Here is a 57,671-nt window from a genome sequence, read left to right as displayed (position 1 = left end):
CGGCGGCGAGCGCGGTGTGCACCTCGGCGGTGGCCCGGCCCAGGGCGCGGGCCTCGGGGGCGAAGTCCCGGCCCTCCGCGAGGGCGCGCAGCGCGAGCCCCCAGCCGTCCTCGGCGCCGCCCAGGAACGGCTGGAGCACGCCGAGGGTGAGCGGCCCGGGCGTGCGGGCCTCGAACCAGGCGACCGGCGCGGGCACCCGGCCGCACCCCTCCCGGGCCAGCGCCAGCGGCAGCTCCAGGTCCGGGTTGGTGCCCGGGAAGAGCCGCCGGAAGATCTTGAGGATGTAGGTGTCGCCGTAGACGAGCGAGGTGTTGGACTGCTCGGTCTCCAGCGGGCGGGGGGCGAGCCGGGCGGGGACGGCCGGGCCGCTCCCGTCGAAGCGCAGGACGCCCAGGGTGCCGGGGGTACGGAATCGTTCCAGCAGCACTCCGGCCAGGTGCGGGTCGTGCAGCCCCTCGTAGACGGTGTGCCCGGCGAGCGGCCCCTCCCGCACCCGGCCGATGAGCGCGGGGGCGAGCCGGGGCGGCAGCACGGTCCGCACCCCGAGCAGCAGTTGGTAGCAGTCGTCCGGGGAGTGCCCGGGGGCGGCCGGCTGGTGGACCCGGACCAGCAGATGGAGCAGCCCGGCGCCGGTCCCGGTGCCCACCGGCAGGATCTCGGTCGCCGACACCAGCGAGAAGCCGGTGACCGGCCGCCCCTTCCCGGCGAACCAGCGCTGCCGGGGCAGCCAGCCGTGCAGCAGCGGGGCGAGCGACGGGAGCAGGCCGGTGCCGCGCGGCGGGGCGGCCCGTGTGGATACAGCCTCCGACATGGCGTCGAATCCTTTCCCCGGGCACACCACAGGATGCGGAGAGTGTCCTGGATTGCTGTGGTCGATGTCCTTCTGTGTGGAACGTGTCGGGGCGGGATGGTCCGTACGGCCCGCCCGGTGCGGGCGGGCCGGCGTCCTCGGGATCAGCCCGCCGCCGCGTCCGCGTGCAGCCGGAACCAGTAGAAGCCGTGCCCGGCCAGGGTCAGCAGGTACGGCAGCCGGCCGACCGCCGGGAACCGCACCCCGCCGATCAGCTCCACCGGGCGGCGCCCGGTGAAGGCCCCGAGGTCCAGCTCGGTCGGCTGCGGGAACCGGGAGAAGTTGTGCACGCAGAGCACCAGGTCGTCGCCGTGCTCCCGGGTGAAGGCCAGCACCGCCGGGTTGGACGAGGGCAGTTCGTCGTACGAGCCGAGACCGAAGGCGGGGTTCTGCTTGCGGATCTCGATCATCCGCCGCGTCCAGTGCAGCAGCGAGGACGGCGACGACATCGACGCCTCCACGTTGGTGACCTGGTAGCCGTAGACCGGGTCCATGATCGTCGGCAGGTAGAGCCGGCCGGGGTCGCTGGAGGAGAACCCGGCGTTCCGGTCGGGGGTCCACTGCATCGGGGTGCGGACGCCGTCCCGGTCGCCCAGCCAGATGTTGTCGCCCATCCCGATCTCGTCCCCGTAGTAGAGGATCGGGGAGCCGGGCAGCGACAGCAGCAGCGCGGTGAACAGCTCGATCTGGTTGCGGTCGTTGTCCAGCAGCGGGGCGAGCCGGCGCCGGATGCCGATGTTGGCCCGCATCCGCGGGTCCTTGGCGTACTCCGCGTACATGTAGTCGCGCTCTTCGTCCGTCACCATTTCGAGGGTCAGCTCGTCGTGGTTGCGGAGGAAGATGCCCCACTGGCAGTTCCCCGGGATCGCCGGGGTCTTGGCCAGGACCTCGGAGACGGGGTAGCGGCTCTCCCGCCGTACGGCCATGAAGATCCGCGGCATCACCGGGAAGTGGAACGCCATGTGGCACTCGTCGCCGCCCGCCGCGTAGTCGCCGAAGTAGTCGACGACGTCCTCCGGCCACTGGTTGGCCTCGGCGAGCAGCACGGTGTCCGGGTAGTGCGCGTCGATCTCCGCGCGGACCCGCTTGAGGAAGGAGTGCGTCTCGGGCAGGTTCTCGCAGTTGGTGCCCTCGCGCTGGTACAGGTAGGGCACGGCGTCCAGCCGGAAGCCGTCGATGCCGAGGTCCAGCCAGAAGCGGAGCGCGGAGACGATCTCCTCCTGCACCGCCGGGTTCTCGTAGTTGAGGTCCGGCTGGTGGGAGAAGAACCGGTGCCAGTAGTACTGCCCGCGCACCGGGTCGTAGGTCCAGTTGGACGTCTCGGTGTCGACGAAGATGATCCGGGCGTCCGGGAACTGCTTGTCGTCGTCGGCCCAGACGTAGTAGTCGCCGTACGGCCCGTCCGGGTCCTTGCGGGACTGCTGGAACCACTCGTGCTGGTCGCTCGTGTGGTTCATCACGAAGTCGATGATCACGCGCATCCCGCGCTGGTGCGCGGCGTCGACGAACTCCACGAAGTCGGCCAGGTCGCCGAATTCCGGCAGCACCGCCGTGTAGTCGGAGACGTCGTAACCGCCGTCGCGCAGGGGGGACTTGAAGAACGGCGGCAGCCAGAGGCAGTCGACGCCGAGCCACTGGAGGTAGTCCAGCTTGGCGGTGATGCCCTTGAGGTCGCCGATGCCGTCGCCGTTGGAGTCCTGGAAGGACCTGACGAGCACCTCGTAGAAGACGGCGCGCTTGAACCAGTCGGGATCGCGGTCCTTGGCGGGGGTGTCCTCGAACATGTCGTGGACGGGCTCATTGACGATCATGGTGTGGGTGACCCTCCGGTCGACGGAAACGGTCGCAGGACGACGATGTGCGCGGGCGTGACGCCTGGCTCCAGACGCACATAGAAGGTCCTGCCCCAGTGATAGGTGTCGCCGGTGAGCTCGTCGCGCACCGGCACTGACTCGTGCCGGTCGAGGCCGAGTCGCGGCATGTCCAACGAGACCGTGGCCTCGTGGGTGTGGTGCGGGTCGAGGTTGACGACCACCAGAACGGTGTTCGACCCCGAACGCTTGCTGTACGCGATCACCGCCTCGTCGTCGGTGGGGTGGAAGTGGACGTCGCGCAGCTGCTGGAGCGCCGGGTTGCGGCGGCGGACACGGTTGAGGGCGGTGATCAGCGGGGCCAGTGAGCGGCCCTCGCGCTCCGCCGCCGCCCAGTCCCGGGGCCGGAGTTCGTACTTCTCCGAGCCGAGGTACTCCTCGCCGCCGGGCGCGGCCGGGGTGTTCTCGCACAGCTCGTAGCCCGCGTACACGCCCCAGGACGGGGAGAGCGTCGCGGCCAGCACGGCCCGCGCCTCGAAGGCCGGACGGCCGCCGTCCTGGAGGTGGCCGGGGAGGATGTCCGGTGTGTTCACGAAGAAGTTGGGCCGCATGTACGCGGCGGACTCGCCCGCCAGCTCCGTGACGTAGTCGGTGAGTTCCCGCCGGGTCTCGCGCCAGGTGAAGTACGTGTACGACTGCTGGAAGCCGACCGCGGCGAGCGCCTTCATCATGGCCGGCCGGGTGAACGCCTCGGCGAGGAAGATCACGTCGGGATCGGTCCCGTTGACCTCCCCGATCACCCGCTCCCAGAAGACCACCGGTTTGGTGTGCGGGTTGTCGACCCGGAAGATCCGCACCCCGTGGCCCATCCAGAACCGCAGGACGCGCACCGATTCGGCGACCAGCCCGTCCATGTCCCGGTCGAAGGCGATCGGGTAGATGTCCTGGTACTTCTTCGGCGGGTTCTCGGCGTACGCGATCGACCCGTCCGCCCGGTGGTGGAACCACTCCGGATGGCGCTGGACCCAGGGGTGGTCGGGGGAGCACTGGAGCGCGAAGTCGAGCGCCACCTCCATCCGCAGCCGGTGGGCCACGTCCACGAAGTGGTCGAAGTCGTCCAGGGTGCCGAGGTCGGGGTGGACCGCGTCGTGGCCGCCCTCGGCGGAGCCGACCGCCCAGGGCACCCCCACGTCCTGCGGACCGGCCACCAGGCTGTTGTCGCGGCCCTTGCGGTGGGTGGTCCCGATCGGGTGCACGGGCGGCAGGTAGACCACGTCGAAGCCCATCGCCGCGACGCCCGGAAGCCGCTCGGCGGCCGTCCGGAACGTGCCGCTCACCACCCGGCCGGGCCGCCCGCCGCGCCCCGGCTCCACCCGGGCCCCCTCCGAGCGGGGGAACAGCTCGTACCAGGAGCCGAACAGCGCCCGGCGCCGCTCCACCACCAGCGGCAGCGGCCCGGACGAGGAGACCGGTTCGCGCAGCGGGTACCGCTCCAGCGCGGCCCGCGCCTTGGGGGCGAGCGCCGCCGCCAGCCGGGCGGCCGCCGGGCGGGAGGCGTCGCGGAGCGCGTCGGCCGCCGCCAGCACCGCCTCCCGGCCGTCCCGCTTCGGCACCCCCTCGGCCGCCCGCTCGTACAGCTCGGCGCCCTCGGCCAGGACCAGCGCGGTGTCGAGGTCCGCCGGGACCTTGATCGCGGCGTGCCGCAGCCAGGTGGTGACCGGGTCGCCCCAGCCCTCCACCGCGTACGTCCAACGGCCCTCCGCCTCCGGGGTGACCTCGGCGCCCCACCGGTCGGTGCCGGGGGCCAGCTCCCGCATCGGGATCCACGGGCCGGGCCGCCCGTCCGGACCCACCAGCACCACGTTGGCGGCCACCGTCTCATGGCCCTCGCGGAAGACCGTCGCGGTGACCTGGAAGGTCTCACCGGCGACCGCCTTGGCGGGCCGTTGGCCGCGGTCGACGAGCGGGCGGACGTCGAGCACGGGGATGCGACCGATCAATGGACTCACCTGGGACAGGGCCTCGGGCCGGTGGTGGGGGCGTGGCGCGGTGGCGGAACGCGGGATCCGCGTACCGCTGCCGACGGGTTTCGCTCCTTTCTAACCGCTTCGCGGCCGGTCGGCAGGGCGTGGCCGGGGCCGTCCCCGTCCGCTTCACCCGACTGGCAGCCGCGGGCCCCGGCGCGGGAACGGAAATCGGCGCCCGCCCGGACGGAGTACACCGCGACGCACCCCGTGCCGCGTCCGCCGGGATCCGTACCTCCCCTGTCAAGGTGGGGGCGTGAAGGCCATCCGCCGGTTCACCGTGCGCCCCGTCCTGCCCGAACCCCTCCGACCGCTCAGCGAGCTCGCCCGCAACCTGCGCTGGTCCTGGCACGCCGGGACCAGAGAGCTGTTCCGGGCCGTGGCCCCGGAGGCCGGGGAGGACGACCCGGCGCGGGAGTGCGACCCGGTCCGGCTGCTCGGCGCCGTCACCGCCGGACGGCTCGACGAGCTGGCCCGGGACGAACCGTTCCTGCACCGGCTCGCCGGGGCCGCCCAGGACCTCCGGGACTACCTGGAGCGGCCCCGCTGGTACCAGGAACAGCTGGCGAGCGGCGCCGAACTCCCCGCCGCCGTCGCCTACTTCTCGCCCGAGTTCGGGGTGACCGCCGCACTGCCCCAGTACTCCGGCGGGCTCGGCATCCTCGCCGGGGACCACCTCAAGGCCGCCAGCGACCTCGGCGTCCCGCTCATCGGCGTCGGCCTGCTCTACCGGCACGGCTACTTCCGCCAGAGCCTGTCGCGCGACGGCTGGCAGCAGGAGCACTACCCGGTCCTCGACCCGAACGAGCTGCCGCTCGCCCTGCTGCGGGAGCGCGACGGCACCCCGAGCCGGGTGGTGCTGGACCTGCCCGGCGGCCGTTCGCTGCACGCCCGGATCTGGCAGGCCCGGGTCGGCCGGGTCCCGCTGCTGATGCTCGACTCCGGTGTGGAGGAGAACGCGCCGGGCGAACGCGAGGTCACCGACCGGCTGTACGGCGGCGGCGGCGAGCACCGGCTCCTCCAGGAGATGCTCCTCGGCATCGGCGGCGTCCGCGCGGTACGGGCGTACTGCCGCCTCACCGGCCATCCGGCGCCCGAGGTCTTCCACACCAACGAGGGCCACGCCGGCTTCCTCGGGCTCGAACGCGTCCGGGAACTCGCCGGCACCGGCCTCGGCCTCGACGCCGCGACGGAGACCGTGCGGGCCGGCACCGTCTTCACCACCCACACCCCGGTGCCCGCCGGCATCGACCGCTTCGAACGCGACCTCGTCGCCCGGTACTTCGGCGACGACGGCGAACTCCCCGGCGTCCCCGCCGAACGCGTCCTGGAGCTGGGCACCGAGACCTGGCCCGGCGGCGACCCGGGCGTCTTCAACATGGCGGTGATGGGACTGCGGCTCGCCCAGCGGGCCAACGGCGTCTCCACCCTCCACGGCGCGGTCGGCCGCCGCATGTTCGCCGGGCTGTGGCCGGGCTTCGACGCCGACGAGGTGCCCATCACCTCCGTCACCAACGGGGTGCACGCACCCACCTGGGTGGCGCCCGAGGTCTTCGAGCTCCGCGGCCGCCACGGCGCCGCCCCCGGCCGCTGGGACACCGCCGCCGAGATCCCCGACCGGGAGCTGTGGGAGCTGCGCCGCTCGCTGCGCGCCCGGCTCGTCACCGAGGTCCGTGCCCGGCTGCGCGCCTCCTGGCTGGACCGGGGCGCCGCCCCCGCCGAACTCGGCTGGATCGACGGGGTGCTCGACCCGGACGTCCTGACGATCGGCTTCGCCCGCCGCGTCCCCTCGTACAAGCGGCTGACGCTGATGCTCCGCGACCGGGAACGGCTGACCGCGCTGCTGCTCCACCCGGACCGCCCGGTCCAGATCGTCGTCGCGGGCAAGGCGCACCCGGCCGACGACGGCGGGAAGCGGCTGGTCCAGGAGCTGGTCCGGTTCTCCGACGACCCCCGGGTGCGCCACCGGGTGGTCTTCCTGCCGGACTACGGCATGGCCATGGCCCAGCGGCTCTACCCGGGCTGCGACGTGTGGCTGAACAACCCGCTGCGCCCGCTGGAGGCGTGCGGCACCAGCGGGATGAAGGCCGCGCTCAACGGCTGCCTCAACCTGTCGGTGCGCGACGGCTGGTGGGACGAGTGGTACGAGCCGGACTTCGGCTGGGCGATCCCCACCGCCGACGGGCCGGTCCTGGACGAGGAGCGCCGCGACGACCTGGAGGCGGCCGCGCTCTACGAACTGATCGAGGACCGCGTCGCGCCGCGCTTCTACGACCGGGGCGGGGAGGGGCTGCCGGAGCGCTGGATCGAGATGGTCCGCCGCACCCTCGGCGTGCTCGGGCCGAAGGTGCTGGCCGGGCGGATGGTGGGGGAGTACGTGGAGCGGCTGTACGGGCCCGCGGCGCGCGCCGGACGCGCCCTGGACGCCGGGACGGCCGGCCGCCTGGCGGAGTGGAAGGCGAGGGTCCGCGCCGCCTGGCCGCAGGTGGCCGTCGACCATGTGGAGGCCGAGCCGTCCACCGCGGCGGACGGCTCCGCCGAGCTGGGCGCCACCCTGACGCTGCGGGTCCGGGCCGCCCTCGGGGAGCTGGACCCGGGCGACGTGGAGGTGCAGGCGGTGGCGGGCCGGGTGGACACGGCGGACGGCATCTCCGGTGCCCAGGTCTTCCCGCTGAAACCGGCCGGCGGCCAGGACCTGGAGGGCCGCTGGCTGTACGAGGGGCCGCTCGCCCTGGACCGGACCGGCCCGTACGGCTACACGGTGCGGGTGCTCCCGGCCCATCCGCTGCTGGCGTCCGGGGCGGAGCTGGGCCTGGTGGCGCTGCCCCCGGAGAAGGCGGCCGGGGAGGGCGACGGGGCGGCCGGCGGGCCCATGCGCTGACGGGCCGGAACGCGGAACCGCCCGGCGGGAGCGTGGACTCCCGCCGGGCGGTGGTCACCGGTGCCTGACCGGTGCGGGCTCAGAAGGTGAGCTTGAAACCGTTGATCTTGCCGCTGTCGCCCGTGTACATGTCCTGGACCTTGAGCTTCCAGGTGCCGTTGGCGACCTGCGCCGAGGCGTCGACGGTGTACGTCTCCTTGACGTCGGCCGAGGAGTCGCTGACCGCGGCGCTCTTCAGCCGGTACGAGGTGCCGTTCGGGCCGACCAGGTCGATGTTCAGGTCACCGCGCCAGCTGTGGGTGATGTCCACCGTGACCTTGAGGGCGCTCGGCGCGTTGCCGGTGACACCGGTGACGTTGACCGAGCTGGTGACGGCCGCACCGTGGTCCGGGATGGCGACCGAGGTGGTGCTCTCGAAGACCGTACCCGGGTTCGGGTTGCCGCCGCCGTCACGGGTGCCGACGTTCACGGCCGCCCAGGCGTCGCCCACCGCCTTGTACTCGGCGCTGGTGGCGCCGTACAGGTCGGCGGCCGCCGCGAGCGTGCCGGTGCGGGCCGCCGCGTAGTTGGTGGTGGAGGTGAACTTGGTGGTGAGCGCCTTGAACCAGATCTTCTCGGCCTTGGCCAGGGAGATGCCGGTCACCGGCAGGCCGTCGGAGGTCGGGGAGTTGTAGGAGACCCCGTTGACGACCTTCGCGCCGCTGCCCTCGGCGAGCAGGTAGAAGAAGTGGTTGGCGATGCCCGAGGAGTAGTGGACGTCGACGTTGCCGACACCCGAGTACCAGGAGTCCTTGGACGCGCCGTCCTTGCTCGGCTTGTCCATGTAACGCAGCGGCGAGCCGTCACCGTTGATGTCGATCTTCTCGCCGATGAGGTAGTCGCCCGGGTCGGCGCTGGTGTTCGAGTAGAACTCGACCGCGCTCGCGAAGATGTCGCTGGTGGCCTCGTTGAGGCCGCCGGACTCGCCGCTGTAGACCAGGTTGGCGGTGGACGCGGTGACACCGTGCGACATCTCGTGCGCCGCGACGTCCAGGGCGGTCAGCGGGTGGGTGTTGCCCGAGCCGTCGCCGTACGTCATGCAGAAGCAGCTGTCCTGCCAGAACGCGTTGACGTAGTTGTTGCCGTAGTGGACGCGGGAGTACGCGCCGACGCCGTCGCCCCGGATGCCGGTGCGGCCCTGGACGTTCTTGTAGTAGTCCCAGGTCTCGGCGGCGCCGTAGTGGGCGTCCGCGCCCGCCGTCTCGGCGTTCGTCGGGGTGCCGTCGCCCCACGTGTCCGTGGAGTTGGTGAACAGCGTCCCGGTGCCGGACGTACCGTGGTTGAGGTTGTACGTCTTGTGGTTGCCGCGGCCGGTGTCGGTCAGCGTGTACGACGGGGCGGTGCCCAGGGTCACCTTGCCGCTGTACTCGGTGTTGCCGACGCCCTTCTCGACGCCCTGCCACTCGAACAGCTTCGCCCCGGTGGCCGCGTCGGTGATGACGTGGAGCTCGTTGGGGGTGCCGTCGTCCTGGAGGCCGCCGACGACGGTCTCGTAGGCGAGCTGCGGCGTGCCCTGCGCCATCCAGACGACCTTGCGGGGCGCCTGGCTGGCCTCGGTCTTCTTCGACCCGTCGGCCTTGGCGAGGCCCAGGGCCTGGCTCTCGGCCTTGGCGGGCGCGATGTCCGCCTTCAGGTCCACGGCCTTCAGCTGCGTGCTGGTCACGCGGGACGCCTTGGTGACGTCCAGCGTCGTGCCGGCCTTGCTCTCCTTGACGACCATGTCGCCGCCGAGCACCGGCAGGCCCGCGAAGGTGCGCTCGTAACGCGTGTGCGTGGTGCCGTCGTTGTCCTGGATGACGTCCTTGACGACGAGCTTCTCCTGGGCGCCGAGGCCGAGGTCCTGGGCCGTGGCCGCCTTGGTCGCGTCGGCCTCGCGGATCAGCTCGGCGCGCTGGGAGGGCGAGAGCTGCTTGGGCAGGGCCCCGGTCCGGGCTCCCGCCGTCGCCTGCGCCGCGGCGGTGCCGGTGGGGGTGGCGGTGGCGGTGCCGGTCTGGACGCCGACGGCGAGGAGGGCTGCTGCGGCGATCAGAGCGCCGGTCGCGGTGGCACGACGGCTGTGCGTGGATCTCACGCGGACTCCTTCTGCGAGGGGGGTACCGGCGGCTCAGACGAGCCGTCCGGGGTGAGCGAGAAGTGCGCAGAACGGGGTGAAGGTTGTCAGCCGAGGGCCGTTCCTGTCAGGAGCGCGTCAACAACTTGGCCGGAACTCGTTCGTTGCCGGAAAGGTCATGTTCGTTAAGCGGACGTTTCACGGATCATCACCGGGGCGGCGCGGGTCTCACGTACGGGCCGGGTCCGGTGGTGGGAGCCGCGGTGGGCTCGCGGGCGTCGCATTCGAACAGGGGTCACGGGAAGGGGAGTTCGGGGCTGGCCGAGATGGGCTACGGATGTGGCTGAATTCCCACCGTCCGCTCTGCGGTGTACGTCCCACACCCGCGTCCCCGGCACACGGCGACGGCCGGCGCCGCCCCTCGGCGGGGGCGACGCCGGCCGCGGCCGGGCGGGGGAGGCGTCAGACGGTGAGCACCATCCGGAAGCGGGCGGTGCCGGAGAGCATCTTGCGGTACGCCTCCTCGGCCCCGTCCAGCGGAACCGTCTCGGTCATCGGGCGGATGCCGTGCAGGGCGCTGAACGCCAGGGTGTCCTGCACGTCCTGCGCGGTGCCGGAGGGGTGGCCCCGGACGATCCGGCCGGACATCAGCAGCTGGTTCGGGCTGATCCCCAGCGGCTCCGCGTCCGCCCCGATCACCACCAGCTCGCCGCGCGGGGCCAGCCCGTCCACGGTCGCCGTGATCGCCTCGGAACTGGCGGCGGTGGCCAGGACGACCCGGGCCCCGCCCAGGGACTGGAGCGCGTCCGCCACGGCGATGTCCGCCGTGCTGTCGACGTAGTGGTGCGCGCCCAGCTCCCGCGCGAAACCGGCCTTCGCACCGCCGCGCGCGATCGCCACCGTCTCGAAGCCCATCGCCGCCGCGTACTGCACCCCCAGATGGCCCAGACCGCCGATCCCGAGCACCGCGACCAGGTCCCCGGGCCGGGCGGCACTGCGCCGCAGCCCGTTGTACGTGGTCACCCCGGCGCAGGCCATCGGCGCCGCGTCGGCCGCCGTCAGCGCGTCCGGAATCCGGGCCAGGGCGTCCGCCGGAACGGTCACGCTCTGCGCGTACCCCCCGTCGTACGCCCACCCGGGCACCTTCAGGTTCACGCACACCACGAAGTCGCCCCGGCGGCACGGGACGCAGTGCCCGCAGCTCCCGCCGAACCAGCCCACCGCCACCCGGTCGCCCACCTGCCAGGCGTCCTCCGTGCCCGCGCCCAGCTCCGCGATCCGCCCGGCGATCTCGTGCCCCGGCACCACCGGGAACCGCACCCCCGGAACCAGGTCCTCCACGAACAGGGTGTCGCTGTGGCAGACCCCGCAGGCCTCCACCGCCACCCGGACCTGCCCCGGGCCGGGCTCGGACACCACCCGCTCGACGACTTCGAGGGGACCGCCGGCGGCGGCCGCCTGCGCGACTCGGTACACACGGGGAACGCTGCTCATCCGACCCTCCGGGGGCATCTGCGAACGGGCCCCCCTGGGACGGGTCGTCGAACCGCCCGGCCCCAGTAGACCAGCTCGGGGCCGTGCGGGCGCGCGTGACGCACGGAGCGTCCGGCGGATCGGGGCCCGGGTCAGCCCGAGGGCGACGGACCGCCCCCGCCGTGCCAGGTACGCCAGAGCGCCGCGTACGCCCCACCGGCCGCCACGAGCTCGTCGTGGGTACCCAGTTCGGTGATCCGGCCGTCCTCCATCACGGCCACCCGGTCCGCGTCGTGCGCCGTCTGGAGCCGGTGCGCCACCGCGACGACGGTCCGGCCCGCCAGCACCGCGGCCAGCGCCCGCTCCGCGTGCCGGGCCGTCCCCGGGTCCAGCAGCGCCGTCGCCTCGTCGAGGACCAGCGTGCGCGGATCGGCCAGCACCACCCGCGCCAGGGCGAGCTGCTGGGCCCGCGCGCCGTCCGGCCGGTGCGCCCCGGGGCCCAGGTCGGTGTCGAGCCCGTCCGGCAGCCACTCGGCCCCGTCGTCGATGCCCACCGCGGCCAGCGCGGCGCGCAGTTCGGCGTCACCGGCGTCCGGCGCGGCGATCCTCAGGTTGTCCCGGAGCGTCCCGAGGAAGACGTGCTGCTCCTGGGTGACCAGGACGACCTGGCGGCGCAGCCGTTCGGCGTCCAGCCCGGCGACCGGCACCCGCCCCACCGTCACGGACCCGGTCCGGGGCGCGTCCAGCCCGGCCAGCAGCCGGCCCAGCGTCGTCTTGCCCGCCCCGGAGGGACCCACGACCGCGAGCCGCTCCCCGGGACGGACCATCAGATCGACCCCGCGCAGCACGTCGCCCCCGTCCTCGTACGCGTACGACACGCCCCGCACCTCGATCCGGCCGTCGGCCGGTACGGAGGCCGGTTCGGGGACGGGGACCGGGACGGGGGAGGCGGGCGGCGGCACGTGCGCCGTGGAGCCCACGCCCTCGACCCGGGCGAAGGAGGCCCCGCTGCTCTGGAGCTGCTCCAGCCGCTGGAGGACCGTGTCCAGCGGCTGGGAGAGCTGCCGCAGATACAGAGCCGAGGCCACCACCGCGCCGATGCTCACCGCACCCCGCGCGTGCAGCACCCCGCCGAGCAGCAGCACCCCGGCCACCGGCACCACGTACGAGACGTCGATCGCCGGGAAGAGCACACTGCGCAGGAACAACGTCCGCGTCCTGGTCCGCAGGCACTCCTCGGCCGCCGCCCCGCAGGCCGCGATCCGCCGCTCCTGGAGCCCGAGCGCCTCGACGGTACGGGCGCCCCGCGCCGTGTCCGCGAGCTGCTGGGCGAGCGCCGAGTTGGCGCGGCCCTCGGCGAGGTACGCGGCCGGTGCCCGGCGCAGGTACCAGCGCGCGGCGAACCAGATCCCGGTCAGCCCCAGCACCCCGCAGACCCCGAGCAGCGGATCGAGCGCGACGACCGCGCCGAGGATGAACAGCGCCTGCACCGAGGAGATCAGCACCTCCGGACCGGCGTCCCGCAGGGTGGCACCGACCAGGGCGACATCGGTGGTGCCCCGGGTCAGCAGATCGCCCGTACCGGCCCGCTCCGCCACCCGGGCGGGCAGCGCCAGTGTCCGGTCGGTGAACTCCTCGCGGATGCGCGCCAGGGCCCGTTCGCCGAAGCGGTGCCCCACCAAGCCGGCCCAGCGGACCAGCAGGAGCTGCGCCACGGCGAAGCCGAGGAGGGCGAGCGCCAGCCGGTCCACCGCGGCCGCCCCGCCACCGGCCACGACCTCGTCGATGATCCGCCCGAGCAGCCACGGGCCGACCAGACCGGCCCCGGCGGCCAGCGCGTTGAGCCCGATCACGGCGGCGAAGACCCGGCCGTCCAGCCGGACCAGCCGCAGCGCCGCCCGGAACGTGCGGGACGGCCCGGCGACGGGCAGCCCCCGGGGGCCCCGTTCGGCTCCGCCGCTCATCGCGCCTCCTCCCCGTACGTCGCGAGGGACGGCCCGCCGACCGGGTCGTCGTCCGTGCCCCGGGACACCAGGCGCCGGTAGCCGGGCTCCCGTTCCAGCAGCTCGTGGTGGCTCCCGGTGGCCGCTACCCGGCCCTCGACCAGGTAGTGCACGGTGTCCGCCCGGTCCAGTACGAGCGGCGAGGTGCTGGTGACGAGCGTGGTGCGGCCCGCCCGCGCGGCCCGCAGCCGGTCCGCCATGGCCGCCTCGGTGTGCGCGTCCACCGCCGAGGTGGGCTCCACCGCCAGCAGCACCTCCGGATCGGCCAGCAGCGCCCGCGCCAGCCGGATCCGCTGGCGCTGGCCCCCGGAGAGGTTGCCGCCCCGCGCGTCCACCCGGGCGTCCAGCCCGTCCGGCAGCCCGCGCACGATGTCCTGCGCCACGGCCGCGTACAGGGCCCGCTCCATGGCCTCCGCGTCCCGGTCCCGGGCACCGCCGAGCACCTCGTGGAGCGGCCCGGCGAACAGCTCGGCGTCGTTGTCCGCGACCAGGATCCGGCTCCGCACCCACGCCGGATCGACCTCGTCCAGCCGTACGTCCCCCCAGGTCGCCGCCGAACCGGTGAACCGCCCCAGCCGCTCGACCACCGCCGCGGACCGGTCCGGCCGGGCACCGGCCAGCGCGGTCAGCCGCCCCGGCACCACCTCCACCCCGGACTCCGGATCACGCAGCACGGCGGGCCCGGCGGGCGCGTCCGCCCAGGCCCCGTTCCCGTCCCCGCTCCCCGCGCCGGGCTCCAGGGAGAGGAACCTGATGACGCGGCGGGCGGCGACCAGCCCCCGGCTCAGGTCGTAACCGCCCTCGATGAAGAACTCGACCGGCACCACCAGCACCGCCGCGTACCCGTACACCGCGACCAACTCGCCGACACTGATGGACCCTTCGGCCGCCATCCGGGCCGCCAGCCAGGTCACCGCCCCGAGGAACAGGGTCGGCAGGCCAACCCCGAGCGCCCGTATCCAACTGGTCACCGCACCGACCCGGTACCCCTCCTCGCGCAGCTCCCGCGAGGAACGCCGGAAGCGCTCGGCGTACACCTCCTTGCCGCCGATGCCGTTGAGCACCCGCAGCCCCCCGACCATGTCCTCGAACCGGCCCGCGAGCAGCCCCTGCCGCTCCCGGTACGCCGCCTCGACCCCCTGCAACCGCCCCAGCAACGGCCCCACCAGCACCATCAGCAACGGCACCCCGACCAGCACCACCGCGGCGAGCAGCGGATCGACCGCCAGCAGCAGCCCGGCCACCACGACGAAGGCGAGCACCGCGCCCACCCCGGGGCCGGTGATGGTCAGCGTGCTCGCGATCACGGCCACGTCACCGAACCCGATGGTGACGACCTCCCCGGCGGTGACCTTGCGCGGCAGCTCGTCACCCAGCCGGGTCGCCTGTACGACGACGGCCCGCACCGAACGGAGAACGGCGTCCAGCCGCACCCGGGTCATCGTGCGGTGCCGCATGATCGCCAGCCAGGCGTTCAGCACCCCCACCCCCAGCAGCGCCGCGACCCACCCGCCCAGCGCGGGCCAACTCCCCGGCCGCAGGCCGTCGTCGATCGCGCGGGAGAGCAGATAGGGCGGCAGCGTCAGACAGACCATCCACGCACTGCCCAGCACCGCCCCGGCCACGACCCGGCGACGCTGGCAGACGATCAGCCACCACAGATACCGAAGGGGCCCCCGGAGATCGGGCGGCCGTAATCCCCGCTCGCCCCGCTCCCCGTGCTGCTCTGGCCGCTCTCGCATCGGAGCCCCTCCCCCTGGAGTCGGTCGAGCACGCCCGTGGAAGCGCGCTCCGTGGAGCGTACCGAGAGGGTGTACGTGCAGTCGGCGTCGGGGACCACGACGAGCAGTGGGGAACCGTCCTTGAGGAGTTCGTGGGCGGCGCGCTGGCTGCGCCGGTCCTCGTACCAGGCGCGGAGATCGGCGAGGTGCCCGCAGTCCGCGTCGAGGTCGAGCCGGTCCGCGATCCACAGCGCCTGCGCGCCGAGCCACCGCAACGCGAGCACGGAGGAGACGGTCCGGAAGGTGCCCAGCACATGCCGCACGGGCTCGTCACTCCCGTACACCAGCCCCTCGGCCAGCGCCTCGCACCAGTAGCCGTCGGGCGCCACCTGCACGCCCCCCTCGTACGCGCCACCACCCCGCGCCACCCCTTCCGGCCCCGTCGCCCCCACCGGCCGCGCGGCCCCGGGCGCCACCTCCCACTCCGTCCCCCCACAGGGCGGCCGCAACAGCCAGTACGGCCCGGCCGTTCCCCGGAACTCGCCCACCCGGTCGCGCCGGCTGGTGTCCACCAACGGCGTCCCGAGCGACGGGGGTTGCGGGGACTGCTGCTCGTTCGAGGGGTCGTTCTGCACGGACATGGGACCACTCCTCTCCGTAACTGTTCCGCTACCAAGTGAGGTCAGGGTGGTCTAGAGTCGAGGACGCTTCAACTTGCGCCGTTTGAGCGGAGAGATGGGACGCCTGGATGGTGAATCGCAAGGATCTGGACCCCGACAAGTCACCCGCGGCCCGCTTCGGGCAGCGGCTGCGCCAGTTACGTGACGAGCGGGGCTGGACGCAGGAGGAGCTGGCGGTCCGCATGGGATGTTCCGGAACGCATATCTCCGCCGTGGAAACTGGACGGCGACCCCCAACTCCCCGCTTCACAGCAAGTGCTGACAGGGCGTTCGGGACAGGGGATCTGCTCGAACGGCAGGGCCGGGCCGTCTGGAACACGGCGATACTCGAAGGCTTCCCGGAGTTCGTGACGTACGAGGTGTGCGCGGCGGAGATCAGGCTGTTCGAACTCGGCATCATCCCCGGTCTGCTCCAGACGCCCGACTACGCGGCAGCGATCACCACTGGTGCCGTGCGGCGCGGGGCGATCACGGAGCACCAGGCGGAGGAGCGGCTGCTGCTCCTGGAAAGGCGGCAGGAGTCCCTGCGGAGGAATCCGCCGCCGCTGGTCTACGTCGTCCTCGATGAGAGCTGCATCAGGCGGCCTGTGGGCGGTCCCGGGGTCATGGCGGAGCAGTTGGACCGGCTTCTCGCGTTCGCGGAGCTGCCGACGACCGTTGTTCAGGTGGCTCCGTTCGACCTGGGGGAACGCAGGGCGTTCGACCTGCCGGTGACGTTGGTGACGCTGCCGGACAGGACTCAGCTGTCTTATGCAGAGTCCGCGCAACAGGGGCGCCTGGAGCGCGATATGAGGTTCGTGCAGCCGCTGATGACGGCCTACCATCAGATGCAAGCGGAGTCGCTGTCCCAGGCAGCTTCCGTGGCCGTGATTGAGCAGGCACGAAAGGGCACCCCGTGACCACCGAATCCCCCCGCTGGTTCAAGTCCTCCCACAGCAGCAACGGCGGCCAGTGCGTCGAGGTCGCTGCCAATCTGATCGCCCCGCGTGGTGTGGTCCCCGTCCGCGACTCGAAGAACCCGAGCGGTCCGGTGCTGAGCGTTCCCGCTTCGTCGTTCGCCTCGTTCGTGGCGGGCGTGAAGACGGGCGAGTTCGGCGCCGTCTGACCCGACAAGTTCAGCGCACCTGAACCGAGAGGCCCTCATCGCGCGGTGGTCGCCGCATGGTGGGGGCTTCGGCCGTTGTGGGCTGGCGCGAGTTTGCCGCCTTCGCCTGCGGGCATCTGGCACCCGAAACGGCCGCCATGTTCATGGAAAGGGCACCTCGTGACGACGGATTCTCCGCGCTGGTACAAGTCTTCCTACAGCGGTAACGGCGGCCAGTGTGTCGAGGTCGCCGCCCACCACATCGCATCCCGGGGCACGGTCCCCGTCCGCGACTCGAAGAACCCGAGCGGTCCGATGCTGAACGTTTCCGCCGCGTCGTTCGCCTCGTTCGTGGCGGGCGTGAAGAGCGGCGAGTTCGGCACCGTCTGACCCCGCAGGTCACCCTGCGGGGGCGTTCGTTCTCCGCCGCTTCCAGGCCCACAGAGCGTTGGCGCGGTGATCGGGATCGAAGCGATTGAGCGGATCGAGCCGGTCGATGGCGTCGGCGGTGCGGGGGTCGTCGCGCAGGGCGAGGCCGTAGGCGGCTTCCAGGCGGGTGATGTCGTCGTCCTCGTCGAGCAGCGTCCACAGGGCGTCGGCGACGGCGGGGCTCCGGTCCGGGGAGACGGCCAGTACGGCCGCCGCCGTCCCGCGCAGCGCGGCGTCCGGGTCCCCGGCCAGGATCAGGAGCGCCGGGACGATCCGGGGGAGGAGGTCCAGATCCGCGTTGCCCACCTGGCACGCGTTCATCCGCACCATGGCGTCCGGGTCGCGGACGAGGGCGGCCAGTGCGGTCCTGGCCGCGTCGGTGAGAGGAGCGCCGTCGCCGCAGAGCGCTGCGGGGACCTCGCGGCGTACGCGGGGGTCGGGATGGTCGGCGTAGCGGAGCCCGGTCGCCTCCAGGCCGGGGTGCTCGTACTGGTTGAAGGCGTCGAGCACATGCGCGAGCACCTCGCTGTCGGTCTCCTCGGCCGCCCAGACGGCCAGCAGTTCGCCCGCCTCCGCCAGGTAGGACGGGGCGTCGTCGGTCACTCCCCGCATCCACAGATAGCGGGCGACGGCGCGGCGGTGCGCGGGGTCGGGGTGGTGGCGGTGGGCCGTCACGGCCGACCAGGTCTCGGGACTGCGGCGCTGGCAGAGGACCCAGCAGACCGCCCACCAGGTCACCTGGTCCTCGTCCGGTTGCCCCACGGCGCGGGCGATCAGTTCGTCCACCGGGGTGAGGACGCGGAAGGCCCACTCCAGCGTCGTCAGGATCGCGCCGTGCCCGGACCGTGCGACGAGGCCGCCCAAGGAGACCTGGCCGACCGTTTCCCAGGCGTGCGCGCCGTCCTGGACCGTGACCGCCACGGCGGGGCCCGGCGCACCGGTCCGGTGCCGCAACTCTTCGGCGGCGCCCGCCTCGTACCAACGTCGGGCCAGGGCGAGCAGCGCCTCGCGCGCGTCCTGCGGCAGCCGTAGCCGGGGCTCGTCGCCCAGCACTGCGGCGAAGACCGCCGGGGAGCCGCCGTCGACGGCACGCCACAGCGGGGTGGTCCCGTCGGGAAGCTTCCGGTCGGGGTCCGCGCCGCCCTGCACCAACGCCTCGGCCACCGGGGCGTCGTAGGCGGCCACGGCCCGGCACAGCAGTGGCAGCCCGTCCGGGCCCGCCGCGTCGGGACGCGCCCCCTTGTCCAGCAGTGCCTGCACGGCCCCGGCATCCCCGGCCCGTACCGCCGTCACGAGACGGTCGTCCAGCGTTGCCCCGTCCATGCTTTCCCCCCGCCCTCCCCGGGCGCCGATGCCGGCAAGCCCGGTGCCCGACCGTCCCGAACGCGGCGGAACGACAACCTGGCGGGTGACCGGTACGGCCAGTCGGGTGACTGATTCACTCGTGCGTGTTCCGAGGGTGCGCCACCTGGCTGAGCTGGGCAGCTTCCGGCCGGAGCGGGTCGCGACCCGGCGGCCCGACGATCACCTCTCGGGAGACTCTATGCGTATTCGGACGGCACTCGCCGCTCTCACCCTCGCTACGGCCGGCCTGATCGGTGCGGCAGGCGCCGCCTGCGCCCAGGACGGGCCCGACGCGAACTGGGGCCAGGGCCAGTTCATCGTCAACCAGACCGGTGCGGGCGTCGAGAGCGCCCAGTCGTCCGTGGCACCGGACGGTGTCAGCCACGCCGGCTTCTGGATCTGGTCGGACGAGAGCGGCGTCTCCGGTTCGTTCAACGGATCCGGCGCCACCTGGAACAACGACTAGACCTCCATACCCCGCACGACCCACGACACACACCGCATGACACCGGCGCTTCCGTTCGGCTCCAGGGCCGGGCGGAAGCGCTTCGTCGTCCCGCCCCCACGACGACCGCCCGACCACTCCCCAACCCCCCGCCCAACCACTCGACTTGGGAGAGTCACGACCATGGCGCCGACCGAACCACTGCCCACCACCATCGACGGTGTCATCGCCCGCATGGAGCGGATCGACACCGAACTCGACCCCCGCGACGGGGTGGCCTGCTTCAACCACATGTATCTGAAGGTCACCAAGCTGGTGAAGGAGAACATCACCGCCGGCACCTTCGGCGACAGCGCGTTCCTGGAGAGGATGGACGTCATCTTCGCGGGCCTCTACCTGCGCAACGTCGATGCCGACCGGGCGGGGCGGCCGGTCGACACGGCCTGGGCCCCGCTGTTCGCCGCCCGGGACAACCGGATCATCTGGCCCCTCCAGTTCGCGCTGGCCGGGATGAACGCCCACATCAACCACGACCTCCCCGTCGCCGTCGTCGACACCTGCGCCGAGCGCCGCACCACCCCCGACACCCCACCGGTCCACCACGACTACGAGAAGGTGAACGATCTCCTCGCCTCCGTCGAGGCCGAGGTCCGCGCCGAGTACGAGCCGAAGATCGTCAAACTGACAACCCGGGACGCGGAGGCGCTCAAGCACGCCATCAGCGCCTTCTCCATCTCCGAGGCCCGCGAGGTCGCCTGGCGGACCGCCGAGGAGTTCTGGGTGGAGAAGCACGGCCTCGACCCGCTGGCCTACCGCGTCCACGAAGCTGCCGTGGCGCGCACCGTCGCGGGCGTGAGCCAGGGCATCCTCCTGCCCGTCGTCCCCATGCCGGCGGACTGACCGTCGGCGCCCCGGGCCGTCGCCGACCCCCGGGGCGCCGACACACTCATCGGGCCGCGTTCCGTGCGGCGACGAGTATCTCCCGCGAGGCCGTCGTCGGCTCCAACAGCATCGCCGCTATCTCGTCCCCGTCGTGCTGGACCCGCAGCCGTGGGCCGTCGGTGGTCACGCGCAGCTCGGGCCAGGGGTGGCGCCACAGCAGTACGGATCGTTCCCACATCTGCAGCCCGAGGCTCGTCACCACCAGTTGGTACTGGGGGCCCTCGTGGAGGGACGGCGGGGTGTGCTCGGTGTAGGGCGGCCGGACCGTATAGGTACCGGTCACCGTCTCGCCCGGCTCCAGGGCCGCACTGCGAACGCCCTCACGCCGGCCGATCCGCGCCCCGGTCCAGCAGGCGGGCCAGGCGGCCGCCACGGCCATGGAGGCCACGGCCCACCACGGCAACGACGCCTTGAGCGTCCCGCCGACGACGACCAGCTCCACGGAGACCAGGGTCGCGACGGCTCCGGCCCGCGCCCGATGGCGAAGGCGCCCGTTGTCGTTCGTACCAGCCATGTTCCTGCCTCTGTCAGTCGGTGATCCCGCGTCGTCCTCCCCCGTTCCCCGTTCCGGCGCGGCGCGGCGCGGGCACGGCACGGGCTACGGCGACCACGGTGCCCAGGGCAGGGCCTCGCGCCAGCCGGGGCGCCCGGCCGCCCAGTCCTGGACCACCCTGGCCACCGGCTCCACCGAGAAGGGGCCCTGGTCGCGGGGGACCGTCGCCTGGAAGTGCCGGTCGGGCCCGCCCTCGCGGTACTCCACCTGGTGGCTCAGGTCGTCGTTGAGATACACCTGGATGTAGTGCTGGCCGGCCGGCTCCGCGTCGAGCCGGTCCACGACGAGGAACCGCCAGGTGAGGCTCATGTCGGCCAGGAGGTCGTGCAGGGCGTCCTCGGACGGGTCGTCCCAGGTCTTCCCGGTCGCCTCGACCGCCCGGATCATCGGTGAACTCATGGCCGTGACTGTAACGTCCGCCTCCGACAACACCGTTGCCGCGATCAGCCGTACTCAGCCGTGCATCGCCACGCGGTACAGGGCCACGAGCGCGTCGTCGACGGGGTGGGGCTGCGGCCGGCCGGAGGCGTCGAGCCGGTTCCACCGCTGCAGGTTCACCGCGACGGACATCCGCCGCCTGCCGTCGGCGCGGGTCATGGAGAGCGTTCCGCCGCCCCAGACCGTGCCGCCGTGGCCCCAGAAGGTGTCCCGGCCGGGCTCCGTCGTCGGGTGCAGTCCGAGGCCGTATTCGATGAGTTTCCCCTCCTGGGAGACGACCGGGACGGTCCGCCGCATCTGCGCCAGGGACGACGGAGCGACGATCTCCCCGGCCAGCAGCGCGCCGAAGAAGCGGTTGAGGTCCGTGACGGTCGAGACCAGTGAGGCGGAGGGGCCCACCCACGACATGTCGTAGACGCTGTAGTCGCGGGGCGGGTCGATCATCCCGAACCACGCCTCGTAGAGCCGCGCGTGCGGTCCGTCGACCTCCGGTCCGGAGGGGAAGCCGGTGTCGCGGAGCCCGGCGCGCTCGATGACGTCCCGGGTGATGCACTGCTCGGCCGTGGTGCCGGTCACCCGCTCCAGGAGTTGGGCGAGGAGCAGGTAGTTGGTGTTGGAGTACACCCCCGGCGTGCTGCCCGGGGCCCCGGTGGCGGGCGCGGCGACGCCCATTCCGGTCAGGTCGACGGGGTCGAACCGGGTCAGCCGGTGGTCGTCCAGGCTCTCCGGCCGGGTCTCCGCGACAACGGGCCACGCCTTCAGTGAGGGATAGGCGTACGGAAGGTACTCGGCGAGGCCGCTGGTGTGGTTGAGCAGCATCCGGACCGTGATCGCCCCACCCCGCTCCCCGGGCACCAGCTCCGGAAGATATCGGCCGACCGGTGCGTCCAGGCCGATCCGGCCGCGCTCGGCCTGCCGCAGGACCGCGGCGGCGGTGAAGGTCTTGGTGACGCTGCCGACGCGGTGCCGCAGTCCGGCGGTGACGGGGCGGCCGGTCGCGGCATCGGCGACCCCGGCGGCGCCGCGCCAGACCTCCTCGCCGTCCCGCACCTCGGCGAAGACTCCCGGCACTCCGGCGCGGTGGACGTTCTCGACGGCCGCGTCCAGGGCCGCACGATCCAGTGGGTTGCTCACGTCGTACGTCACGTCATGCGTCCTCTCGTGATTCCCGGGGCCCCCCGCGACGCGGTCACCCGCCCCGGACAGCGGGGAACGAGCGGCGTGCCGGCCCGTCCGGCATGCCCATGCCCTCATTATGCACGCGGTGCGTGCAACGGTGCGTGCATGGATTAGGGTGAGGTACGGCTGGGGTTCGGCGGGAGGAGCGGGATGGCGGGTCGAAGGCGTTGGTCGACCGAGGAGATCCTCGACGCGGCGGCGGAACTGCTGCGCACGGGCGACGCGGAGTCGTTCAGTGTGCGCAGGCTGGCCGCGGCCCTCGGGACCGATTCCTCCAGCCTCTACCGGCACTTCCGCAGCAAGACCGAGCTGCTGCGTGCGGTCGCCGACCGGATTCTCCTGGCCGCGATGGACGGCTACCGCCCCGAGGGCGACTGGAAGCGGCGCATCATGTCCCTGGCCCTGCACGTGCGGGAGGCCTTCGGGCGGCAGCCCCAGCTCGCCGCGGTCTGGGGGCGGTACGCGTCCAGCGGCACCGGGTCGAGGCTGGTCATGGAAGAGGTGTTGCAGGCGCTGCGAGAGTCGGGGCTGCCCGACGAGGAGATCCCGGTGCGCTACCACCGGATCGCGGTCCTCATCGCCGCGCTGATCGCTTCCGAGGCCGGGGCCGGTGCCGTCTCCCCCGGGGAGCGGGAACAGGGCATGGAGCTGTTCCGGGTGGCGGTTCTCGGCGCCGACCCCGAACGCTTCCCGGCCCTGGCCCACTTCGCGCGCGATGTCCGCCCCCTCGGGGTGGAGCGCCGCGAGGCGTTCGAGGAGATCCTCGCCGCCCAGCTCGCCCACATCGAGGCGGCGGTCTGAAGTCGGGCCCTACGGGCGTGTGCCGAGCATGTCGAGGTAGTGCCGGTTGTACATCACGCCCAGGACGTTCCCGAAGGGGTCGGTCACGGAGGCGGTGACGAAGCCGGGGCCGCGCTCCATGAGCGGTTCGTACTCCTTCGCCCCCAGGGACAGCAGGCGTTCCAGCGTCGCGGGCACGTCGTCGACGTGCCAGTACACGATCGCGCCGCCCGGACCGGCCTCCGCGCCGGCGGGTGCGTAACGGCTGTCGATCAGCCCCAGCTCGTGCTGGTGGTCGCCGATCCGGAACTCGGCGTACCCGGGGCGCTCGAAGTACGGCTCCACGCCCAGCAGTTCCGTGTACCACTCCTTCGCCGCCGGCAGATCCGTGGTCCAGAAGCTGACGGTGGTGAGTCCTCGCAGCACGATGCCCCCTTGTCGCCCGCCGGGGTCCCGTACCCCGGCCGGTGGCATGACCATAGGACGCCATCAGGTCGGATTCCGTCCTATTGAACGGCGGTCCTCAAGGGGAGAGGAGGGGGTGGCATGATCCGGACATGAGTCTCACCGCGCGGCAGCTCGCCCTGGCCATGCTGGACCGTCAACTCCTCCTCGAACGGCGGGACATGGACGTGGCGGAGGCCGTCCGCCGGGTCTGCGCCCTCCAGGCGCAGACCCCGGCGTCGCCGTACCTGGCGCTGTGGAACCGGATACGGGACTTCGCGCCCGAGGACCTCGACGCGGCGTTCGCCGAGGGACGGATCGTGAAGGCGACCCTGATGCGGATCACCCTGCACGCCGTCCACGCCGAGGACTACGCCCCCTACCGGGCCGCCATGCTCGGCACACTGCGTGCGGCGCGGCTCCACGACCGCCGCTTCACCACCACCGGGCTGACCCCCGACGACGCCGACGCGCTGCTCCCGGAACTCGCCGGGTTCCTGGAGCGACCCCGTACCGGGGCCGAGGTGGAGGACGAGGTCACCGGGCGGCACGGCGAGCACGCGCACCGCGTCTGGTGGGCGCTGCGCACCTTCGCGCCGGTGCACCACGCGCCGACCGGCGGCCCGTGGTCGTTCACGCACCGCAACGCCTACCGCGCCGCCCCGGCGGACCCCGCGGTCACCCCGGAGGAGGCCGACGAGGGGGTCCGGCGCCTGCTCCTGGCCCACCTGCGCGCGTTCGGGCCCGCCTCGGCCCAGGACTTCGCCCGGTTCACCCTGCTGACCAGCGCCGCGACGACCCGGGCGCTGAAGACGCTCGACGGCCGGGTGGTACGGGTGGCGGGCCCCGGCCGGACCGCGCTGTACGACCTGGCCGACGCCACCGTGCCCGACGAGGACACCCCGGCGCCGCCGAGGCTGCTGCCGATGTGGGACAGCACGCTGCTGGCCCATACCGTCCCCGGGCGGCTCATGCCCCCGGAGTACCGTCCGCTGGTCGTCCGGCGCAACGGCGACGTGCTGCCCTGCCTGCTCGTCGACGGGCAGGTCGCCGGGGTGTGGCGCACGGTCGACGGCGGACTGGAGCTGACCGCCTTCCGTGCCCTCGGCAGGGCCGCGTGGCGGGGCCTCACCGAGGAGGCGGAGAGACTCTCGGCGCTGCTCGCCGACCGCGATCCGGCCGTCTACCGCCGCTACGGACACTGGTGGGACAAGGGGATCCCCGGCGCCGAGCGGGTCGTCGTCACGGGCTGATCCCGCCCGCCGCGCCCGTGCTCAGGAGGTCGGGGCGGGCAGGAACTCGGGCTGGTCGAGCAGGCGCAGCCAGCTTCCGTCGGGCTGGCGGCGGACGACCTGCGCGCGGGCCCCGGTGCCGTCCTTCGGCGGGGTCGAGGTGAGCGCGATGTCGCCGCTGACCAGGGTGGGCAGCGGCTGCTCCGGCGCGAAACGGGGCGCGTTGGCCAGTACCTCCGCCCACAGCTCACGGATCGCCTCCCGGCCGACCGTCAGCCGGCCCGGCGGATAGGCGAGCACCGCCTCCTCCTCGTAGAGCGCGGCGACCCCGGCCGCGTCCCCGGCGTTGGACCGCTCGACGAACAGACGGGTGATGTCCTCGGGGCGCATGGCCTTCTCGTACTCCGGCACGGGTTCCTCCTGCTGTCGGGCGGCGGTGCTGCTTCAGCGCTGCTGCGGTCCTTCCAGGGTGGTGGCCCGTTGATCAGAAGTCCAACAGATGGAAATTCTGAGAACTAGAATCACCAGTCATGGATCTGAGGCAGTTGGAGTACTTCGTCGCGGTCGCCGAGGAGCGGAACTTCACCCGCGCCGCCGAGCGGGTGCACATCAGCCAGTCCGGTGTCAGCGCGCGGATCGGCCGCCTCGAACGGGAGCTGGGCGCCGAGCTGTTCGACCGGTCGGCACGCACCGTCACGCTCACCGTCGCCGGGAAGGCCGCCCTCGAACACGCCCGTGCCGCGCTCGCCGCGGCCGGAGCGGTCGGGCAGGCGGTGGGGGAGGTGACCGGCCTGATCCGTGGCGCGCTGACCGTGGGGATGGTCGTCGGCTGCACCCTCACCCCGCTCTTCGACGCCCTCGCCGCCTTCCACGAGGAGCACCCGGGCGTGGAGCTCTCGCTGCTGGAGGACCGGTCCGACCGGCTCCTCGACGACGTACGCACCGGAGCCGTCGACCTGGCGCTCGTGGGCACCGCGAGCGCCGCCCACGAGGGACTGGAGACGCTGACCGTCCTCAGCGAACGGCTCGTCGCGGCGGTCCCGGCCGGGCACCCCCTGGCCCGGCGACGGCGGGTCGCCCTGGGCGACCTGATGGCCCACCCGATCGTCTGCATGCCGCCCGGGACCGGCCTGCGCGCGGTGTTCGACCTGGCCTGCGCCGCGCAGGGCCTCCGGCCCGTGATCGCGTTGCAGGCCAGCGCGGCGGAGGCCCTGGCCGACCTCGCCGCCCGGGGGCTCGGCGTCGCCGTCCTCAGCAGCTCCATGGCCGAGGCCCACCGGGACCGGCTCACCGCCCGCACCCTCGTCGACGTCGAGACGCCGGGGCTGCTGGCCCTGGTCTGGCGGGACGCCCACAACCCGGCGGTGCGCGCGATGGCCGGGCACGCCCGGTCCGCGTTCCGGGACTTTCCCGGGGTGCGCCCGTAGCCCCCCGGCCCCGTGGGTAGACAGTCCCTCGTTCAGGTGACGCCGGGACAACCGGCCCCGGGCACCGGCGGCCGACGCCAGGATGGCGCATCTACATGCGACCGTGGACTGTCTGTAGGGAGCGGAAAATGCGGGACCGGAAGCGGGCGACCCCGCTGGACCATGCCATCCAGGCCTATCCGGTGCAGGACGGAACCGACGCGCATTCGCACTTCGGCTGCGTGCTCCATCTGCGCGGGACCCCGCCGGACATCGACGGCCTCCGCCGCCACCTGGAGGATCGGCTCGCCCGGCTCCCCGGTCTGTGCACCGTGCTGGACGCCCGGACCGGCCGCTGGCACACCAAGGACCCCGATCTCGCCCTGCACGTGCAGGAGTTGGTGGTCCCGCCGGGGGACGAAGCCCTGCGCGACGCCGCGCGGGAGGTCCTGCGGACCCCGCTCCCCGGGGACGTGCCCCCCTGGCTGATGGCGCTCCTCCGCGACGAGGAGTCCGGCCGCTGCGCCCTGGTGTACCGGGTCCACCACGCCGCCCAGGACGGTGCGGGCATGCTGCACATCCTGGAGGAGCTGTTCTCGACGGAGCCCGTCGCGCCGCAGGAGTCGTCGGCCGTGTACCGCAAGGCGCAAGGGGTCCGGCTGTCCCGGCCGGGGGACTGGCTCCGGGCCGGGGCCCTGACGCTGCGGCTCCTCGGACGGAGCCGGGCGTGGCAGGCCCCGGAGTACCGCTTCTCCACCACCCGGGACCTCGACTGCGTCGCCGTCCCGGCCGACTGGCTCAACCCGCCCGACGGGGAGGGCGGTTCCCGCAACGACGTGTTCCTCGCCGCGACGGCGCGGGCGGTACGGGAATGGGCCGCCGCGTCCGGCGCGGGGCCGGTGCGCCGGGGCGAGGTCCCGATGCTGGTCCCCGCCAACCTGCGCACGGACCGGGATCTCGACCTGCCCGGCAACCCGCTGGTGCTCGCCCCGGTGCGGGTGCCCGCGCCCCCGGACGGGGGTGCGGCACAGGTGCGCTCCGCCACCCGGGTGTTGCGCGACCCCGCCGTACGGTTCCTGCTCGCCCGGTTCGGCGGGATCATGCCGCACCGGCTCGCCGCCCTCCAGCTCAGGTCGCTCGGCACACCGTCCCGGACCATGCCGATCGTGTCCAACCTGACTCTCCGTCACCCGCTGGCGGTGCTCGGCGCCGAGGTGGCGCGGATCGACCCCCTGATGTGCCTGCCGCAGGGATTCCCCTTCACCGTGCTGATGATCACCCACGGCGGGACCTCGGTGGCGTGCTTCGTGACGGAATCGGCCCTGCCCGGCCTGGCCACGCTCCCCGGGCGCTGGCGCGACGCGCTGAACGACCTCCGGACGGCCGGCCGCGGCAGGGTCCCGAACCCGCGTACGGGGATGGAGACGGGGGCCGGGGAGAGCCCGGACCCGGCGCGGGCGCGTCCCTGACGCGCCCGCACCGGGCCGGCCGGGGCCCCTGGAGGAGGGAGCCCCGCCGACCCGTGGCGCCGCCCGCTCGTCACGTGGTGGCGGGCAGGAGTGCGGCGGCCAGCTCGCGCCACTCGCGCTCGGGCGGAGAGGCGGTGCCGGCGGTGAGCACTTGCAGGCACACGTGGTCGGCTCCCGCGTCGAAGTGTTCCCGAACGCGGCGGCGGACCGCTTCGGCTCCCCCGCGGACGACGATCGCGTCCACCAGCCGGCGGCTCGGGCCGGCGGTGATGTCCTCGTCGCCGAAGCCGAGCCGCCGCACGTTCGCCTCCTGATGCGGTGCCAGGAGGTATCCGGCGACGTGCGCCGTGGCCACTTCGCGGGCGCGGCCCGGGTCGGTGTCGAGGACCACTGCCTGCTCCACCGCGAGGAAGGCTTCCGGTCCCATGGTCCGGCGCGCCCGTGCGGTGTGGTCGGTGGAGACGAAGTAGGTGTGCGCGCCCCAGGTGTGCTCGGCGGCCAGCCGAAGCATCCGGGGGCCGAGGGCGGCCAGGACGCGTCGCGGAGCCGGGTCCGGTACGGGGCCGTGGGCGGGTACGGCGTCCATGGCCCGCAGATAGTCGCGCATGGTGGTCACCGCCCTGCCGCGGGCCGGTACGGGATAGCCGTCCAGTTCGTGGACGGTGTCGTCGACGCGGTGCCCGCCCAGGCCGAGCAGGTAGCGTCCGGGGAACGCCTCGCCCAGCGTGCGGGTCGCGGTGGCGGTGGCGATCGGGTCCCGGAACGCGATGTTGGCGATGCCGGAGGCGACGACGATGCGCTGCGTCGCCGACAGCAACAGCCAGGCCTGCCCCACCGCGTCGCGGCCGAACGCCTCCCCGTACCAGATGGCCCCGTAGCCCAACTCCTCGATCTCCGCGACCGATTCCCGTACCCGTCCGGCGGGCTGCCCCTCGTAGGCGAAGGTCCAGACCCCGATCCGGCCCGGCCCGGTCCGTCCGTCGTTCGTCATCCGCGCTCCTCGGTCCAGATGATCCGGAGAGGTTCTCCGTTTGGTGCACGCTACTATGCGGAGAGGTTCTCCGCTTGGTGTTCTGGTTCGACCGAAGGACGGGACGATGACGACTGCTCATGGGCGTGCTCCCGCGCGGAGGCCACCGCGCACCGATGCGCGGCTCAACCGGGAACGTCTCGTCGCCGCGGCGCGGGAGGTGTTCGCCGAGGCCGGGCCGGAGGCGTCCCTCAACGAGGTCGCCCGCCGGGCCGGTGTCGGGCCGGGGACCTTGTACCGTCACTTCCCGAACCGCTTCGCCCTGCTGACCGCGGTCCTCGAGGACCGGATCGAGACGCTGTGCGGGCTGGCGGAGACGCTGCTCGGTTCGGATTCCGCCGACGAAGCCCTCGCGCAGTGGCTGCGCGCGTTCCTCGACCACGCCAGGGTCAACCAGGGACTGGGCGGCGCGTTGATGGCCGAAGAGCCGGTCGCGCTGGGGCTCGACTGCCATCGCCTGATCCTCGACGCGGCAGCCGGTCTTCTCGCCCGGGCCCAGCGGCGTGGGACGGCGCGCGCCGACCTGACGGCCGATGACCTGGTCCGGCTCGTCACCGGGATCGCGCTGTCCACGGCTCAGGGCCCCGACACGGCACAGGCCGACCGGCTGCTCGCTCTGGTGCTCGACGCCACGTACGGGACACCGCTTCGGAACGGGTGACCACGGGTATGCCCCCGCTTCCGGTGCGCATCCCAGGGGCGGGGTGCGCACCGAAACGCGGGGGCCGCAGGTCCTGCCGCTACGTCAGGCTGTCCCGCCACGCCCGGTGCAGGCCCGCGAAGCGGCCGGTGGCGGCGATGAGTTCGGCGGGGGTGCCGTCCTCCACGACGCGGCCGTGCTCCATCACCAGGACCCGGTCCGCGATCTCCACCGTGGACAGCCGGTGGGCGATCACCACCGCGGTCCGGCCGTGCAGCACCGTGTCCATCGCCTGCTGCACCGCGCGCTCACCGGGGATGTCCAGCGAGCTGGTCGCCTCGTCGAGGATCAGCACCGCCGGGTCGGCGAGCAGGGCGCGGGCGAAACCGACCAGCTGGCGCTGGCCGGCCGAGATCCGGCCGCCCCGCTTGCGCACGTCGGTGTCGTAGCCGTCGGGCAGGGCGCTGATGAACTCGTGCGCCCCGATCGCCTTCGCGGCCCGCTCGATGTCCGCGCGGCTCGCGTCCGGGCTGCCGATCGCGATGTTCTCCGCGACCGTGCCGGAGAACAGGAACGCCTCCTGCGTCACCATCACCACCCCGCGCCGCAGCTCCGGTACGGCCAGGTCCCGCAGGTCCGTGCCGTCGAGCAGCACCCGGCCCTCCGTCGGGTCGTAGAACCGGGCCAGCAGCTTCGCCAGCGTCGACTTGCCCGCGCCGGTCGAGCCGACCACGGCGACGGTCTGCCCGGCCGGGATGGTCAGATCGAACCGGGGCAGCACCTCGCCGCCCGTCCGGTACGCGAACCGCACCCCGTCGAAGACGACCTCCCGGCCCGGGGCCTCGCCCGTGCGGGCCGGCAGCTCCCGGGGCGCCGAGGGCTCCGGCACGGACGGGGTCTGGGCCAGCAGCCCCGCGATCTTCTTCAGTGAGGCGGCCGCCGACTGGTACGAGTTGAGGAACATGCCGAGCCGGTCGATCGGGTCGTACAGCCGGCGCAGGTACAGCACCGCCGCCGCCAGCACACCGAGCGCCAGGGTCCCCGAGGCCACCCGGTACGCGCCCCAGAGCACGATCCCGGCGACCGCGGTGTTGGCGACCAGCCGGGAGCCGACGACATAGCGGGCCATCTCCAGCATGGCGCTGCCGTTGTACCACCGGTGGGTGTGGTTCAGCTCCTCGAAGCGCGCCTCGTTGGCCCGCTCGCGGCGGAAGGCCTGGACGGGGCGGATGCCGTTCATCGTCTCGGCGAACTTCACGATGACCCCGGCGGTCGCCGTGGACTTCGCGCCGTACATCTCCCCGGCCCGCCGCTGGAACCGCCGTACCAGCAGATACAGCGGGACGAACGACAGCACGGCGACCGCGCCCAGTCCGAGGTCCAACCAGAGCAGCATCAGCGAGATGGTGACGAAGGAGAGCACCACGCCGATCAGCTCCTGGAGCCCCTCCTCCAGCAGCTCCCGCAGCGACTCCACGTCCGTGGTGGAACGGGAGATCAGCCGGCCCGAGGTGTAGCGCTCGTGGAAGTCCACGCTGAGCGCCTGCGCGTGGCGGAAGATCCGGCCGCGCAGATCGAGCAGCGCGTTCTGGCTGATCAGGCCGGAGAGCCGGACGAACCCGTACTGCATGGCCCCGGACACCACCGAGCAGAGCGCGTACCCGACCGCCACCGCGATCAGCGGCCCGTACTCCGCGTCCCGGAACGCGGGCACCCCGCGGTCGATGGCGTACGCGACGAGCAGCGGGCCCGCCTGCATCGCCGCCTGCTGGACCACGAGGAGCAGCGCGACCAGCGCCACCCTGCTCCGCATCGGCCGCAGCAGCGAGCTGAGCAGCGCGCCGGTCGCCCCGGGCGGGGTGGGCAGATCGTCCTGGTCGAAGTCGTCCCCGACGCCGGGCTCCGCCGCGCTCGTCGTGCCCGCCGGACTCCCGGCGGGCGTCGTGGTCGTACTGGTCATCGGGTGAGGCCCTTCTCGGCGGGGAGGTCCGGGGCGAACGGGGCACCGGCCGGGGACGGCTCGGGGAAGGCGTCCGGGCCGACCCCGTCCGGTATCCGCGAGGCGCCCGACATCAGCCAGGCGTACTCGGCGCTGTCGCGCAGCAGTTCCTGGTGGGTGCCCACGGCGGTGATCCGGCCCTCGGAGAGCAGTGCCACCCGGTCCGCGAGCATCACGGTGGACGGCCGGTGCGCGACCACGATCGCCGTGGTCTCGGCCAGGACCTGGCGCAGGGCGGCCTCCACCAGCGCCTCGGTGTGCACGTCGAGCGCGGAGAGCGGGTCGTCGAGGACCAGGAAGCGCGGCCGGCCGACCACCGCGCGGGCCAGCGCGAGCCGCTGCCGCTGCCCGCCGGAGAGGCTGAGACCCTGCTCGCCGACCTGGGTGCCGACGCCCTCGGGCAGCTCGTGCACGAAGTCGGCCTGGGCGATGGAGAGCGCCCTGCGCAGCTCCTCCTCCCCGGCCCCCTCGGCGCCCATCAGCACGTTCTCCCCGACGCTCGCCGAGAAGAGCGTCGGCTCCTCGAAGGCCACCGAGACCAGCTCGCGCAGCCGCTCCCGGGGCATGGCGGCGATGTCCGTGCCGTCCAGGGTGATCCGCCCGGCCGTGACGTCGTACAGCCGGGGGACCAGCGCGGTGAGCGTCGTCTTCCCGGAGCCCGTCCCGCCGACCAGGGCCATCGTCTCGCCGGGGCGGACGCGCAGGTCGATCCGGGACAGCATGGGCTCGGAGCCCGGTTCGGCGTCGGGATAGCGGAACTCCACTCCCTCGAAGACCATTTCGCCGCGGGCCGGGCCGTCCTCGCCGCCGGTCGCGGGGGTGTCCGCGGCGGCTCCGTCCGCGTCCGCCTCCTCGGGCTCGTCCATCACCTCGAAGAAGCGGTCGGACGCCGTCGCCGCCTCCTGGCACATCGCCAGCAGGAAGCCGATCGACTCGACCGGCCACCGCAGGGCCAGCGCCGTGGAGAGGAACGCGACCAGGGTGCCCGCCGACAGGTCGCCGTCCGCGACCTGGACCGTGCCGAGCACCAGCGCCGCACCGATCGCCAGCTCCGGGATCAGGGTGATGGACGACCAGATCCCCGCCAGGAGCCGGGCCTTCTCCAGCTCCGTGGTGCGCAGCCGCTCCGTGAGTGCGCGGAAGGCGAGGGCCTGGCTGCGGTGGCGGCCGAAGCCCTTGACGATCCGGATGCCGAGCACGCTCTCCTCGACGACCGTGGTCAGATCGCCGACCTGGTCCTGGGCCCGGCGGGCCACGGTGGCGAACTTGCTCTCGAAGGCCGAGCAGATGATCATCAGCGGTACGACCGGGATCAGCAGAATCAGCCCCAGCGTCCACTGCTGGGCCAGCAGAATGACGAAACCGACCACGATCGTGGCGCCGTTGACCAGCAGGAAGGTCAGCGGGAACGCCAGGAACATCCGCAGCAGCATCAGATCCGTGGTCGCGCGGGAGAGCAGCTGCCCCGAGGGCCAGCGGTCGTGGAAGGCCACCGGGAGCCGCTGGAGACGGCGGTACAGATCGGCCCGCATCTCCGCCTCGACCCCGGCCAGCGGCCGCGCCACCATCCACCGCCGTACCCCGAAGAGCCCCGCCTCGGCGATGCCGAGCAGGAGCAGGTACAGGGCGCCGAGCCAGACGCCGCCGGGGTCGCGGTCCGCCACCGGACCGTCGACCATCCACTTCAGGACGAGCGGGATCACCAGGCCGACGCAGGACGCGGCGACCGCGACCAGCGCGGCACCGGAAAGTCGCTTCCGTACCGGTTTCACGTAGGGCCACAAGCGCATCAGGGACTGCGCGGTGGACCGTTCCTTGGTCTCTACATGTTCTTCGGGCATCACAGTCGAGACTACGGTTCGCCCCTGACATCGCTCATGTGGTTTTCCGCCGGTCCCGGGCGCGCGTAGTTGTGGAGGAGCGCTGGTCGTAGCCGGTATCAACCGATCGGCCGATGCCGTTTCGAGCGCGATGGACGATGGTGCGCCGGCGCGCGCTTCACGATGCTCGGAGCCATGGCAATCATCGAAGCGAACGGGGTGCGCAAGGCGTACGCCGGGCGCACCGTGGTCGACGGCGTGAGCTTCGCCGTCGACGAGGGGGAGATCTTCGGGATCCTCGGCCCCAACGGTGCGGGCAAGACCACCACGGTGGAGTGCGTCGGGGGACTGCGCGCCCCCGACGCCGGGACGATCCGGGTCGCCGGGCTCGACCCCGCCGCCGACCGCGCCCGGGTCACCCGGCTGCTCGGCGCCCAGCTCCAGGAGAGCGAGCTCCAGCCCAAGATCACCGTGGCCGAGGCGCTGGAGCTGTACAGCGCCTTCTACCCGGACCCCGCCGACTGGCGGCAGCTCGCCGAACGGCTCGGCCTGCACACCAAGTACGGCACCCGGTTCGCCAAGCTGTCCGGCGGACAGAAGCAGCGGCTGTCCATTGCGCTCGCCCTGGTCGGCAACCCCCGGGTGGTGATCCTCGACGAGCTGACCACCGGGCTGGACCCGCGGGCCCGCCGGGACACCTGGCAGCTGATCGAGGACGTGCGCGCGGGCGGCGTCACCGTCCTGCTGGTCACCCACTTCATGGAGGAGGCCCAGCAGCTCTGCGACCGGATCGCCGTGATCGACAAGGGCCGGATCGTCGCCCTCGACACCCCGTCCGGGCTGATCGGCCGGGCCGACGGCTCCACGGTCATCTCCTTCACGCCCTCGCGGCCGCTCGACGACACCGACCTGGCCGCCCTGCCCGGCGCCGTCTCCGTCCGGCGCGAGGACGGCGGCGAGCGGATCGTCATCGGCGGCGACGACACGACCGTCAACGCGGTCATCTCCCTGCTGGCCCGGCACGGCATCACCGCCCAGCGGCTCCGCGTCTCGGAGGCCACGCTCGACGACGCTTTCCTCGACCTCACGGACCAGACGGAACAGGCGGCCTGAGATGACCACCGCGAACCCGGCCCCCGCCACCACGCGTTCGGCCCCCGCCCCTGCCTCCGCGCACCGGGCGGTGCTCCGCGCCGAGACCCGGCTCTTCCTCCGCGAACCCGGCAGCCTCTTCTGGATCATGGTCTTCCCGAGCGTGCTCCTGGTGATCCTGGGCCTCATCCCGTCCTTCCGGGAGCACTCCGACGACCTCGGCGGCAGGCGCGTCATCGACCTCTACGTGCCGGTGGCGGTGCTGCTCGGCATGATCATGGCCGGGCTCCAGGCCATGCCGCCCGTCCTCACCGGCTACCGCGAACGCGGCATCCTGCGCCGGATGTCCACCACCCCGGTACGCCCCTCCGCGCTGCTCACCGCGCAGATCGCGCTGCACGCCGTCGCCGCGCTCGGCTCCGCCGTACTGGCCATGGCGGTCGGCCGGATCGGCTTCGGCGTCGCGCTGCCCGGACAGCCGGCCGGGTACGCCGTGGCGCTGCTGCTGGCCGTGGCGAGCGTGCTGGCGCTCGGCTCGCTGCTCTGCGCCCTCGCCCGTACGGCCAAGGCGTCCGCCGCGCTCGGCTCGATCGTCTACCTGGTCACGATGTTCACCGCCGGGGTGTGGATCCCGGTCCAGAGCATGCCCGACACCCTGCGCACCATCGTCCGGTTCACCCCGTTCGGCGCCGCCTCCGAGGCGCTGAACCGGGCGGCCTCCGGCAGTTGGCCCGAGCTGACCCAGCTCGGGGTGACCGCGCTCTGGGCGGCCCTGGTGGCCCTCCTCGCGACCCGGCTCTTCCGCTGGGAGTGACCGGACCCGGGAAGGCGGGGCAGACTGCCGTCATGGACGAGGGGAACACACCCGTGGTGGGACGGGCCGGACGGGCGTGCGGGAAGAGCCCCGACGTGGGCTGGGACCGGTTCTTCCGGTACGGGCCCTACGGGATGCTCGGCCTGGGTACCGCCCTGGCCGCCCTGAGCGCCCCGCTCCTCATGAACCGCGCGGACCTGCGCAATGCCGCGGTGCTGGTCCCGGTGACGCTCGCGCTCCTGCTCTGGTGGGGCCGGAGCGGGCCGGGGGCACCCGACAAGGGATGGGCGGCGCGCGGCTACTTCACCGTCCGTACCGTGCTCGCCTTCGCCCTGACCTGGTGCAATCCGTTCTTCTCGGTGTTCGCGAGCCTCGGGTACTTCGACGCCGCCCGGCTGCTCCCCGGCCGGGCCCTGCGTCCCGGGCTGCTGGCCACCGCCGTCATCCTGGCGGCGGCGCAGTCCGGCAGCGGTCTGCCGCCCACCTCCACGATGAACTGGGTCGCCTTCGGCGCCCTGTTCCTCCTGCACGCCACCATCACCATGACCTTCGCCGGGATCGGCGACCGGGAGGCCGACCACGCCCGTGTCCAGGCGACCACCATCACCGACCTGGAGTCGGCCAACGCCCGCCTCGAACAGGCCCTCGCGGAGAACGCCGGACTCCACGCCCAACTCCTCGTCCAGGCCCGCGAGGCGGGTGTGGCCGACGAGCGCCGCAGGCTCGCCGCCGAGATCCACGACACCCTGGCCCAGGGGCTGACCGGGATCATCGCCCAGCTCCAGGTGGTCTCCTCGATCGGCGGCACCGACCCGGAGCTGGCCCGCACGCATCTGGACCGGGCCGCCGCCCTCGCCCGGCACAGCCTCGGCGAGGCCCGCCGCTCGGTCCACGACCTGGTCCCCGCCGCGCTGGCCCACGACGACCTGCCGGGCGCGCTGAAGCGCACGGTCGCCGGGTGGGGGGAACGCCACGGAGTCCGGGCCGGGTTCACCGTCACCGGCACCGTCGAACCGGTCCACGACGAGATCGCCGCCACCCTCCTGCGGATCGGCGAGGAGGCCCTCGCCAACGCCGCCCGCCACGCCGACGCCTCCCGGGTCGGCGTCACCCTGTCGTTCATGGACGACGAACTCACCCTGGACGTACGGGACGACGGGCGCGGCTTCGACCCGGACGCGCTGCCTCCGTACAGCGGCGCGGGCGGTTTCGGGCTCGGCGGGATGCGGGCCCGCGCCGAACGCGTGGCGGGCACCGTGGAGGTGGAGACGGAGCCGGGCCGGGGCACGGCGGTCAGCGCACGGGTCCCCCTGGTCCGCACCGCCGCCTGACCCGTACGGTTGTCCCGCCATGGTTCAGGATTCCGCACGCGTCATCACGCTCGTCGTCGTCGACGACCACCCGGTCGTACGGGACGGTCTGCGCGGCATGTTCGACTCGTCCCCCGGCTTCGAGGTCCTCGGTGAGGCGGCGAACGGGGTGGAGGGCGTCGAGCTGGCGGCCCGGCTCGACCCGGACGTCGTCCTGATGGACCTCCGGATGCCGGGCGGCGGCGGGGTCGCCGCCATCGCCGAGCTGACCCGGCGCGGCGCCCGCTCCAAGGTCCTCGTCCTCACCACGTACGACACCGACTCCGACACCCTGCCCGCGATCGAGGCGGGCGCCACCGGCTATCTGCTCAAGGACGCCCCGCGCGACGAGCTGTTCACCGCCGTCCGGGCCGCCGCCGACGGGCGCACCGTCCTCTCGCCCGCCGTCGCCTCCCGGCTGATCTCCCGGGTGCGGACCCCGGCGGCGGGCGGCGAATCGCTCTCGGCGCGCGAGCGCGAGGTGCTCGAACTCGTCGCGAAGGGGACCTCCAACCGGGAGATCGCCGCCGAACTCTTCATCAGCGAGGCCACGGTGAAGACCCACCTCACCCATGTCTTCGCCAAGCTCGGCGCCAAGGACCGGGCCGCCGCCGTGGCCATCGGCTACGACCGGGGCATCCTCGGCTGACCGGGCCTTCGCGCGGTGCCCGCACCCCGGCCCGGACCGGTACCTGAGCCGGTGTCCACCTTGGTACGGAACGGTGACATGCGCGGAGTCATTTCCCCACAGCCGGTGTGATTATCTTTCACCGAGCGTGCACATGCAGCGCGCGGGGGAGGGAACCGAGGGTTCCCGGGGCCATGGCGGGGCCAGGCCGTGCGAGGGGAGACGACCACATTGAACGGGCAGCCGATATCGGGGACATCGGCCGGGACGAACGGCATGCGGGGCAGGCGGCGGTCCGCCGGACTGGCCCTGGTGACGGGTGCGTTGCTGCTGATGGTGACGGCCTGCGGCGGGGAGGACGAGGCGGGCGGCGCCGGAAAGGGCGGCGGCGGAAAGGCGGGGGACACCGCGGCCTCGACGGCCGTGGTGACCGTGGCGCCCAAGGACGGCGCGGAGTCCGTCGCGACCAGCGGCGCACTGAAGATCTCGGCCGCGGAGGGGAAGCTGACCACGGTCAAGGTCTCCGACCCCAAGGGTGCCGAGGTCGAGGGGAAGATCGCGGCCGACGGCGCGAGCTGGGCCCCGGACCAGCACCTGGCCGCGGCGACCAAGTACAAGGTCCACGCGATCGCCAAGGACGCCAAGGGCCGTGAGTCGGCGAAGGACACCACCTTCACCACGCTCGTCCCGCAGAACACCTTCATCGGGCAGTACACCCCGGAGGACGGCTCCACGGTCGGCGTCGGCATGCCGGTCTCGATCCACTTCACCCGCGGCATCACCGACCCCGAAGCGGTCGAGAAGGCCATCAAGGTGACGGCCGAGCCGTCCGTCCCGGTCGAGGGCCACTGGTTCGGCAACGACCGCCTCGACTTCCGCCCCGAGAACTACTGGGCCGCCGGCACCAAGGTGACCGTCAAGCTCAACCTCGACGGCGTCGAGGGGCGGCCCGGGGTCTACGGCAAGCAGGCCAAGACGGTCTCCTTCACCATCGGCCGCAAGCAGGTCAGCACGGTCGACGCGAGCAGCCACCGGATGAAGGTCGTCCGCGACGACCAGCAGATCAAGGACATCCCGATCTCCGCGGGCGCCCCGGCGACCACCACGTACAACGGCCAGATGGTCATCAGCGAGAAGCTCAAGGTGACCCGGATGAACGGTGACACCGTCGGCTTCGGCGGCGAGTACGACATCAAGGACGTGCCGCACGCCATGCGGCTGTCCACCTCGGGCACCTTCATCCACGGCAACTACTGGGGCGGCTCCGGCATCTTCGGGACGACCAACACCAGCCACGGCTGCGTCGGTCTCCAGGACGTGCGCGGTGCCTGGAGCAAGGACACCTCGGCAGCCTGGTTCTTCGACAACTCGCTCATCGGCGACGTCGTGGTCGTGAAGAACTCGAAGGACAAGACGATCCAGCCGGACAACGGCCTCAACGGCTGGAACATGTCCTGGGCGGAGTGGACCAAGTGACTCCGTAGCCGCCCCACCGGCGGTACGACGACGGGCCCGGCGCCGCGACCAGCGGCACCGGGCCCGTCGCTGTGACCGACCGCACCGGCCCGGCCCCGTTAGCGCCGGTTAACCTGCCTTCCATGACAGCGAATCTCGAAGTACGCGACGGAGTCGGCACGATCCGGCTGGACCGCCCGCCCATGAACGCCCTGGACGTCGCCACCCAGGACCGGCTGCGCGAACTCGCCGAGGAGGCGACCCGGCGCGAGGACGTGCGCGCCGTTGTCCTCTACGGCGGCGAGAAGGTGTTCGCGGCCGGCGCGGACATCAAGGAGATGCAGGTGATGGACCACGCGGCGATGGTCGTACGGTCCAAGGCGCTCCAGGACTCCTTCACCGCCGTGGCCCGCATCCCCAAGCCCGTCGTCGCCGCCGTCACCGGCTACGCGCTGGGCGGCGGCTGCGAGCTGGCGCTCTGCGCCGACTTCCGGATCGCCGCCGACAACGCCAAGCTGGGCCAGCCCGAGATCCTGCTCGGGCTGATCCCGGGCGCCGGCGGCACCCAGCGGCTTTCCCGGCTGGTCGGCCCCTCCCGGGCCAAGGACCTGATCTTCACCGGCCGTCACGTCCGCGCCGAGGAGGCGCTGACGATCGGCCTGGTGGACCGGGTGGTGCCCGCCGCCGAGGTCTACGAGCAGGCGCACGCCTGGGCCGCCGCGCTGGCGAAGGGCCCGGCACTGGCGCTGCGCGCCGCCAAGGAGTCCATCGACGCCGGCCTGGAGACCGACATCGACACCGGGCTCACCATCGAGCGGAACTGGTTCGCGGGGCTGTTCGCCACCGAGGACCGGGAGCGCGGAATGCGCAGTTTCGTCGAGGAGGGGCCGGGCAAGGCCAAATTCCTCTGACCGAACGCAAGTTGGGTACAGATTGCCGCCGGTTCATCCGTGCGGGCGGATTGGCCGGGTCCCGGGGGCATCTCGGGGCCCGGTTCCGTGTACGGCCCCCCGGTTCGCACAGGGCCCGGTGTCCGCGCAGGTCAGGCGGGCTTTTTCTGGCCGTTTCATGCCACAGGCATATGTCGTGCGACTGGACCGGGGGGTTGCGTACGGGGGGCGTATTCCTTCGGAACGGCCCCGGGGGGCCGGTCTTGCGGCCATGATGGTGCTCATGGCGGGCCTGGAGGGTGTGGATCGGCCGCGACCGCACAGTGGTGCGACAGCGGCGCGCTGTAAGCCGGTATTCGAGGACGAACAGGCTTTCAAGGCGCTGGAGTTGTTCGGGAACCCGGCGGAGGGCGAGGTCCGGCTGCCGTCCCGGCCGGAGTCCGCGGCGACCGCCCGGCGGCTCACCTCCTGCGTGGTGCTGCGGCAGTGGGCACTCTCCCCGCAGATCGCCGAGTACGCCGTGCTGCTCGTCTCGGAGCTGGTCGGCAACGCGGTACGGCACACCGGCGCCCGGGTCTTCGGGCTGCGGATGATGCGCCGCCGGGGCTGGGTCCGGATCGAGGTGCGCGACCCCTCGCGCGGGCTGCCCTGTCTGATGCCGGTCCAGGAGATGGATGTGAGCGGGCGGGGCCTCTTCCTCGTCGACAAGCTCTCCGACCGCTGGGGCGTGGACCTGCTGCCGCGCGGCAAGACCACCTGGTTCGAGATGCGGATCTCCGACCGCTGATCCGGCCGGGGGCGTCCTCCCGGTTCCGGCGACCCGCCCCCGGACGCACAGCAGCCCCCGGGATCCGCCGTGGTGCGGCGCTGCGGGGGCTGCTGTGTGGGGACCGTGAAATGGGGGGTGTGTTCACGGCCGCTCGTGACGACCGGGCTCGGGTCATGCGGTCGTGGTACCGACTATGGCAGACGGGCGACCTCTCCACCAAAAGTACGAATAGCCCATTGGTGGACATAAAAGGACATTCACCGGAAGAATCGTAGGTGTCTTGGGTCACTTGCCTGCAAAACGATGAATATCTATAGGGTTGAGTGAATGATTCCTCTGCTTCACTCGTATGCCCACAATGTCATCTTCTTCCCGTTCCACACCTAGCGTGTCTGAACATGAACGCCTCCGACACTCCGGTGCCCCGCCGCGGCGCGCTGCGCGCGGGAGCGGGGGCCGCCCTTGCCGGTGCCCTCGCCGCCGGATGCGCGGACCATGACGCCGCTGCCCGCCCGGCCGTCCACCGCCCGGACCCGGCGAGCCCGGAGAACCCCGCCGGGGCCGCCCGCTCCCCGTCCCCGCACCCCGCGCCCGGACCGCGCCGCTTCCCCGGCCTGCCCGTCCAGATCGACCACGGCCCCCGCGACCGCCCCCGGGTCGCCCTCACCTTCCACGGCCAGGGCGACCCGGCCATCGCCCGCTCCCTGCTCACCGAGGCCGAACGCGCCCACGCCCGGATCACCGTCCTCGCCGTCGGTACCTGGCTCGACGAACACCCCGGGCTGGCCCGGCGGATCCTCGACGGCGGCCACGAACTCGGCAACCACACCCAGCACCACATCGACATCTCCACGATGGACGAGGCCGGGGCGTACGCCGAGATCGACGACTGCGCCCGGCGGCTGCGCCGGCTCACCGGCTCCATCGGCACCTGGTTCCGGCCCTCGCGGGCCCGGGACGCCACCCCGCTCGTCCAGCGGCTCGCCGCCCGGGCGGGCTACCCGCACGTCCTCTCGTACGACGTGGACTCCCTCGACTTCACCTCCCCCGGCGCCGCGTCCGTCACCCGCAAGGTGACCGGGGAGATCCGCAACGGATCGGTGGTGAGCCTGCACTTCGGCTACGCGGACACGGTCGCCGCGCTGCCCCTCCTCCTCACCGAAATCGACCGCCGCGGACTGCGTGCGGTGACGACCACGGAGTTGCTGACCTGATGCCTCCCACCACCAAGCGCACCGCGGCCCTGCTCGGGGGCGTCCTGCTGGCCGTACTCACCGGCTGCGGCACCTCCGGCGGCCCGAGCAACGTCCAGGCCGTCGGCAGCGAGGCCGCCGATCCGCCCACCGCGTCCGCCCACGACCGGTCGGCCGCCCAGCCCGGACTCCCCGGGATGCCCCCGGTGCTCGACACCAAGGACGTCTACGCGGCCGACCGGGGCGGACTCTCCCCGGTCGTCAAGGACTTCCCGGCCCGGATCTACGTCCCCAACACCAACTCCGACACCGTGACCGTCATCGACCCGGCGACGTACAAGGTCATCCAAACGATCAAGGTCGGCCGGCAGCCGCAGCACGTCGTGCCGTCCTGGGACCTGAAGACCCTCTGGGTCAACAACGACCTCGGGGACAGCCTCACGGCCATCGATCCGGCCACCGGGAAGACCGGCCGCACCGTGCCGGTCTCCGACCCGTACAACCTCTACTTCACCCCGGACGGCAAGTACGCCGTGGTGATGGCCTCGATGGACAAGCAGCTGGTCTTCCGCGACGCCCACACCATGAAGACGGTCAAGGCCGTCCCGGTCGACTGCGAGGGTGTCAACCACGCCGACTTCACCACCGACGGCCGCTACTTCATCGTCTCCTGCGAGTTCTCCGGCGAACTCCTCAAGGTCGACACCGCCGCGCAGAAGGTCGTCGCCCAGCAGAAGCTGCCGCTCAAGGGGGCGATGCCGCAGGACGTCAAACTGTCACCGGACGGCAGCACCTTCTACATCGCGGACATGATGGCCGACGGGGTCTGGGTGCTGGACGGGAAGAAGTTCACCACCCCGAAGCTGCTGCCCACCGGCAAGGGCGCCCACGGCCTCTACGTCAGCCGCGACTCCAAGGTGATGTACATCTCCAACCGGGGCGAGGGCTCCGTCTCCGTCTTCGACTTCGCCGGCCGCAAGCTGGTGAAGAAGTGGCACCTGCCCGGCGGCGGCAGCCCCGACATGGGCGGGGTGTCGGCCGACGGCAAGGTCCTCTGGCTGAGCGGCCGTTACAACGCCGAGGTGTACGCGATCGACACCGCCACCGGCAAACAGCTCGCCCGCATCCCGGTCGGCAGCGGCCCGCACGGACTGGCCGTCTACCCGCAGCCCGGCCGCTACTCGCTCGGCCACACCGGGGTCTTCCGCTGACGGATCCGCCCGGGGCCCGGCCGGCCGCTCACCCCGCGACGAGCAGGGCCTCCGAGCCCACCGGCCGGTACCCCGCCGCCTGGAACGTCCGCACACTGCGGGCGTTACCGGGCGACTGCTGGGCCCACACCACCGCGTCCGGCACCAGATGCCGGGCCGCCCGCGCCAGCAGCTCGCCCAGCCCCCGGCCGCGCGCCTCCTCGTCCACCTCGACGGCGGTCTCCCAGCGGCCCGCGACGCCCCGGCCGAGGACCACCACCCCGCCGTCGGCCGCCCAGACCCGTACGTCGTCGCGGTACTCCAGAGCCCGCGCCACCCTCGGGTGCTCCGGGTCCTCGATCTCCCGCAGCGCGATCTCCGGCCCCCCGGGCAGCGCGGCGGCGACCGTCAGCAGGTCGACGGTGTTCATGTGACGGCCGGTACGGGCCAGCAGCGCGCCCAGGAAGTGCGGGTTCATCGTCGCGGCGAGCGGGTCGCCGGGGGTGCCGGCCAGCACGGAGCGCACCCAGCCGGGGTCCTCGTCGAGGAAGACCACCGAATGCGCGGTGAACGCCAGCACGCCCGCGTCCCGGGCGCCGGGCTGCCGCACCACCGTCGTCCCGCCGTCCGCCGCCGGGAACCGCCCCCGCGCCGCGTCCTCCAGAATCCGCGCCAGCGCGCCGTCCACCCGTACCCCCCGCTCCCGGTCCTGATCGTCCCCCCGACCCTAACCGGTGCGGGAGCGGCGGTACGGGGCCCAGCCGCGCAGCTCGTCGTCGCGCGGGGCCCGGACCAGGCGCGGCTCGCCGGGACCGAAGGCCATCACCGGGCGCGAGGCGTCCCAGGCGGGCCAGCCGGGGTCGCCGGAGCGGGCGAACGCCACCCAGGCGGCGTGCATCGCGGCGGCCAGCTCCCGGGGCGCGTCCGCCCCGGCCAGCGCCACCGCGTCCGGCCGGTCCAGGGTGTCGAAGACGAAGGCGATCTCCAGCGCGTGGCAGGCCCCGAGCCCCAGCACCGGCGACGGCCAGCCGAACTCGTAGAGCCGGGTGGTCCCCGCCGCCCCGGCCCCGGTACGGGCGTCGGCCAGCCGGTTCAGCGGGACCCGCAGCAGCAGGTCGGTGGCGAGCGCGCCGAGCAGTTCGCCCGGGGTGGCCCCCGGCCGGTTCGCCCGGTACGTCCGCACCGTGGCGCCCGGGACCCGGAACCTCCGGCGGGCCAGCCCGAGTCCGAGCGCGGAGATCCGCTCGGTCAGACCGCTGGGGACGAACCAGAGGCGGTACTCCTCGGTGGTCGACCCCATCAGCAGGTCGACCCCGGCCGAGGCGCCGTCCAGCAGCGCCGCCAGCGGGTCGCGGGGCAGCAGCTCGCCGTCCACCACCAGCTGGAAGGAGTGGCCGCCGGTCAGCGGGGAACCGCCCGCGGTCACCGCGGTCTGCGCGTCCAGCAGCGCGCGCGGGGCGACCCCGGCCAGCGCCCCGGCCGTCGCCGGCACCCCGAGCCGCCGGGCGATGAGCTCCGTGGTGCGGCGGGCCGCCCGGCCCAGCGGCAGCGCACCCGGCGCACCGCTCTGCAGCACCGCCCGCCGGAACAGCCCCCCGGCTGCCGGCACCGCCAGCAGCGCCCCGATGCTGACCGCCCCCGCCGACTCCCCGCACACCGTCACCAGGCCGGGATCGCCGCCGAACCCCGCGATGTTCTCCCGCACCCAGGTCAGCGCGGCGATCTGGTCGAGCAGCCCCCGGTTGGCGGGCGCGTCCGGGAACACCCCGAAACCCTCCACACCGAGGCGGTAGTTGACCGAGACCAGCACCACCCCGTCCCGGGCGAAAGCCGTCCCGTCGTACAGCTCCACGGCCGAGGAGCCGTGCAGCAGCGCCCCGCCGTGGATCCAGACGATCACCGGCAGCCGGTCGGGGCCCGGGGACGGCGTCCACACATTGAGGTTGAGGCAGCCGTCGCCCGGCACCCCGGGGTCCGGCAGCAGCCGGTCCAGCGGCGGGGCGTACGGCCGTTTGGGTGCGGTCGGCCCGAACGCCACCGCTTCCCGCACCCCCTCCCACGGCTCGGGCGGCGCGGGCGCCCCGAACCGCAGGGGGCCGACCGGCGGGGCGGCGTACGGGATGCCGCGGAAGACGGCGACCCCCTGTTCCCAGACGCCGCGCACCCTTCCGTGGGCGGTGGCGGCCAGGGGCGGTGCCCCGGGAGGCGGGGCGGATATCGCGGCGGGTACGGCGTCCATGGGGCCAGCCCTTCCTCGGCTCCGAGGCGCCGGGGCCCTGCGGCGCTGCGCCTCTTCGGTTCCACGGCGCCCCTTCGGGGCCGATGACCGATATGTACCCGCTTCCAGGTCGGAGCGACCGGGGAAGGGGCGGCGGATCAGGCCGCGAAGTGCTCCGACAGCGACTCGCGGTCGTCGATCTCGACGAGATCCGGGCGGGTGTAGCGCTCCGCCCGCGCGTGGTAGTCGAAGTCCCCGCGGACCAGCCCCCGGTAGTCCCGGGCGCACCGCTCCAGCGCGGTCCGGGTCTGTCCCTCGATGCCGGCCGCCCCGATCTCCTCTAACAGCTCCCGCTCCGCGCTGCGCACCCGCCGGGCGATCCGGGCGAGCTCGCCGCCCGCCTCGTCGACGGCCTCCTGGAGCGAGCAGCCGCGCTCGCGCTGGATGAGGGCCACCGCGTTGTGCCCGTAGCCGAGCAGCGCCTCCTTCTCGAAGGAGCAGATGTCGTTGCAGAGCCCGGAGTGGTCGGTGACGGCATGGCGCAGCGCGATGTACGAGGGAAGGCTCCGGGCCGACTCGGGCAGGTCGATCCCGGCGGTGATCTCGTGGAGGTCGAGGAAGGGCTGCATGGCCACCGACTCCCGGCGGTGCGTGATGTATTCGGTGCGGCTGGGGACATGCCCGGTGGCCCGGTCCACGGCCTCCGCGTAATAGGTCCACAGCCAGGAGACGGTGTCCCGGCGGAACTGCCGGATCCAGTGCGCCGGGCGGTCCCGGTACGTCCGGCTCCGCAGCTCGGCCAGGGACCGCTCCATGGCGCCGCGCGGCTCCTCGCCGTCGAGGACGGCCACCAGCCGGTCGATCGCCGGCTCGCACAGGCGCGGATTGCGCCCGGCGGGCCCGTCGTCGAACTCGTCGTCGACGAGGAACGCCCAGAAGAGCCACTGGCAGAAGAGGTCGAGATGGTGCTGCGAGGCGGTGGGGAAGATCAGGGAGATCCAGAGTTCGGGCCGGGTCCGGACCATCTTCTTCCGGGCCCCGGGGGAGAGGGAGAGGTCATGGGAGTCCGCCCATTCCCACACGGCCTCCCTGGTCCGCGCGATCCCTGGATTGCAGCCGGCGCTCGGGAACGGCATATGAAACTCCGGCAGCGCGATCTGGCTCATTGGTACCCCTAGTCAAAACGATTCGGATGCGCGGGCGAATGGGTATCCGGCCGGATTCGACTGCGCCGATCGGGTGAGTCCCCCGGGTCGGGCGGTTCGCGTCCACCGGGCGCGGGCGCAGGCGCGGGCCCGGGTGCGTCGTGCGGGACGGGACGGTCAATTCCTGCTCACTCTCCTTCGCCGGAAGCCGGGGGCGTCGGGGCCGGGCCCAGGGGCCCGTGGTGGTGGCCGCCCTCGGTAGGGGGCGGCGGCATCACCATGCGTGACACCCAGTCAACCCCCTGTACCGGTCATAGGGAAGGCATTTGTGACCGAAAGTGCTTGATCGTCAGGAACAAGTGCCCATCTTTTGATCAGCTATTGGCCCCTTGTCGGAACCTCCCGCCCGCGAAGGTGCCTCTGCGGCAGCCGGTGCGGACACGGCGACGGCCCCGCCCGGAAAATCCGGACGGGGCCGTTCGGAGACGGGGCCCCGGGGCGGTGCGCGGCTCCGGTCTCAGGCCGCTCCGCTCCGCCTCACGCGCCCTTCAGGTGCCGCATCAGCCGCTCGAACTCCTGCCAGCCCGACAGGTCGGAGGGGTCGCCCGGGAACGGATAGTAGAGCGCCGGACGGGACTTCGGGCCGAGCTGCACCGGCGGCTGCGCCAGCGGGGTGCGCCGGGCGCGGTCGCCCGGCATCTCGCGGACCTCCTCCGCGCCGAGCACGAAGGCCAGCGGCACCCCCGGCCCCTCGAAGTGCGGCGGCACCGCCAGGTCCCGGCGGGCCCTGCGGAGCTGGACCAGCATCGACTGGAGGTGATGACGGGTCGCCAGCGCCTCCGCCACCTTCTCCAGCGCCGCCACCGGGGGCTCCTCGTCCCGCCCGTAGCCGAACGCCAGCGTGACGTCCTCCTCCACACCCGCCTTCGTCCGGCTGATCCGCACCGTGGCCAGCCCCGGCCGGTCCGGGGAGCCGACCACCACGAACCAGGTCGGCTCGGGCGCCCGGTCGAAGGCGACATCGGTCAACCTGCGCAGCGACCATGGCAGGTTGGCAGGTTCGGAGGTGCCCCACCCGGCCGGCGGCTGCCCCGTCAGCTCCTGCCACACCGTCTCCAGGGCCCCGCCCAGCACCAGCCGGTCGTCGGCCGGGTGGACCGTGCGGTACGAGATCGCCAGCTGCCGCTCGCCGCTGTCCACGATCCGCCGGTAGGCGTCGGCCATCGGGGTGCGCGGGTCGTCGGGGGTGGCGTCGGGCGACTCCACCGTGGCGAACAGCCCGTTCTGCCACCGCAGTACGGCACCGGACAGGCCGTCGTAATAGCCGTCCTTCTCGTCCTGCACCACCCAGCGCGAGGGCCAGCCGCTGAGGCTGTTGCGGACCGCGGGGGAGAGGGTGGTGCCCGGCGAGGTGACGATCTGGAGGCCCAGTTCCGCGTTGGCGGCGGCCCGGAACGCGTCCGACAGCCAGGCCGTCATGGCGATCACCGGGCGGTCCTGGATGATGACGGCCACCTTGTCGGTGAGCACGTCGACGGCGGGCTGCGCGGCGGCGGGCGTGGGCGCCACGCTCATCTTGTCGGTCTTCACCACCGCGACGGAACGGGTGGCCTCCGGCGGCCAGGCGGACCCCTCGGCCAGCAGCGCCACCCGGGCCGCGAAGGTGCCCGCGAGCGCCTCGGCCTCCGCGACGCCCGTCGTCGCCCGCGCCTCCGTCCACCAGAACGGGACCGGCGGCGCGGTCGCCCCGAGCAGCCGCTCCGCCTCGCCCGCCACCTGCACCAGCAGCGGCGCCTCGATCGAGACCAGCGGCCGGCCCTGGTCGTCGCAGAGCTGCACGACGGCGTCCTCGCCGGCCGTCCCCACCAGCTTGTCCGGGCCTCCCGCCAGCAGTGCGGCGAGCACCGTCAGCGGATCGGGCATGCGCGAGGTGAGGGCGATGACGTCCTTGGTCATGTTGGTCGGCCGTTCCTTCTTCGTCCGGGGTGCGGAAGCGCGGTGGGGCGGCCCGGGATGCGGGCCGCCCCCGGTGCGTCACTCCGCGGTGTACACGGTCTGGATCAGGCGGTGGGGCTGGCCCCTGCGGATGAACACCCCGCGCCCCGGAGGCTGCTGGGACGCGTACACGCCGGGGAAGAGCTGGCCCTCGCTGCGGTCGCCCGCCATCAGGAGCGCCGACGCCCCCGACTCGCGCAGCCCCAGCACCAGCGGGTCGTACATGCCGCGCGAGGCACCCGCCACCCGCCGGGTCAGCACGAAGTGCAGCCCGATGTCGACGGCGGAGGGGATGTACGGCAGGAACGGCTCCAGCGGCGACTGCCCGGCCGTGGTCAGCACGTCGTAGTCGTCGACCAGGACCACGATCCGCGGACCGCTGCCCCAGCTGCCGGGCTCCAGGTCCTCGGTGTCCGTCCGCTCGTCCGGCAGCCGCTTCTCCAGCTCGGTCGCGATCCCGGCGGACAGCCCGGCGCACATCTTCGGGTTGTACGCGTACCCGCCGCGGAACTCCTCCGGGATCGCGCCGCGCAGCCCGCGCCGCGGGTCCATGACGGCGAAGACCAGCTCCTCCTCGCCGTACCGCTCGATCAGCCCGTGCGCCACGGTCTTCAGCAGGTTCGTCTTGCCGCACTCGCTGTCGCCCAGGATCAGCAGGTGCTGGTCGTGGTGGAACAGGTCGAGCAGCGCGGGCGCCAGCGCCGTCTGGTCCAGGCCGATCGGCACCCGCTTGGGCTCGGCGACCGGGCCGGGCAGCAGCCGCGGCTCCAGGAGGTGCGGCAGGACCCGCACCGGCTGGGCGACCTCGCCGCTCCAGGTGGCGCGGACGGTACGGGCGGTGTGCTCCAGCACCGAGCCCAGGTCCGACGCGTCCCCCAGCCCGTCCGTACGGGGCAGCGCGACCTGGGCGAAGAGCTTGCCGTCGGTGAGGATGCGGCCCGGCTCGTCCGGCGACAGGGTCTGCGCCAGCTTCCGGTCGATGCTCGACTCGCTCGGGTCGTTCAGCCGCAGCTCCACCCGGGTGCCGAAGTTCGACTGGGTGGCGATGCGCACGTCGTTCCAGCGGAGCATGCCCGCCACCACGTGGATGCCGTAGCCGCCACCGCGCTTGAGGATGTCCACGACGGCGTCGTCCAGCTCGTCGAAGTCGTCGCGCAGCGCCCCGAACCCGTCGATGACCAGCACGATCTCCGCGGATGCCAGCTGGGGCAGCCGGCCCGCCGCGTGCAGCGAACGCAGCTGCTCCACCGAGTCGATGCCGTGCTCGCGGAAGAGGTCCTCGCGGACCGCGAGCATCCCGCGCACCTCCTCGACGGTGCGCCCGGCCCGCTCCCGGTCCGCGCGGCCCGCGACCCCGCCGACGTGCGGCAGCCCGGAGACCGCCTGGAGCCCGCCGCCGACCAGGTCGAGCCCGTAGACGCCGACCTCCTGCGGGGTGTGGGTCAGCGCCAGGGAGAGCGCCAGGGTGCGCAGCAGCGTCGTCTTGCCGGACTGCGGACCGCCGATGACCGCGGCGTGGCCGCCCGCCACCGTGAGGTCCAGGTACCACTCGCCCTGCCACTGCCGGGTCGGGTCGTCGAGCAGCCCGAGCGGCACCTGGAGCGGGCCGCGCCGCCTCGCCAGCTGCATCCCGCGCGGCCCCACGTCCAGCGGCCCCGCCACCCGGTCCAGGGCGACGGCCTGCGGCAGCGGCGGCAGCCAGATCCGGCGCACCGGAGCGGCCGCCTCGCGCAGCTGGTCGACGACCACGCCCATCTCGGTCGGCCCGGTCTCCCGGCGCCGCACCTTCGGCTCCTCCTCCGCGCGCTCCGGCTCGGCCAGCGTGTTGAACGCCTCGTACTCCAGGGCGAGCGGACCGGTCTCCTCCTCCTGGTCGCGCTGGACCGGGCCCCGGTACGCGCCGGAGACGTAGCTCGCCTTGAACCGCTCGTAGTGGCTGGTGTCGACCTTCAGATAGCCGAATCCGGGCAGCGGCGGCAGATGGAAGGCGTCCGTGGTGTCCAGGACCGTCCGAGACTCGTCGGCGGAGAACGTCCGCAGGCCGAGCCGGTACGACAGGTAGGTGTCCAGGCCCTTGAGCTTGCCGCCCTCGATGCGCTGGCTGGACAGCAGCAGATGCACCCCGATGGAGCGGCCGATCCGGCCGATGGAGAGGAACAGGTCGATGAAGTCCGGCTTGGCGGTGAGGAGTTCACCGAACTCGTCGATCACCACGAAGAGGTGCGGCAGCGGGTCCAGATCGGGCCGCCGCTCGGCGCGCAGCGCCGCGTAGTGGCCGATGTCCGCGACGTTGCCCGCGTCCTTCAGCACCTGCTGGCGGCGCTTGACCTCACCGGCGAGCGAGGCGTGCACCCGCTCGACCAGCCCCGCCTGGTTCTCCAGGTTGGTGATCACCCCGGCCACGTGCGGCAGTTCGGCGAACGGGGCGAAGGTCGCACCGCCCTTGTAGTCGACCAGGACCAGCGCCAGGTCCTCCGGCGCATGGGTGGCCACCAGCGCCAGGACCAGGGTGCGCAGCAGCTCCGACTTGCCGGAACCGGTGGCCCCGACGCAGAGCCCGTGCGGGCCCATGCCCAGCTCGGAGGACTCCTTCAGGTCCAGGAGGACCGGCTGGTGGGAGTCGCTGATGCCGATCGGCACCCGCAGGAAGGCGCGTTCGCCGCGCGGCGCCCACAGGTACGACAGGTCGAGCTGCGCCACGTCGTCGATGCCCAGCAGGTCCGCGAAGTCGACCGGGCCGGACAGCGGCGCGTCCACCATCGACTCGGCGGACAGCCGCATCGGCGCCAGCATCCGGGCGAACCCCTCGGCGAACGGGATGGACACCTCGTCCACCGTGCCGTGCGCGCTGATCGGCTCCTGCTCGCGCAGGTCCTCGATGACGACCTCGTCGCCGTCCACGGTGATCCGGACACTGACGTGCCCGGGCTCCTGGACCCGGTGCTCCAGCAGATGCAGCACCGTGACGCCCATCTCGCGCAGCCCGACCGCGTCGTCCGGCCGCGGCAGCTCCACCGCGTCCTCGCCGTGCCCGTCGGTCACGACGAGCAGCCGGGAGGTCATGGCCAGCGCGTCCTTGCCGGACAGCCCGCGCCGCACCTCCGCCGCGTAAGAGGCCCGGCGGCGCAGCTCCGCACCGATCTGGCGGGCCAGCTGCGGCGCCGACGGGGCGATCCGCCGGGCGGCGACCGGCCCGTCGAACTGGTCGGGGTCCAGCAGATGCGGCATCCACTTGGCCCACTCCCACTCCGCCAGCCGGTCGCCCGGCACCGCGAGCGCCATCGCCACGTCGTCCGGGGCGTGCGTGGCGGCGGTCTGGACAAGGAGGGCGCGCGCGACGCGCAGACCGTCCTCGCGCGGCCCGATGACGCTGATGTTGCCGACCCGGTCCAGCGGGACGGTCAGCGGGAGCTCGGTGCCGGTACGGAACCGGTCCATCAGCGCGGACGCCTCGTTGAGCATGAAGGTGTCCGGCGGCGACAGGACCGACGAACCCTGCTGGGCGACGGTCAGATCACGGACCGGCATCTCGCCCGTACCGACCCGCACCCGCAGGAAGTCGCCGTCCGTCCGGCGCCGCTCCCAGAGCCGGGCCGGGTCGCGGACTATGTCGTACAGGGCGTGCGGCGGCGGGTTGAGGACGGCGGCCCGCTCGGCCCGCTCGCGCTCCTCGACGGACAGCTTCTCGCGCAGGTCCTCCAGGTACGCCAGATACGCCTCGCGCTGGGTGCGGCGGGTGCGCTGCGCCTTGCCGCGCTGCGAGAAGACCAGCGTGAGGGAGCCGATCACGGTGACGACGAGGATGATCGCCCCGAGTCCGGCGAACTGGCTGTTGCGCACCACCGTCATCATCACGACGGAGGACATCACCCCGGCGACGGGCAACAGCGACATGGCGATGTTGCCCGACTTGCCCTCGGGCAGGTTCGGCGGCGCCTCGATGGTGCGCGCCTCGGAGGCGGCCGGCGGCCGGGTGGTCCGGGCCGGGCGGTGGATCAGTCGGGTACTCATCGTCGTCCGTCACTCGGGGTCGGGCGGGGCATCGGTGGGATCGGGCCGGTCGGCGGGCGGGCGATCAGTGGTACTGCTGCGAGAGCCGGAACACGTCCGCGGCGAGCCGGGTGGCCGCCTCCCGCGTCGCGTGCGCCAGCAGTTCGGTACGGATCTCCCCGCCGGCCGCCAGATGCCGGTCGTACGGCAGGATCTGGACGCTCGCGCCGGTGGCCGTCAGCTTCTGGGCGGCCTGGTCGAGATCGAGCCCGGAGTGCGGCACCAGTTCGCTCAGCACCACGACCGTCCCGGCGATCACCTGCCGGGGCAGCGACTGCATCCACGTCAGGACCGCGTACGTGCTGGTGATGCCCTCCAGCGTGGCGGGGGCGGTCAGCACCCGGGCCTGCGCGGCGGAGAGCGCGACCCGGGCGACCTCGGCGGGCAGCGTCTCGCAGTCGACGACCGTGACGCCGAAGTAGCGGCGCAGCGACACCATGACCCGCTCGTACGCCCGGCTGTCCAGCATCGCGCCGATCTGGCCCTGACTGCCGGGCAGCAGCCAGGCGTTGCCCGGGAGCTGCACCAGATAGCCGGTGATGTCCAGCAGCGACATCTGCGGCTCGATGATCCCCGCCAGGTCGCCGGTGGTCCACCGCAGCGACTCGGCGCCCAGCCGCAGCGGCAGCGAGCCGAGCGCCGGATCGGCCTCGACGAGGAGCACCGGGTCCTGCCGGTAGTGCGCGTACGTGGCGCCCAGCAGCGCGGCCACCGTCGTCTTGCCCGCGCCGCCCCGGATGGACGTCACGGCGATCTGCCGCCCGGTGGTCACCGGCTGCTGGAGCGCCTCGGCGGTGGCGGTTGTCCGGGCCACCTCGCGCGCCGCCGAGGAGGACACGCTCACCCGCAGCGCCCGCGCGGCCCGCGCGGCGAACGGCTCCCCGCGCCGCGCCTTCCGCCCGACACCGGCCAGCCCCCGGTCCACCACGGGCCGGGAGTCGGGGGCGTGGTGGGGCGCACGGGTGGAGGGGGTGTACTCGGCGGGCGGCTGCTGCGGCTGCGGCTGCGGCTGGTGGGGCTGGGGTTGTGCCTGGGGCTGGTCGGGCCGGGGCTGCTGGTGCGGGGGCTGAGCGACGGCCGGGGCGGCCACCACGTGCTGCTCCTGGTACCCGGGGTGCTGCTGGTACTGCTCCTGCTGCGCGGCGTACTGGGCGTACTGCTCCTGCTGCGCGGCGTACTGCGCGTACTGCTCCTGCTGTGCCGCGTACTCGGCCTGCTGCTGCGGCACGCCGTACGCCTGCTGCTGCGCGGGCGCGGCATACGGCTGCTGCTGTCCCTGCGCGGGGGCGGCGTACCCCTGGCCCTGCTCGGGAGCCGCGTACCCCTGGGTCTCGGGGCCCCGCGCGTTCTCCTGGGCGGCGCCGTTCCTCATGGCGCGCAGCACATCGCCCTGCCAGTTTTCTTCGTTCGGCATGTCGGCCCTTCCCTTGCGCCCCGCTGCCCCGCCCGGAGCACCTGCGCGTCGACTCAGAACTTGTTGAGCAGCTGTCCGTACACGCCGAATACACCGACGGCCAGCGGGAAGAGCCCCACCACACCGATGGATTCGACCAGGTCGGCCATCCGCCGCAGCCGGACCTGCACATGCTCGGGAGGCTGCACCGCCAGGACGAGCAGCGGCAGCACCGAGGCCACCACCAGCAGGGCGAGCGGCCCGGCACCCCCGGCGTGCTGGGTCCACAGCACCACCAGACGCACGGTCAGGACGGCCGCGGCGGCGAAGAGCGCCACGACCTCGGCGACCAGCGGGAAGGCCCGCGCCCGGGAGAGCAGCACCAGCGCCACCAGCGAGGGCAGCGCCACGGTCCAGACGGACGGCTTGTCCGCCAGGGTGAGCAGCCAGCCGCCGGCCGCCGCGGAGACCGCGGTGACCACCGTCGCCAGGGCGAGACCCCGGTGGGTGGCGGCCAGCGCGTTGCCCACCTGGTGGCGGCTGACGGAAGTACCGGCGGAGCGGCGGTCGTCGAGCGCGGTGAGCCCGGAAGCCGCCAGTGCCAGCCGGGGCAGCAGCCCCAGCAGGACGACGGAGAAGACGGCCATCACGGCACCGAGCCGGGCCAGGTCGTCCTGGACGGCGGCGACCGCCTCCCACACCAGCGTGATCGCGGTGATGGCGGCGGCCCCGATCAGCCCGCCCCGGCCCAGCGGCGAGAAGTAGCCGAGCAGCACCAGCGTCAGGACCAGCGCGGCGGCCACGGCGGCCAGCCGCGCGGTCCCCGGCCAGTCGTACGCGTCCGCGGCGGTCCAGGCGGCGAGCACCCCGACGCTGCCGGAGCCCAGCAGCAGCGCGGTCGCCAGCCCCCGGTTGCCCTGCCCGATCTTCGCGATGAGCGCACCGGCCGCCAGCAGGACGAGCGTGACGACGGCGAGCACGCCGGTCAGCGCGTCCAGGGCGAACTCGCGCCGGGCGAGCAGCGCGGCGACCACCGCGAAGGCCACCGATCCCACACCCGCGCTCGTCCGCCGCGCGGAGGGACGCCAGCGCCAGGCCTGCAGATCGAGGTCGTCGGCCACCAGGTCGGTGACGTCGTGCACGACCGGGGCCGGGGGAGCGGAGTGGGCCCGCACCAGCCGGAGCACCGCACCGTCCGCGATCCCCACCGAGGACAGCGTGGAGTCGTGCGGGAGCGCGGAGCCGTCCGAGGTGATCAACTGCCGGGTCATCGGCCGCGCGGCGGCCCGGTCGTCCAGCAATTGGAGGATGTCCGGCAGCAGTTGCCCGATCGGGGTGTCGGACGGCAGGACGATATCGGCCCGGCGCCGCTCACCGACCAGAGTCACCCGGCTGAGCTGCGCTCGGGAAGTCGTTGCTGTGCTCACCACTTTACGGGAACCTATCATCGCGACGTTGTGAGGAGTCGGGCGCCGTGTGCCGATGCCACGGTGCCTTTCCGATCCCCGATCACGGGGAAATCCTCATGGAATTCTGGAGAGTTGCCGACCTATTGGGGATTCTTCGTCGATTCCCCGGTCTTATCCGGTTGCGCCGTTTTCGTCGGCTGCTGGTACTGCTGTTCCTGGCGCTGCTGCTTCTGCTGTTCGGCCTTCTGCTTCTCCAGCATGTTCTGGACGAAGGACCATCCCACACACCCCGCGCACAGCACGGCGGCTATGGCGATCCCCGCGAACACCTTGCCCAGCCGCTCGTCGGCGGTACGCCGGGCCCGCTGCGCGCCGAACAGCAGCGCGTCACGCATCCTGCGCCGGCGTACCGCCACCGACTCCAGGAGTTGGCTGTCGTAATCCCGTGCCATTCGTCTCGTCGTCCGTTGCCTCGGTCGTGCGTTGCGTCGGTCGTGCGTCGCTTCGGTCGTACGCGGTGCCGGCCCCGGTCGTCCGGTCGGCGGCACACTACGGGAATCCCCCTGATTGACTCCTGAAACATAGAGCATGCGCGATCGGGCGGTACAGCCCGGGCCGAACCGTGGGCACCCCTCGCGAACGGCCTTCCACGCACGTCAGGAAGGAGCCTGCGGGCTGCCCGTCACCGCTTCGTACCAGGCGCACAACGACTCGGCCACGGCATCGAGCAGACCGCTCGCCGCCGCCTGCGCGATCGTCCCGTCGGCGAACCGCTCCCCGCGCACCACGGCCGTGGCCGCCCGTACCGCGTCGGCCGGAGCGAGCCGTCCCGTGGCGGGTACGGTCGGCGGCGGATTGCGCATCCACAGGTAGGCGGGGGTCACGGCGCCGACCTCGGACAGCGCGCGGACCAGCCGCAGCAGAGGCGTGCCGTGGACCGGGTGGCCGATCCGCAGGGTGCCGTCCGGCTGCCGGCCGCTCCCGGACCACCGCACCTCGCGGTCCTCGCCCGTGAGCGCCCCGTGCGCCGCCGCCAGCTCCCGCCACGCGTCGGTGTTCTCCCGGTCGAGCCGGGCCAGCAGCCGCCGGTCGTCACCCGCGGTGACGGCGCGGGTCAGCCCCTTGAGCGCCTCCAGGGACGGGGCCCCGACCGGGAGACCGGGCACGATCCGCCCGATGTCCCCCGGCGCGGGCCCGCCCGCAGCCTCGGCGAGCGCCGCCGCGGGCGCCAGCCCGCGCGCCCTGGCCCCCTCGAACCACGAGGCCCAGGCGAGCCCCGCCCGGTCCCCGGCCGCGTCCCCGGCGGGCCGCAGCAGCCAACCGGCGGCGTCGTCCGCGTCGGCGCCCCAGGGGTAGCCCATGACCTCGCCCTCGTCGTCGACGACGGTGAGGTACCGGACCGGACCGTCGGTCGTACTGCGGTAGCGCGGCGTTCTGGGTGCGTAGGACATGGTCAGCTCGCTTCGGCGAGGCTCCGCACCGCGTCGGCGTTGGGCGCCTCGGCCAAGGAACCGGGCACGACATGGCTGCTCTTCGTCGGGTCCGACTGCTCGATCATCTCCGCCAGGGCAGCGGTCGGGGCCAGCCCCCGGGCCTTCGCGTCGTGGAGTTTCCGGGCCCACCGGCCGCCCTTGTTGAAAGCCTCGTCGCCGCCCGCCGTGCGAACCAGCCAGCCGGCGGCGTCATCCGCGTCGTTCGCCCACACGTAGCCGATGACCCCGCCCGACCGGTCCGCCACCGTCAGGTACTGGACGGGCTTGTCGGATCGTGAGCCGTAGCGCGGCGGACCCCCGGGGGCCTGGTTGAACAACAGATCCTCGTTTAGCCGCGGATTGGGCCGCTGTTCGCCACTCATCAGTGCGCCACTCCCTTGTTAGGCGGCATGACCTCGCCATAGACCTGAACTTGACCATTTTCCATAAAGACACGGGTCACCTTGAACTCGGAACCGCGGGCCAGGAGCAGTTCCCGCTCCGACGCGTCGAACTTGGAGACCTTCTCCAGCCACAGCGCGGGCGTCCCCTTCGGTACCCGCAGGTGGAGGATTGCCTCCTTGCCCGCGAAGCTGTCCACCGGATGATTGCCGAGGGACGTGGAGGTGTAACCCTTGTCCGGGTATGTCTGGCCAAGCATGTCGTACGGGGAGTCGAGTTTGAGGTGGCCCAGACCGGTACCCCGGACGATCATGATGTCGTCGGGCACCGGCCGGGTCGACATGACCCGGTCCATCTCGGCGATGTTGTGGAGCACCTCGGGGCGCGGGCCGTACCCGGCGGTGTCCCGCAGGTACCCGTTCATGTCGTGGTACGAGGGGAACGTCTCACCGGTGTAGTCCCAGAGCGCCTGCTTCGCGGACGGGTCCAGATTGTCCACGTAGTCGTTCCAGTAGTCCTGGCCGTACCTCATCGCCGCGACATCGTCCGCGAACGGGAGTGTGCCGTCCGCGAGTTCCGCCGCGGCGACGCGGTGCTTCTCGGCCGTGCTGAGGTCGTCGAAGTCGTCGGCCGACACGTGCGGCCGGTACGAGAAGTCGTCGCCCGCACCACCGTGCGCCGCGCCGTCCGGGCCGTTGTGGGCGCCGGGCGGGGTGGTGCCGTCGTGGGCGCCGTGGACGAGGTCGTCGGGGGTGCCGTGCGGGTCGGGGTGGCCGCCGGGGGTGCCGTGGTCACCGGTGTGTGCCGCGTCGTCGGTGTGGCCGGCCGCATCGTCCGCGTGCCCGCCGTGGCCGTTGTCGTGCCCGCCGTTGTGCGGACCGTCGTTGTGCGGGCCTCCGCCGGAGGGTCCGTCGTGTCCGTGCGCGCCGGGGCCGTCGTGGGACGGGGCGTGCGGGGCGTCCGGCGTGTGCGGGGTGCCGGGCAGATCGTGGCCGGGGGTGTGGAACCCGTTCGGCGGCAGGTCGTGCCCCGGGGCGGTGGGGAAGTGGTCGGTGGGGACGTGGCTGGTGACGCCGGGAACGTGACTGCCGCCCGGGACGTGGCTCCCCGGGCCGTACGACACGTTGTCGAAGCCGCCGCCGGGCGGGTACGACGGCATGTCGGGGATGCCGTGCCCCGCGTGGACTCCCACCGGGACGGGCTGCTGGATCTGCCAGGACTTCGGCAGGCCCGAGGTGCCCGGGACCATTTCGTGCGGGATCGGGGCCGTCTCGACCACGCCGTTCGGGGCGACCAGATTGCCGTTCGGTTCCAGGAGCCGCCCGTCGGGCAACTGCACCGAACCATCCGGGAGTTTGGGGATCTCGATGTTGGAGATGCCCTTGAGGCCCTTGGTGATGTCGCCGATCTTGGAGAGTCCGGTGCCGGCGCCCTTGGCGAT

47 protein-coding genes and 1 pseudogene (1 of these 48 running past the window's edge) are annotated in these 57,671 nt (G+C 73.0%); 20 read left to right on the top strand and 28 right to left on the bottom strand.

The features are described 5' to 3' along the window. The 3 genes from ACIQGQ_RS30520 to ACIQGQ_RS30510 form a co-directional block, all read right to left on the bottom strand. Nucleotides 1-811 carry the 5' portion of a maltokinase gene (locus tag ACIQGQ_RS30520; protein ID WP_402401760.1) on the bottom strand. It extends 575 nt beyond the left edge of the window, so only the first 811 of its 1,386 coding nucleotides appear in the window; its start codon is at nt 809-811; its stop codon lies off the left edge, out of view. A gap of 143 nt (nt 812-954) precedes the next feature. Further along, nucleotides 955-2,661, bottom strand: a complete 1,707-nt coding sequence (treS, locus tag ACIQGQ_RS30515; RefSeq protein WP_402401757.1) for a maltose alpha-D-glucosyltransferase — start codon at nt 2,659-2,661, stop codon at nt 955-957. Continuing rightward, a complete protein-coding gene (locus ACIQGQ_RS30510) occupies nt 2,658-4,661 on the bottom strand; it encodes an alpha-1,4-glucan--maltose-1-phosphate maltosyltransferase (RefSeq protein WP_402401754.1) in 2,004 nt (667 codons plus the stop codon). The genes treS and ACIQGQ_RS30510 overlap by 4 nt, the downstream gene beginning before the upstream one ends. A gap of 280 nt (nt 4,662-4,941) precedes the next feature. Here ACIQGQ_RS30510 and glgP point away from each other — a divergent pair, with 280 nt between their 5' ends. Beyond that, entirely contained in the window at nt 4,942-7,566 is a 2,625-nt protein-coding gene (glgP, locus tag ACIQGQ_RS30505; RefSeq protein ID WP_402401751.1) for an alpha-glucan family phosphorylase, read from the top strand. A 79-nt stretch (nt 7,567-7,645) separates the two neighbouring features. On the opposite strand, the gene ACIQGQ_RS30500 is transcribed toward glgP, so the two are convergent. The 5 genes and pseudogenes from ACIQGQ_RS30500 to ACIQGQ_RS30480 form a co-directional block, all read right to left on the bottom strand. Next, nucleotides 7,646-9,676, bottom strand: coding sequence for a M4 family metallopeptidase (locus ACIQGQ_RS30500; RefSeq protein WP_402401748.1), 2,031 nt, complete (start codon nt 9,674-9,676; stop codon nt 7,646-7,648). 441 nt (nt 9,677-10,117) lie between these two features. Then, nucleotides 10,118-11,149, bottom strand: a complete 1,032-nt coding sequence (locus tag ACIQGQ_RS30495) for an alcohol dehydrogenase catalytic domain-containing protein (protein ID WP_402401746.1) — start codon at nt 11,147-11,149, stop codon at nt 10,118-10,120. Nucleotides 11,150-11,280: 131 nt separating this feature from the next. Beyond that, entirely contained in the window at nt 11,281-13,092 is a 1,812-nt protein-coding gene (locus ACIQGQ_RS30490; RefSeq protein ID WP_402401743.1) for an ABC transporter ATP-binding protein, read from the bottom strand. Further along, nucleotides 13,089-14,873 carry an ABC transporter ATP-binding protein gene (locus ACIQGQ_RS30485; protein WP_402401740.1) on the bottom strand — a complete coding sequence of 595 codons (1,785 nt, stop codon included), beginning with the start codon at nt 14,871-14,873 and terminating at the stop codon, nt 13,089-13,091. The genes ACIQGQ_RS30490 and ACIQGQ_RS30485 overlap by 4 nt, the downstream gene beginning before the upstream one ends. Nucleotides 14,874-15,304: 431 nt before the next feature. Next, nucleotides 15,305-15,493 (bottom strand): annotated as a pseudogene (locus tag ACIQGQ_RS30480) (hypothetical protein); the annotation flags it as partial. 107 nt (nt 15,494-15,600) lie between these two features. On the opposite strand from ACIQGQ_RS30480, the gene ACIQGQ_RS30475 reads away from it, so the two are divergent. From ACIQGQ_RS30475 to ACIQGQ_RS30465, 3 genes are all read left to right on the top strand, one after another. Then, nucleotides 15,601-16,431 (top strand): helix-turn-helix domain-containing protein, encoded by an 831-nt coding sequence (locus ACIQGQ_RS30475; RefSeq protein ID WP_402401738.1) that lies wholly within the window; start codon nt 15,601-15,603, stop codon nt 16,429-16,431. Next, entirely contained in the window at nt 16,428-16,637 is a 210-nt protein-coding gene (locus ACIQGQ_RS30470) for a DUF397 domain-containing protein (RefSeq protein WP_402401735.1), read from the top strand. Before ACIQGQ_RS30475 ends, ACIQGQ_RS30470 begins: the two co-directional genes overlap by 4 nt. Nucleotides 16,638-16,796: 159 nt before the next feature. Continuing rightward, nucleotides 16,797-17,006 carry a DUF397 domain-containing protein gene (locus ACIQGQ_RS30465; RefSeq protein WP_402401732.1) on the top strand — a complete coding sequence of 70 codons (210 nt, stop codon included), beginning with the start codon at nt 16,797-16,799 and terminating at the stop codon, nt 17,004-17,006. A 9-nt stretch (nt 17,007-17,015) separates the two neighbouring features. Here ACIQGQ_RS30465 and ACIQGQ_RS30460 read toward each other — a convergent pair whose 3' ends face one another. Beyond that, nucleotides 17,016-18,368 carry a HEAT repeat domain-containing protein gene (locus ACIQGQ_RS30460; protein WP_402401730.1) on the bottom strand — a complete coding sequence of 451 codons (1,353 nt, stop codon included), beginning with the start codon at nt 18,366-18,368 and terminating at the stop codon, nt 17,016-17,018. A 220-nt stretch (nt 18,369-18,588) separates the two neighbouring features. Here ACIQGQ_RS30460 and ACIQGQ_RS30455 point away from each other — a divergent pair, with 220 nt between their 5' ends. Beyond that, nucleotides 18,589-18,855: a hypothetical protein gene (locus tag ACIQGQ_RS30455; protein ID WP_366297351.1), complete on the top strand. Its 267-nt coding sequence runs from the start codon at nt 18,589-18,591 to the stop codon at nt 18,853-18,855. Between the two features lie 162 nt (nt 18,856-19,017). After that, a complete protein-coding gene (locus ACIQGQ_RS30450; protein WP_402401726.1) occupies nt 19,018-19,734 on the top strand; it encodes a DUF5995 family protein in 717 nt (238 codons plus the stop codon). A gap of 46 nt (nt 19,735-19,780) precedes the next feature. Here ACIQGQ_RS30450 and ACIQGQ_RS30445 read toward each other — a convergent pair whose 3' ends face one another. From ACIQGQ_RS30445 to ACIQGQ_RS30435, 3 genes are all read right to left on the bottom strand, one after another. Further along, nucleotides 19,781-20,290, bottom strand: a complete 510-nt coding sequence (locus tag ACIQGQ_RS30445) for a hypothetical protein (RefSeq protein ID WP_402401723.1) — start codon at nt 20,288-20,290, stop codon at nt 19,781-19,783. A gap of 84 nt (nt 20,291-20,374) precedes the next feature. Beyond that, complete coding sequence (locus tag ACIQGQ_RS30440; RefSeq protein WP_402401720.1) at nt 20,375-20,728, bottom strand: hypothetical protein; 354 nt, start codon at nt 20,726-20,728, stop codon at nt 20,375-20,377. A 54-nt stretch (nt 20,729-20,782) separates the two neighbouring features. Continuing rightward, the gene (locus tag ACIQGQ_RS30435) at nt 20,783-21,901 is read right to left on the bottom strand and encodes a serine hydrolase domain-containing protein (RefSeq protein ID WP_402401910.1); all 1,119 of its coding nucleotides are present in this window, start codon (nt 21,899-21,901) and stop codon (nt 20,783-20,785) included. Nucleotides 21,902-22,096: 195 nt separating this feature from the next. On the opposite strand from ACIQGQ_RS30435, the gene ACIQGQ_RS30430 reads away from it, so the two are divergent. After that, entirely contained in the window at nt 22,097-22,747 is a 651-nt protein-coding gene (locus tag ACIQGQ_RS30430; protein ID WP_402401717.1) for a TetR/AcrR family transcriptional regulator, read from the top strand. A gap of 9 nt (nt 22,748-22,756) precedes the next feature. Here ACIQGQ_RS30430 and ACIQGQ_RS30425 read toward each other — a convergent pair whose 3' ends face one another. Beyond that, entirely contained in the window at nt 22,757-23,152 is a 396-nt protein-coding gene (locus tag ACIQGQ_RS30425) for a VOC family protein (RefSeq protein WP_402401714.1), read from the bottom strand. Between the two features lie 131 nt (nt 23,153-23,283). Between ACIQGQ_RS30425 and ACIQGQ_RS30420 the strand changes: the two genes are divergently transcribed. Continuing rightward, the gene (locus ACIQGQ_RS30420; protein WP_402401711.1) at nt 23,284-24,423 is read left to right on the top strand and encodes a winged helix DNA-binding domain-containing protein; all 1,140 of its coding nucleotides are present in this window, start codon (nt 23,284-23,286) and stop codon (nt 24,421-24,423) included. 21 nt (nt 24,424-24,444) lie between these two features. On the opposite strand, the gene ACIQGQ_RS30415 is transcribed toward ACIQGQ_RS30420, so the two are convergent. Next, entirely contained in the window at nt 24,445-24,813 is a 369-nt protein-coding gene (locus ACIQGQ_RS30415; RefSeq protein ID WP_402401708.1) for a YybH family protein, read from the bottom strand. Between the two features lie 119 nt (nt 24,814-24,932). Here ACIQGQ_RS30415 and ACIQGQ_RS30410 point away from each other — a divergent pair, with 119 nt between their 5' ends. Beyond that, a complete protein-coding gene (locus tag ACIQGQ_RS30410) occupies nt 24,933-25,829 on the top strand; it encodes a LysR family transcriptional regulator (RefSeq protein ID WP_402401705.1) in 897 nt (298 codons plus the stop codon). A gap of 128 nt (nt 25,830-25,957) precedes the next feature. Beyond that, nucleotides 25,958-27,277, top strand: coding sequence for a wax ester/triacylglycerol synthase domain-containing protein (locus ACIQGQ_RS30405; RefSeq protein ID WP_402401702.1), 1,320 nt, complete (start codon nt 25,958-25,960; stop codon nt 27,275-27,277). A gap of 70 nt (nt 27,278-27,347) precedes the next feature. Here the strand turns inward: ACIQGQ_RS30405 and ACIQGQ_RS30400 are convergent, their stop codons facing one another. Beyond that, a complete protein-coding gene (locus ACIQGQ_RS30400) occupies nt 27,348-28,268 on the bottom strand; it encodes a TIGR03620 family F420-dependent LLM class oxidoreductase (protein ID WP_402401699.1) in 921 nt (306 codons plus the stop codon). Nucleotides 28,269-28,374: 106 nt separating this feature from the next. On the opposite strand from ACIQGQ_RS30400, the gene ACIQGQ_RS30395 reads away from it, so the two are divergent. Beyond that, complete coding sequence (locus tag ACIQGQ_RS30395; protein WP_402401696.1) at nt 28,375-28,968, top strand: TetR/AcrR family transcriptional regulator; 594 nt, start codon at nt 28,375-28,377, stop codon at nt 28,966-28,968. A gap of 79 nt (nt 28,969-29,047) precedes the next feature. Here the strand turns inward: ACIQGQ_RS30395 and ACIQGQ_RS30390 are convergent, their stop codons facing one another. Further along, on the bottom strand, nt 29,048-30,907 hold the full coding sequence (locus ACIQGQ_RS30390; RefSeq protein WP_402401694.1) for an ABC transporter ATP-binding protein: 1,860 nt from the start codon (nt 30,905-30,907) through the stop codon (nt 29,048-29,050). Beyond that, on the bottom strand, nt 30,904-32,787 hold the full coding sequence (locus tag ACIQGQ_RS30385) for an ABC transporter ATP-binding protein (RefSeq protein ID WP_402401691.1): 1,884 nt from the start codon (nt 32,785-32,787) through the stop codon (nt 30,904-30,906). Before ACIQGQ_RS30385 ends, ACIQGQ_RS30390 begins: the two co-directional genes overlap by 4 nt. 174 nt (nt 32,788-32,961) lie before the next feature. Between ACIQGQ_RS30385 and ACIQGQ_RS30380 the strand changes: the two genes are divergently transcribed. The 9 genes from ACIQGQ_RS30380 (at nt 32,962) to ACIQGQ_RS30340 (ending at nt 42,167) form a co-directional block, all read left to right on the top strand. Then, a complete protein-coding gene (locus ACIQGQ_RS30380; protein ID WP_392280749.1) occupies nt 32,962-33,879 on the top strand; it encodes an ATP-binding cassette domain-containing protein in 918 nt (305 codons plus the stop codon). Nucleotide 33,880: 1 nt separating this feature from the next. After that, nucleotides 33,881-34,672 (top strand): ABC transporter permease, encoded by a 792-nt coding sequence (locus ACIQGQ_RS30375; RefSeq protein WP_402401688.1) that lies wholly within the window; start codon nt 33,881-33,883, stop codon nt 34,670-34,672. 32 nt (nt 34,673-34,704) lie between these two features. After that, nucleotides 34,705-36,003 (top strand): sensor histidine kinase, encoded by a 1,299-nt coding sequence (locus ACIQGQ_RS30370; protein ID WP_402401686.1) that lies wholly within the window; start codon nt 34,705-34,707, stop codon nt 36,001-36,003. Nucleotides 36,004-36,022: 19 nt separating this feature from the next. Continuing rightward, a complete protein-coding gene (locus ACIQGQ_RS30365; protein ID WP_402401683.1) occupies nt 36,023-36,670 on the top strand; it encodes a response regulator in 648 nt (215 codons plus the stop codon). Between the two features lie 210 nt (nt 36,671-36,880). Then, nucleotides 36,881-38,125, top strand: a complete 1,245-nt coding sequence (locus tag ACIQGQ_RS30360) for an Ig-like domain-containing protein (RefSeq protein WP_402401680.1) — start codon at nt 36,881-36,883, stop codon at nt 38,123-38,125. A 122-nt stretch (nt 38,126-38,247) separates the two neighbouring features. After that, complete coding sequence (locus ACIQGQ_RS30355; protein ID WP_402401677.1) at nt 38,248-39,015, top strand: enoyl-CoA hydratase/isomerase family protein; 768 nt, start codon at nt 38,248-38,250, stop codon at nt 39,013-39,015. 250 nt (nt 39,016-39,265) lie between these two features. After that, nucleotides 39,266-39,781, top strand: coding sequence for an ATP-binding protein (locus ACIQGQ_RS30350; RefSeq protein ID WP_352277322.1), 516 nt, complete (start codon nt 39,266-39,268; stop codon nt 39,779-39,781). 380 nt (nt 39,782-40,161) lie between these two features. Beyond that, nucleotides 40,162-40,977 carry a polysaccharide deacetylase family protein gene (locus tag ACIQGQ_RS30345; protein ID WP_402401673.1) on the top strand — a complete coding sequence of 272 codons (816 nt, stop codon included), beginning with the start codon at nt 40,162-40,164 and terminating at the stop codon, nt 40,975-40,977. Further along, nucleotides 40,977-42,167 carry a hypothetical protein gene (locus ACIQGQ_RS30340; RefSeq protein ID WP_402401670.1) on the top strand — a complete coding sequence of 397 codons (1,191 nt, stop codon included), beginning with the start codon at nt 40,977-40,979 and terminating at the stop codon, nt 42,165-42,167. Before ACIQGQ_RS30345 ends, ACIQGQ_RS30340 begins: the two co-directional genes overlap by 1 nt. A 28-nt stretch (nt 42,168-42,195) precedes the next feature. Here ACIQGQ_RS30340 and ACIQGQ_RS30335 read toward each other — a convergent pair whose 3' ends face one another. The 11 genes from ACIQGQ_RS30335 to ACIQGQ_RS30285 all read right to left on the bottom strand — a co-directional run. Further along, on the bottom strand, nt 42,196-42,834 hold the full coding sequence (locus tag ACIQGQ_RS30335) for a GNAT family N-acetyltransferase (protein ID WP_402401667.1): 639 nt from the start codon (nt 42,832-42,834) through the stop codon (nt 42,196-42,198). A gap of 39 nt (nt 42,835-42,873) precedes the next feature. Then, on the bottom strand, nt 42,874-44,385 hold the full coding sequence (locus ACIQGQ_RS30330) for a carboxylesterase/lipase family protein (RefSeq protein ID WP_402401664.1): 1,512 nt from the start codon (nt 44,383-44,385) through the stop codon (nt 42,874-42,876). 137 nt (nt 44,386-44,522) lie between these two features. After that, on the bottom strand, nt 44,523-45,530 hold the full coding sequence (locus ACIQGQ_RS30325; protein ID WP_402401661.1) for a terpene synthase family protein: 1,008 nt from the start codon (nt 45,528-45,530) through the stop codon (nt 44,523-44,525). 516 nt (nt 45,531-46,046) lie between these two features. Further along, the gene (locus tag ACIQGQ_RS30320; protein WP_402401659.1) at nt 46,047-47,465 is read right to left on the bottom strand and encodes a DUF6177 family protein; all 1,419 of its coding nucleotides are present in this window, start codon (nt 47,463-47,465) and stop codon (nt 46,047-46,049) included. 78 nt (nt 47,466-47,543) lie between these two features. Next, a complete protein-coding gene (eccCa, locus tag ACIQGQ_RS30315; RefSeq protein ID WP_402401655.1) occupies nt 47,544-51,515 on the bottom strand; it encodes a type VII secretion protein EccCa in 3,972 nt (1,323 codons plus the stop codon). Nucleotides 51,516-51,579: 64 nt separating this feature from the next. Continuing rightward, entirely contained in the window at nt 51,580-52,968 is a 1,389-nt protein-coding gene (locus ACIQGQ_RS30310; RefSeq protein WP_402401652.1) for a MinD/ParA family protein, read from the bottom strand. Nucleotides 52,969-53,021: 53 nt separating this feature from the next. After that, the gene (eccD, locus tag ACIQGQ_RS30305) at nt 53,022-54,395 is read right to left on the bottom strand and encodes a type VII secretion integral membrane protein EccD (protein ID WP_366297324.1); all 1,374 of its coding nucleotides are present in this window, start codon (nt 54,393-54,395) and stop codon (nt 53,022-53,024) included. A gap of 101 nt (nt 54,396-54,496) precedes the next feature. After that, nucleotides 54,497-54,808, bottom strand: a complete 312-nt coding sequence (locus ACIQGQ_RS30300; protein WP_402401649.1) for a hypothetical protein — start codon at nt 54,806-54,808, stop codon at nt 54,497-54,499. Between the two features lie 204 nt (nt 54,809-55,012). Beyond that, nucleotides 55,013-55,807 carry a DUF6508 domain-containing protein gene (locus ACIQGQ_RS30295; protein WP_402401646.1) on the bottom strand — a complete coding sequence of 265 codons (795 nt, stop codon included), beginning with the start codon at nt 55,805-55,807 and terminating at the stop codon, nt 55,013-55,015. A gap of 2 nt (nt 55,808-55,809) precedes the next feature. Beyond that, complete coding sequence (locus tag ACIQGQ_RS30290) at nt 55,810-56,211, bottom strand: hypothetical protein (RefSeq protein ID WP_402401643.1); 402 nt, start codon at nt 56,209-56,211, stop codon at nt 55,810-55,812. Continuing rightward, nucleotides 56,211-57,671, bottom strand: a 1,461-nt coding sequence (locus tag ACIQGQ_RS30285) for an ADP-ribosyltransferase (RefSeq protein WP_402401640.1), incomplete at its 5' end; no start/stop codon positions are given. The genes ACIQGQ_RS30285 and ACIQGQ_RS30290, both read right to left, overlap by 1 nt.

This window comes from Streptomyces sp. NPDC092952 (assembly GCF_044754785.1).
In the GTDB taxonomy this organism is placed as follows: Bacteria; Actinomycetota; Actinomycetes; order Streptomycetales; family Streptomycetaceae; genus Streptomyces.
This window is presented reverse-complemented; position numbering and strand designations above follow the sequence as displayed.

Coding starts and splice junctions, on each gene's coding strand:
- treS (WP_402401757.1), bottom strand. CDS start 2,661: ATGATCGTCAATGAGCCCGTCCACGACATGTTCGAGGACACCCCCGCC.
- ACIQGQ_RS30495 (WP_402401746.1), bottom strand. CDS start 11,149: ATGAGCAGCGTTCCCCGTGTGTACCGAGTCGCGCAGGCGGCCGCCGCC.
- ACIQGQ_RS30490 (WP_402401743.1), bottom strand. CDS start 13,092: ATGAGCGGCGGAGCCGAACGGGGCCCCCGGGGGCTGCCCGTCGCCGGG.
- ACIQGQ_RS30485 (WP_402401740.1), bottom strand. CDS start 14,873: ATGCGAGAGCGGCCAGAGCAGCACGGGGAGCGGGGCGAGCGGGGATTA.
- ACIQGQ_RS30475 (WP_402401738.1), top strand. CDS start 15,601: ATGGTGAATCGCAAGGATCTGGACCCCGACAAGTCACCCGCGGCCCGC.
- ACIQGQ_RS30460 (WP_402401730.1), bottom strand. CDS start 18,368: ATGGACGGGGCAACGCTGGACGACCGTCTCGTGACGGCGGTACGGGCC.
- ACIQGQ_RS30455 (WP_366297351.1), top strand. CDS start 18,589: ATGCGTATTCGGACGGCACTCGCCGCTCTCACCCTCGCTACGGCCGGC.
- ACIQGQ_RS30450 (WP_402401726.1), top strand. CDS start 19,018: ATGGCGCCGACCGAACCACTGCCCACCACCATCGACGGTGTCATCGCC.
- ACIQGQ_RS30445 (WP_402401723.1), bottom strand. CDS start 20,290: ATGGCTGGTACGAACGACAACGGGCGCCTTCGCCATCGGGCGCGGGCC.
- ACIQGQ_RS30440 (WP_402401720.1), bottom strand. CDS start 20,728: ATGAGTTCACCGATGATCCGGGCGGTCGAGGCGACCGGGAAGACCTGG.
- ACIQGQ_RS30430 (WP_402401717.1), top strand. CDS start 22,097: ATGGCGGGTCGAAGGCGTTGGTCGACCGAGGAGATCCTCGACGCGGCG.
- ACIQGQ_RS30420 (WP_402401711.1), top strand. CDS start 23,284: ATGAGTCTCACCGCGCGGCAGCTCGCCCTGGCCATGCTGGACCGTCAA.
- ACIQGQ_RS30410 (WP_402401705.1), top strand. CDS start 24,933: ATGGATCTGAGGCAGTTGGAGTACTTCGTCGCGGTCGCCGAGGAGCGG.
- ACIQGQ_RS30405 (WP_402401702.1), top strand. CDS start 25,958: ATGCGGGACCGGAAGCGGGCGACCCCGCTGGACCATGCCATCCAGGCC.
- ACIQGQ_RS30400 (WP_402401699.1), bottom strand. CDS start 28,268: ATGACGAACGACGGACGGACCGGGCCGGGCCGGATCGGGGTCTGGACC.
- ACIQGQ_RS30395 (WP_402401696.1), top strand. CDS start 28,375: ATGACGACTGCTCATGGGCGTGCTCCCGCGCGGAGGCCACCGCGCACC.
- ACIQGQ_RS30390 (WP_402401694.1), bottom strand. CDS start 30,907: ATGACCAGTACGACCACGACGCCCGCCGGGAGTCCGGCGGGCACGACG.
- ACIQGQ_RS30385 (WP_402401691.1), bottom strand. CDS start 32,787: ATGCCCGAAGAACATGTAGAGACCAAGGAACGGTCCACCGCGCAGTCC.
- ACIQGQ_RS30380 (WP_392280749.1), top strand. CDS start 32,962: ATGGCAATCATCGAAGCGAACGGGGTGCGCAAGGCGTACGCCGGGCGC.
- ACIQGQ_RS30375 (WP_402401688.1), top strand. CDS start 33,881: ATGACCACCGCGAACCCGGCCCCCGCCACCACGCGTTCGGCCCCCGCC.
- ACIQGQ_RS30370 (WP_402401686.1), top strand. CDS start 34,705: ATGGACGAGGGGAACACACCCGTGGTGGGACGGGCCGGACGGGCGTGC.
- ACIQGQ_RS30365 (WP_402401683.1), top strand. CDS start 36,023: ATGGTTCAGGATTCCGCACGCGTCATCACGCTCGTCGTCGTCGACGAC.
- ACIQGQ_RS30355 (WP_402401677.1), top strand. CDS start 38,248: ATGACAGCGAATCTCGAAGTACGCGACGGAGTCGGCACGATCCGGCTG.
- ACIQGQ_RS30350 (WP_352277322.1), top strand. CDS start 39,266: ATGATGGTGCTCATGGCGGGCCTGGAGGGTGTGGATCGGCCGCGACCG.
- ACIQGQ_RS30345 (WP_402401673.1), top strand. CDS start 40,162: ATGAACGCCTCCGACACTCCGGTGCCCCGCCGCGGCGCGCTGCGCGCG.
- ACIQGQ_RS30340 (WP_402401670.1), top strand. CDS start 40,977: ATGCCTCCCACCACCAAGCGCACCGCGGCCCTGCTCGGGGGCGTCCTG.
- ACIQGQ_RS30330 (WP_402401664.1), bottom strand. CDS start 44,385: ATGGACGCCGTACCCGCCGCGATATCCGCCCCGCCTCCCGGGGCACCG.
- ACIQGQ_RS30325 (WP_402401661.1), bottom strand. CDS start 45,530: ATGAGCCAGATCGCGCTGCCGGAGTTTCATATGCCGTTCCCGAGCGCC.
- ACIQGQ_RS30320 (WP_402401659.1), bottom strand. CDS start 47,465: ATGACCAAGGACGTCATCGCCCTCACCTCGCGCATGCCCGATCCGCTG.
- eccCa (WP_402401655.1), bottom strand. CDS start 51,515: ATGAGTACCCGACTGATCCACCGCCCGGCCCGGACCACCCGGCCGCCG.
- ACIQGQ_RS30310 (WP_402401652.1), bottom strand. CDS start 52,968: ATGCCGAACGAAGAAAACTGGCAGGGCGATGTGCTGCGCGCCATGAGG.
- eccD (WP_366297324.1), bottom strand. CDS start 54,395: ATGATAGGTTCCCGTAAAGTGGTGAGCACAGCAACGACTTCCCGAGCG.
- ACIQGQ_RS30300 (WP_402401649.1), bottom strand. CDS start 54,808: ATGGCACGGGATTACGACAGCCAACTCCTGGAGTCGGTGGCGGTACGC.
- ACIQGQ_RS30295 (WP_402401646.1), bottom strand. CDS start 55,807: ATGTCCTACGCACCCAGAACGCCGCGCTACCGCAGTACGACCGACGGT.
- ACIQGQ_RS30290 (WP_402401643.1), bottom strand. CDS start 56,211: ATGAGTGGCGAACAGCGGCCCAATCCGCGGCTAAACGAGGATCTGTTG.